The 57,403-nt window shown below is 56.0% G+C and carries 53 protein-coding genes and 7 pseudogenes (1 of these 60 only partly in view); 28 read left to right on the top strand and 32 right to left on the bottom strand.

The genetic code is table 11. The annotated features are described in order from the left end of the window. The 3 genes from V5735_RS19950 to V5735_RS19960 form a co-directional block, all read left to right on the top strand. A protein-coding gene (locus V5735_RS19950) for an IclR family transcriptional regulator (RefSeq protein ID WP_423746530.1) crosses the window boundary here: on the top strand, positions 1 to 69 show its 3' end. It extends 684 nt beyond the left edge of the window; the window shows 69 of its 753 coding nt (coding positions 685-753); its start codon lies beyond the left edge, outside the window; the stop codon is at positions 67 to 69. A 74-nt stretch (positions 70 to 143) separates the two neighbouring features. Next, the gene (locus tag V5735_RS19955) at positions 144 to 1,640 is read left to right on the top strand and encodes a sodium/proline symporter (RefSeq protein ID WP_423746531.1); all 1,497 of its coding nucleotides are present in this window, start codon (positions 144 to 146) and stop codon (positions 1,638 to 1,640) included. A 238-nt stretch (positions 1,641 to 1,878) separates the two neighbouring features. Continuing rightward, positions 1,879 to 3,462: an aldehyde dehydrogenase family protein gene (locus V5735_RS19960; RefSeq protein WP_423746532.1), complete on the top strand. Its 1,584-nt coding sequence runs from the start codon at positions 1,879 to 1,881 to the stop codon at positions 3,460 to 3,462. A 612-nt stretch (positions 3,463 to 4,074) separates the two neighbouring features. Here V5735_RS19960 and V5735_RS19965 read toward each other — a convergent pair. Further along, on the bottom strand, positions 4,075 to 5,658 hold the full coding sequence (locus V5735_RS19965; RefSeq protein WP_423746727.1) for a transposase: 1,584 nt from the start codon (positions 5,656 to 5,658) through the stop codon (positions 4,075 to 4,077). A 447-nt stretch (positions 5,659 to 6,105) separates the two neighbouring features. Then, positions 6,106 to 7,317 carry an MFS transporter gene (locus tag V5735_RS19970; RefSeq protein ID WP_423746533.1) on the bottom strand — a complete coding sequence of 404 codons (1,212 nt, stop codon included), beginning with the start codon at positions 7,315 to 7,317 and terminating at the stop codon, positions 6,106 to 6,108. 284 nt (positions 7,318 to 7,601) lie between these two features. Between V5735_RS19970 and V5735_RS19975 the strand changes: the two genes are divergently transcribed. From V5735_RS19975 to V5735_RS19985, 3 genes are all read left to right on the top strand, one after another. Next, positions 7,602 to 8,261 carry a helix-turn-helix domain-containing protein gene (locus V5735_RS19975; RefSeq protein WP_423746534.1) on the top strand — a complete coding sequence of 220 codons (660 nt, stop codon included), beginning with the start codon at positions 7,602 to 7,604 and terminating at the stop codon, positions 8,259 to 8,261. 53 nt (positions 8,262 to 8,314) lie between these two features. Next, on the top strand, positions 8,315 to 9,085 hold the full coding sequence (locus V5735_RS19980) for an MBL fold metallo-hydrolase (RefSeq protein WP_423746535.1): 771 nt from the start codon (positions 8,315 to 8,317) through the stop codon (positions 9,083 to 9,085). 240 nt (positions 9,086 to 9,325) lie between these two features. Then, positions 9,326 to 9,715 carry a GNAT family N-acetyltransferase gene (locus V5735_RS19985; RefSeq protein WP_423746536.1) on the top strand — a complete coding sequence of 130 codons (390 nt, stop codon included), beginning with the start codon at positions 9,326 to 9,328 and terminating at the stop codon, positions 9,713 to 9,715. 24 nt (positions 9,716 to 9,739) lie between these two features. On the opposite strand, the gene V5735_RS19990 is transcribed toward V5735_RS19985, so the two are convergent. The 4 genes from V5735_RS19990 to V5735_RS20005 form a co-directional block, all read right to left on the bottom strand. Continuing rightward, the gene (locus V5735_RS19990) at positions 9,740 to 10,702 is read right to left on the bottom strand and encodes a WD40/YVTN/BNR-like repeat-containing protein (protein ID WP_423746537.1); all 963 of its coding nucleotides are present in this window, start codon (positions 10,700 to 10,702) and stop codon (positions 9,740 to 9,742) included. Continuing rightward, positions 10,699 to 11,160, bottom strand: a complete 462-nt coding sequence (locus tag V5735_RS19995) for a DUF6069 family protein (protein ID WP_423746538.1) — start codon at positions 11,158 to 11,160, stop codon at positions 10,699 to 10,701. Before V5735_RS19995 ends, V5735_RS19990 begins: the two co-directional genes overlap by 4 nt. A gap of 263 nt (positions 11,161 to 11,423) precedes the next feature. Further along, positions 11,424 to 12,017: an NADPH-dependent FMN reductase gene (locus V5735_RS20000; RefSeq protein ID WP_423746539.1), complete on the bottom strand. Its 594-nt coding sequence runs from the start codon at positions 12,015 to 12,017 to the stop codon at positions 11,424 to 11,426. Beyond that, entirely contained in the window at positions 12,014 to 12,469 is a 456-nt protein-coding gene (locus tag V5735_RS20005) for a DUF6069 family protein (protein WP_423746540.1), read from the bottom strand. Before V5735_RS20005 ends, V5735_RS20000 begins: the two co-directional genes overlap by 4 nt. Before the next feature lie 202 nt (positions 12,470 to 12,671). Between V5735_RS20005 and V5735_RS20010 the strand changes: the two genes are divergently transcribed. Both V5735_RS20010 and V5735_RS20015 read left to right on the top strand, forming a co-directional pair. Beyond that, a complete protein-coding gene (locus tag V5735_RS20010) occupies positions 12,672 to 13,229 on the top strand; it encodes an alpha/beta fold hydrolase (RefSeq protein WP_423746541.1) in 558 nt (185 codons plus the stop codon). Beyond that, positions 13,226 to 13,624 carry an alpha/beta hydrolase gene (locus V5735_RS20015; protein ID WP_423746542.1) on the top strand — a complete coding sequence of 133 codons (399 nt, stop codon included), beginning with the start codon at positions 13,226 to 13,228 and terminating at the stop codon, positions 13,622 to 13,624. Before V5735_RS20010 ends, V5735_RS20015 begins: the two co-directional genes overlap by 4 nt. A gap of 108 nt (positions 13,625 to 13,732) precedes the next feature. Here V5735_RS20015 and V5735_RS20020 read toward each other — a convergent pair whose 3' ends face one another. Then, positions 13,733 to 14,221 carry a universal stress protein gene (locus tag V5735_RS20020; protein ID WP_423746543.1) on the bottom strand — a complete coding sequence of 163 codons (489 nt, stop codon included), beginning with the start codon at positions 14,219 to 14,221 and terminating at the stop codon, positions 13,733 to 13,735. A 36-nt stretch (positions 14,222 to 14,257) separates the two neighbouring features. Continuing rightward, positions 14,258 to 15,199, bottom strand: coding sequence for an NADP-dependent oxidoreductase (locus V5735_RS20025; RefSeq protein ID WP_423746728.1), 942 nt, complete (start codon positions 15,197 to 15,199; stop codon positions 14,258 to 14,260). Positions 15,200 to 15,435: 236 nt separating this feature from the next. Between V5735_RS20025 and V5735_RS20030 the strand changes: the two genes are divergently transcribed. Next, positions 15,436 to 15,966 carry a helix-turn-helix domain-containing protein gene (locus V5735_RS20030; RefSeq protein WP_423746544.1) on the top strand — a complete coding sequence of 177 codons (531 nt, stop codon included), beginning with the start codon at positions 15,436 to 15,438 and terminating at the stop codon, positions 15,964 to 15,966. Positions 15,967 to 16,236: 270 nt separating this feature from the next. Here the strand turns inward: V5735_RS20030 and V5735_RS20035 are convergent. Beyond that, positions 16,237 to 17,016, bottom strand: a pseudogene (locus V5735_RS20035) (transposase); the annotation flags it as partial. A 58-nt stretch (positions 17,017 to 17,074) separates the two neighbouring features. On the opposite strand from V5735_RS20035, the gene V5735_RS20040 reads away from it, so the two are divergent. Beyond that, on the top strand, positions 17,075 to 17,404 hold the full coding sequence (locus V5735_RS20040; protein WP_423746545.1) for a hypothetical protein: 330 nt from the start codon (positions 17,075 to 17,077) through the stop codon (positions 17,402 to 17,404). 90 nt (positions 17,405 to 17,494) lie between these two features. Here V5735_RS20040 and V5735_RS20045 read toward each other — a convergent pair whose 3' ends face one another. After that, a complete protein-coding gene (locus V5735_RS20045; protein ID WP_423746546.1) occupies positions 17,495 to 17,959 on the bottom strand; it encodes a hypothetical protein in 465 nt (154 codons plus the stop codon). Between the two features lie 1,363 nt (positions 17,960 to 19,322). Here V5735_RS20045 and V5735_RS20050 point away from each other — a divergent pair. After that, entirely contained in the window at positions 19,323 to 19,670 is a 348-nt protein-coding gene (locus tag V5735_RS20050; RefSeq protein WP_423746547.1) for a hypothetical protein, read from the top strand. 307 nt (positions 19,671 to 19,977) lie between these two features. Here V5735_RS20050 and V5735_RS20055 read toward each other — a convergent pair. Then, positions 19,978 to 20,148, bottom strand: a pseudogene (locus V5735_RS20055) (transposase); the annotation flags it as partial. An 81-nt stretch (positions 20,149 to 20,229) separates the two neighbouring features. Between V5735_RS20055 and V5735_RS20060 the strand changes: the two are divergent. Next, complete coding sequence (locus V5735_RS20060; RefSeq protein WP_423746548.1) at positions 20,230 to 21,009, top strand: class I SAM-dependent methyltransferase; 780 nt, start codon at positions 20,230 to 20,232, stop codon at positions 21,007 to 21,009. Between the two features lie 819 nt (positions 21,010 to 21,828). Here V5735_RS20060 and V5735_RS20065 read toward each other — a convergent pair. The 8 genes and pseudogenes from V5735_RS20065 to V5735_RS20100 all read right to left on the bottom strand — a co-directional run bounded on the left by V5735_RS20065 (position 21,829) and on the right by V5735_RS20100 (position 29,144). Beyond that, a pseudogene (locus V5735_RS20065) lies at positions 21,829 to 23,395 on the bottom strand (transposase). Between the two features lie 135 nt (positions 23,396 to 23,530). Further along, positions 23,531 to 24,385 carry an MOSC domain-containing protein gene (locus V5735_RS20070; protein WP_423746549.1) on the bottom strand — a complete coding sequence of 285 codons (855 nt, stop codon included), beginning with the start codon at positions 24,383 to 24,385 and terminating at the stop codon, positions 23,531 to 23,533. Then, positions 24,382 to 24,762: an aspartate 1-decarboxylase gene (gene panD / locus V5735_RS20075; protein ID WP_423746550.1), complete on the bottom strand. Its 381-nt coding sequence runs from the start codon at positions 24,760 to 24,762 to the stop codon at positions 24,382 to 24,384. Before panD ends, V5735_RS20070 begins: the two co-directional genes overlap by 4 nt. A gap of 41 nt (positions 24,763 to 24,803) precedes the next feature. Continuing rightward, complete coding sequence (locus V5735_RS20080; RefSeq protein ID WP_423746551.1) at positions 24,804 to 25,535, bottom strand: MOSC domain-containing protein; 732 nt, start codon at positions 25,533 to 25,535, stop codon at positions 24,804 to 24,806. Then, positions 25,528 to 26,820: a serine hydroxymethyltransferase gene (glyA, locus tag V5735_RS20085; RefSeq protein WP_423746552.1), complete on the bottom strand. Its 1,293-nt coding sequence runs from the start codon at positions 26,818 to 26,820 to the stop codon at positions 25,528 to 25,530. The genes V5735_RS20080 and glyA overlap by 8 nt, the downstream gene beginning before the upstream one ends. 14 nt (positions 26,821 to 26,834) lie before the next feature. Continuing rightward, positions 26,835 to 28,211: a glutamate-1-semialdehyde 2,1-aminomutase gene (hemL, locus tag V5735_RS20090; RefSeq protein ID WP_423746553.1), complete on the bottom strand. Its 1,377-nt coding sequence runs from the start codon at positions 28,209 to 28,211 to the stop codon at positions 26,835 to 26,837. Then, a complete protein-coding gene (locus V5735_RS20095) occupies positions 28,204 to 28,932 on the bottom strand; it encodes a type 1 glutamine amidotransferase (RefSeq protein WP_423746554.1) in 729 nt (242 codons plus the stop codon). The genes hemL and V5735_RS20095 overlap by 8 nt, the downstream gene beginning before the upstream one ends. Before the next feature lie 5 nt (positions 28,933 to 28,937). After that, on the bottom strand, positions 28,938 to 29,144 hold the full coding sequence (locus tag V5735_RS20100; RefSeq protein WP_423746555.1) for a hypothetical protein: 207 nt from the start codon (positions 29,142 to 29,144) through the stop codon (positions 28,938 to 28,940). Between the two features lie 95 nt (positions 29,145 to 29,239). Here V5735_RS20100 and V5735_RS20105 point away from each other — a divergent pair, with 95 nt between their 5' ends. Next, complete coding sequence (locus tag V5735_RS20105; protein ID WP_423746556.1) at positions 29,240 to 29,545, top strand: winged helix-turn-helix transcriptional regulator; 306 nt, start codon at positions 29,240 to 29,242, stop codon at positions 29,543 to 29,545. 221 nt (positions 29,546 to 29,766) lie between these two features. Here V5735_RS20105 and V5735_RS20110 read toward each other — a convergent pair whose 3' ends face one another. Further along, positions 29,767 to 30,852 (bottom strand): saccharopine dehydrogenase NADP-binding domain-containing protein, encoded by a 1,086-nt coding sequence (locus tag V5735_RS20110; protein ID WP_423746557.1) that lies wholly within the window; start codon positions 30,850 to 30,852, stop codon positions 29,767 to 29,769. Between the two features lie 60 nt (positions 30,853 to 30,912). Continuing rightward, positions 30,913 to 31,572 carry a helix-turn-helix domain-containing protein gene (locus V5735_RS20115; protein ID WP_423746558.1) on the bottom strand — a complete coding sequence of 220 codons (660 nt, stop codon included), beginning with the start codon at positions 31,570 to 31,572 and terminating at the stop codon, positions 30,913 to 30,915. A gap of 86 nt (positions 31,573 to 31,658) precedes the next feature. Between V5735_RS20115 and V5735_RS20120 the strand changes: the two genes are divergently transcribed. Further along, positions 31,659 to 32,165, top strand: a complete 507-nt coding sequence (locus V5735_RS20120; protein ID WP_423746559.1) for a hypothetical protein — start codon at positions 31,659 to 31,661, stop codon at positions 32,163 to 32,165. 327 nt (positions 32,166 to 32,492) lie between these two features. Next, positions 32,493 to 32,867, top strand: coding sequence for a hypothetical protein (locus V5735_RS20125; RefSeq protein ID WP_423746560.1), 375 nt, complete (start codon positions 32,493 to 32,495; stop codon positions 32,865 to 32,867). A 59-nt stretch (positions 32,868 to 32,926) separates the two neighbouring features. On the opposite strand, the gene V5735_RS20130 is transcribed toward V5735_RS20125, so the two are convergent. Further along, the gene (locus V5735_RS20130) at positions 32,927 to 33,322 is read right to left on the bottom strand and encodes an FAD-dependent monooxygenase (RefSeq protein WP_423746561.1); all 396 of its coding nucleotides are present in this window, start codon (positions 33,320 to 33,322) and stop codon (positions 32,927 to 32,929) included. Position 33,323: 1 nt separating this feature from the next. Further along, positions 33,324 to 33,587, bottom strand: coding sequence for a hypothetical protein (locus V5735_RS20135; protein WP_423746562.1), 264 nt, complete (start codon positions 33,585 to 33,587; stop codon positions 33,324 to 33,326). Between the two features lie 746 nt (positions 33,588 to 34,333). Here V5735_RS20135 and V5735_RS20140 point away from each other — a divergent pair. From V5735_RS20140 to V5735_RS20150, 3 genes and pseudogenes are all read left to right on the top strand, one after another. Further along, a pseudogene (locus V5735_RS20140) lies at positions 34,334 to 34,804 on the top strand (hypothetical protein); the annotation flags it as partial. 218 nt (positions 34,805 to 35,022) lie between these two features. Next, on the top strand, positions 35,023 to 35,370 hold the full coding sequence (locus V5735_RS20145) for a hypothetical protein (RefSeq protein ID WP_423746563.1): 348 nt from the start codon (positions 35,023 to 35,025) through the stop codon (positions 35,368 to 35,370). 7 nt (positions 35,371 to 35,377) lie between these two features. After that, a pseudogene (locus V5735_RS20150) lies at positions 35,378 to 35,653 on the top strand (helix-turn-helix domain-containing protein); the annotation flags it as partial. A 334-nt stretch (positions 35,654 to 35,987) separates the two neighbouring features. On the opposite strand, the pseudogene V5735_RS20155 reads toward V5735_RS20150, so the two are convergent. Continuing rightward, positions 35,988 to 37,646, bottom strand: a pseudogene (locus tag V5735_RS20155) (transposase). Between the two features lie 263 nt (positions 37,647 to 37,909). On the opposite strand from V5735_RS20155, the gene V5735_RS20160 reads away from it, so the two are divergent. From V5735_RS20160 to V5735_RS20195, 8 genes are all read left to right on the top strand, one after another. Continuing rightward, entirely contained in the window at positions 37,910 to 38,653 is a 744-nt protein-coding gene (locus tag V5735_RS20160; RefSeq protein ID WP_423746564.1) for a 2-phosphosulfolactate phosphatase, read from the top strand. Positions 38,654 to 38,687: 34 nt separating this feature from the next. Continuing rightward, on the top strand, positions 38,688 to 39,446 hold the full coding sequence (locus V5735_RS20165; RefSeq protein WP_423746565.1) for a sugar phosphate isomerase/epimerase family protein: 759 nt from the start codon (positions 38,688 to 38,690) through the stop codon (positions 39,444 to 39,446). A 322-nt stretch (positions 39,447 to 39,768) separates the two neighbouring features. After that, positions 39,769 to 41,052, top strand: coding sequence for a sensor histidine kinase (locus tag V5735_RS20170; protein WP_423746566.1), 1,284 nt, complete (start codon positions 39,769 to 39,771; stop codon positions 41,050 to 41,052). A 117-nt stretch (positions 41,053 to 41,169) separates the two neighbouring features. Continuing rightward, positions 41,170 to 41,811: a rod-determining factor RdfA gene (gene rdfA / locus V5735_RS20175; RefSeq protein WP_423746567.1), complete on the top strand. Its 642-nt coding sequence runs from the start codon at positions 41,170 to 41,172 to the stop codon at positions 41,809 to 41,811. A 247-nt stretch (positions 41,812 to 42,058) separates the two neighbouring features. Beyond that, positions 42,059 to 43,960: an archaea-specific SMC-related protein gene (locus V5735_RS20180; protein ID WP_423746568.1), complete on the top strand. Its 1,902-nt coding sequence runs from the start codon at positions 42,059 to 42,061 to the stop codon at positions 43,958 to 43,960. 221 nt (positions 43,961 to 44,181) lie between these two features. Beyond that, on the top strand, positions 44,182 to 45,036 hold the full coding sequence (locus V5735_RS20185) for a hypothetical protein (protein ID WP_423746569.1): 855 nt from the start codon (positions 44,182 to 44,184) through the stop codon (positions 45,034 to 45,036). Between the two features lie 3 nt (positions 45,037 to 45,039). Continuing rightward, positions 45,040 to 46,788: an ABC transporter ATP-binding protein gene (locus V5735_RS20190; RefSeq protein ID WP_423746570.1), complete on the top strand. Its 1,749-nt coding sequence runs from the start codon at positions 45,040 to 45,042 to the stop codon at positions 46,786 to 46,788. After that, positions 46,785 to 47,594, top strand: a complete 810-nt coding sequence (locus tag V5735_RS20195) for an energy-coupling factor transporter transmembrane component T family protein (protein WP_423746571.1) — start codon at positions 46,785 to 46,787, stop codon at positions 47,592 to 47,594. Before V5735_RS20190 ends, V5735_RS20195 begins: the two co-directional genes overlap by 4 nt. 388 nt (positions 47,595 to 47,982) lie before the next feature. On the opposite strand, the pseudogene V5735_RS20200 reads toward V5735_RS20195, so the two are convergent. After that, positions 47,983 to 49,122: pseudogene (locus V5735_RS20200) on the bottom strand (transposase). Between the two features lie 69 nt (positions 49,123 to 49,191). Further along, complete coding sequence (locus V5735_RS20205; RefSeq protein ID WP_423746572.1) at positions 49,192 to 50,511, bottom strand: MFS transporter; 1,320 nt, start codon at positions 50,509 to 50,511, stop codon at positions 49,192 to 49,194. A 472-nt stretch (positions 50,512 to 50,983) separates the two neighbouring features. On the opposite strand from V5735_RS20205, the gene V5735_RS20210 reads away from it, so the two are divergent. Beyond that, positions 50,984 to 51,274, top strand: coding sequence for a helix-turn-helix domain-containing protein (locus tag V5735_RS20210; protein WP_423746729.1), 291 nt, complete (start codon positions 50,984 to 50,986; stop codon positions 51,272 to 51,274). Positions 51,275 to 51,577: 303 nt separating this feature from the next. Here V5735_RS20210 and V5735_RS20215 read toward each other — a convergent pair whose 3' ends face one another. The 6 genes from V5735_RS20215 to V5735_RS20240 all read right to left on the bottom strand — a co-directional run bounded on the left by V5735_RS20215 (position 51,578) and on the right by V5735_RS20240 (position 56,804). Continuing rightward, entirely contained in the window at positions 51,578 to 51,973 is a 396-nt protein-coding gene (locus tag V5735_RS20215) for a hypothetical protein (protein ID WP_423746573.1), read from the bottom strand. Continuing rightward, complete coding sequence (locus V5735_RS20220) at positions 51,933 to 52,826, bottom strand: ParA family protein (protein WP_423746574.1); 894 nt, start codon at positions 52,824 to 52,826, stop codon at positions 51,933 to 51,935. The genes V5735_RS20215 and V5735_RS20220 overlap by 41 nt, the downstream gene beginning before the upstream one ends. Before the next feature lie 577 nt (positions 52,827 to 53,403). Then, a complete protein-coding gene (locus V5735_RS20225) occupies positions 53,404 to 54,618 on the bottom strand; it encodes an orc1/cdc6 family replication initiation protein (RefSeq protein WP_423746575.1) in 1,215 nt (404 codons plus the stop codon). Between the two features lie 426 nt (positions 54,619 to 55,044). Beyond that, on the bottom strand, positions 55,045 to 55,539 hold the full coding sequence (locus tag V5735_RS20230; RefSeq protein WP_423746576.1) for a DNA-binding protein: 495 nt from the start codon (positions 55,537 to 55,539) through the stop codon (positions 55,045 to 55,047). After that, the gene (locus tag V5735_RS20235) at positions 55,532 to 56,242 is read right to left on the bottom strand and encodes a nucleotidyltransferase domain-containing protein (RefSeq protein ID WP_423746577.1); all 711 of its coding nucleotides are present in this window, start codon (positions 56,240 to 56,242) and stop codon (positions 55,532 to 55,534) included. Before V5735_RS20235 ends, V5735_RS20230 begins: the two co-directional genes overlap by 8 nt. Positions 56,243 to 56,384: 142 nt before the next feature. Then, a complete protein-coding gene (locus V5735_RS20240) occupies positions 56,385 to 56,804 on the bottom strand; it encodes a hypothetical protein (protein ID WP_423746578.1) in 420 nt (139 codons plus the stop codon). A 327-nt stretch (positions 56,805 to 57,131) separates the two neighbouring features. Between V5735_RS20240 and V5735_RS20245 the strand changes: the two genes are divergently transcribed. Further along, on the top strand, positions 57,132 to 57,368 hold the full coding sequence (locus tag V5735_RS20245) for a hypothetical protein (RefSeq protein ID WP_423746579.1): 237 nt from the start codon (positions 57,132 to 57,134) through the stop codon (positions 57,366 to 57,368). Positions 57,369 to 57,403 lie beyond the last annotated feature (35 nt).

A 57,403-nucleotide genomic window follows, 5' to 3' on the forward strand; every position in this document is an offset into this window, starting at 1 on the left:
CAGATCGAGGAACAGACAGTAGAACAACTGTTCGACACGATCGCCGAGATCGAGGCCGAATTCGACTGAGTAGGGTCGTGACTCGCAGGAGATGAGTCCAAATCAATACATTCATATATTATGCCAAAAATTCTCATACGACTATGGTACAAGCGGGCATGGAAACCATTATCGGGCTAGTTGGCTATCTGATCGTAGTGGTAGCGATCGGTCACTGGGGGTCGAAGTTGGTCTCCTCCGAGGAAGACTTCTTTCTCGGGGGCGAACAGATTCCCGGCTGGGCATTGGCACTCTCCGAACGAAGTTCCGGAATGTCTGGATGGCTTCTCCTGGGCGTGCCAGGATTAGCGTGGTCGGTTGGCCTCTCCGCTATCTGGGTGCTCGTTGGCACAACCGGTGGGGCCATTTTCCAGTGGATCGTCTACGCGCGGCCGTTTATGGAGGGTCGCAAGGAGACGGGTGCAGTTACGCCAATCGGACTCCTCGCTGAGAAACTCCCCGGTAACTCGCCAGTTACTCGTGCGCTCCCGGCGCTCATCACCTTCGTGTTCTACATGGGCTATGTTGGGTCACAGTTCCTCGCCGGTGGTAACATCTTCAAGAAGGCTTTCGGGATCGATCCTGTCATCGGGGTCCTCCTCATCGGTGGCGTCGTTACGGCGTACTCGCTCGCTGGCGGGTTTCCGTCCGTCGTCTGGACCGATGTGATGCAAGCATTGTTAATGGTGTTCACGCTTGTCGTGCTTCCAGGGTATCTTCTCGTGGGCGTATTCCTCGATCCTTCCACCTCCCTATTGGGTGGACTCGCGGCTTCCGGAGGAAACCGGGCGGCGTGGTTCGGGGGACGGATCGGTGCCGCCGCGCTTGTTTTCCTCGGCGCCAACCTGAGTTGGTTCTTCCTGTATCTCGGCGGCTACCCGCACCTTGACGCCCGGTTCATGGCGGTTCGTAACAGCGACGACCGCCGCTCTGCCATCATCGTAGCGACCATTTGGGGCGTCCTTACCTCGTCGGGCGCAGTGCTCCTCGGCCTCCTTGCGCGCGTCATTGACGGTGCTCCGCAGGCACTGCAGGCAGATCGCGAGATGGTCCTCCCATTCATGGTCTTGAAACATCTCCCCGGACTGCTCGGGGGAATCCTCCTCGCGGGCGCGTTAGCGGCGATGATGTCGACGGCCTCCTCGCAAATTGTCGTCGCTAGTTCCGCGGTCGCACAGGACGTCTACACCGATATTCTGAAGAAAGGACAGGACTTCAGCGAGAAAGCCCAGCTACGCGTTTCCCGGGTCGCCACGCTTGCGGTCGGCGTGATCGGGCTCGTGATCGCACTCCTGACGTCGAACCTCGTGTACACCCTCGTGAGTTACTCCGGCACCGGGCTCTTCTCCGCTTTCGGGCCGGCATTCACTCTTCTCTTCTTCTGGCGACGGAACCTCTCCGTGGCAGGCCTCGTGGCGGCATTCGTCGCCGGTCCTGGCACGACCATCCTCTGGATCGCTTTCGGAATGAACTCGGTCATCACGGTTCGTCTTATCGCGCCGCCAATTGGGTTCGCCGCCGCAATCGGTGCCTCGCTGCTGTGGCCGAGCGAGGAGTTGACTAGCCCTTCCCCGTCCACGAGCGCTGCGAATCAGGATTGACGGCACGAACGGCGGAGGGTCGACAGGGAACACCCCTTTGAACGTCAGCACCACGACGTCATGTGGAGAGTACGACCGCGTGTGGAACGTCGTTTTCATTGCCGCGCTCTGTCCGTTCGCTGGTGTGTCTTTTCAGTCAGAAGAGCGGCCCTACACCCGTGTGGCATCAATGACTTTTCCGAATAGACTATGGTAGTAAATCCCAAACTATAATACCAATCAACTACCTGCTACGGTTGTGCAAGCAAGAGACTTTGATAACGAATTGACGTTCCACGGGTACAACCAAAACGGTAACGTCGAGGAGTTTCACGAAGCGTACGAGGAAGCCGTCGAAACTGTCAAAGCGGAACTCGGAGGGAACCACCACCTTTGGATCGACGGTGAGCGGGTCGATACGGATGACCATTTCGACGTCGTATCTCCCGGGAATCTGAACGTAACAATTGGTGAGTTCACCGCCGGAAGTTCGGAAGACATGGACGCTGCCGTCAGCGCAGCTGATACCGTCACCCCTGAATGGGAGGCTTCAGATGTCGATACCCGTGTAGATATCTTCCGTACCGCTACGGATATCATGCGAGACCGGAAATTCGAACTCGCGGCGACAATTTCCCTAGAGAACGGGAAAAACCGGAAGGAAGCGATGGCTGACGTTGACGAATCTATCGACTTCCTCGAATTCTACAGCCGTGAATTAGAGCGGTCTAATGGATATGATTTCAACACTGGAGAGCCGACTCCTGGCCAGCATACCAAGAATTTGCTGCGACCGTACGGTGTGTTTGCAGTTGTCGCACCGTTCAACTTCCCAATGGCCATATTCGTCGGTATGACCGGCGGTGCGTTGATCACCGGTAATACGGTCGTCGCAAAACCCGCGAAAACGACATCACTGATTGCACACAAGTGTGTCGAAATCTTCATCGAGGCAGGAATTCCAGAGGGTGTTCTAAACCTCGTTATGGGCGGTGGACGCGATGTCGGCCAGCCTCTGATCGAACACGAAAACGTTTCGGGTGTAGTTTTCACCGGATCGCGAAGAGTCGGGGTGTCCATTCAAGAGACATTCTCCGAGCAAGGGAAACATGGGCCTGTCATCGCTGAACTCGGTGGAAAGAACCCAGTGATTGTCAGTGATACCGCAGAACTCCAGGACGCGGTAGAGGGCGTGATGAAAGGAGCGTTCTCTTTCAGCGGACAGAAATGTTCCGCGACTTCACGCGTGTACGTTCAAGAGGACAGAATCGATGAATTCACGGATCGACTAGTCGCCGAAACGAAAAAATTGAAGATCGGTCGGGGGACTGAACGAAATACCTTCATATCACCGATCATTAATGATAGTGCGCTCGAATCGTACACGGACATCTGCGAACGCGCTGAAGAGGAGGGGACAATTCGAACCGGTGGAAATGTCGTTACAGTCGGTAACCTCGCAGACGGTCGGTTTGTCGAACCGACGGTAGTCACTGATATCCCTCACGGTCACGAACTTGCGCGTGAAGAACACTTCCTTCCGTTCGTCACGATTCACCCGATATCTGATCTCGACGAAGGAATTGAGAAGTCGAATGACTCCGAGTACGGGCTCTGTGCTGGACTCTTCTCGCAAGACGACGGTGAGATCGACCGCTGGTTTGATGAAATCGAGTCTGGAATGTGTTATGTGAACCGCTCTCAGAGTGCGACAACTGGTGCACTGGTTCAAGCACAACCGTTCGGTGGATGGAAGTACTCAGGGACGACAGGTAAATTTGCTGGCGGTTATTGGTACCTCCAGCAGTTCATGCGAGAGCAGAGTCGAACGCGAGTTAACTAAACGATTGGCTGAGGAGCGTCACGGATAATCGATCGATTTCACTGAGCCATAGAACATTTGATATCGTGAACGAGACATTCCAATGCAACTTCGCGGTGCTCATGCTCTGTGGCCCTCGTACACTCGACATCGCCGAAGTGCCTATTTGGCGAAAAGGACGTCTCACGCATCTAGGGAGACTGTCGCGCCGGATTTCAATTATCCACCAGTCGACTTCGACTGTCTGAGCCATCACACCTCCATAGATTTCATTAGGGGGATCGGGGGGGCACCACTTCCGCTTACTGCAAAAAGCGGCAGTAACCCAGAGACCACCACCCATTATGGAATCGCTAAATAGAAGACCAATACCTGCCGAAAACAGCATTTAGAACATTCATAAACCATATAAAGCGATACCAAAACTCAGCATCTTGGAAGTTCGCAGTTTCGGAGGATGGGCTAGTTTTTGGCCATATATCCGTCGACTAGTGGTTCTTCTCGGCGGTCGGAAGCTGATAGCGAACTGTTATGGACGTGACTACCGGATAGATGTGAGAAATTGCATGAATTCTGGCGCTGCTGAATAGTGTCGCCACTCACGAGCAGCGGACTCAGCGAGGGCTCAGGCGGTTAGTCGGGTGGGATCAAGGCCGAAACAACGATCTCGACACACTCACCCGCGGTCAGCACGGGTGCGTAGTCCATCCCACCGTCGACGCCTGCTTTCAGTAGGAAGTCGGTGAGCCGCCAGATATTGTACAGCAGCACGGCGAATACGAAGTAGAACAAGCGAACGCGATAGTCTTTCGAGGACGTCTTCGCCAGAAAATCCCCCTTGATGGATTTGTACTCGTTCTCGATCTGCCAGCGCCATCTGTACCGGTGACAGAACGCCTCGGCCTCCTCTGGCCCAACCCGAAGATTGGTCGCGAAGACCGTTGTTTCCTCGCCGCTCGTCGATGGTACGTACAGAAACCGCATCGGATGCGACCCCGCCTCGACGTGGACGGACGCGGATTCGACAGCGACCTCCTGGTTGTCCTCGTCCATCCGCTTGAGTGCCTCGCGTTCGGAACTGGTGATTCGTTTCGGGATGAGGTAGTTCACATCCAGGTTCGAGAGCGTCTGGAACACACGCATCGAGTCGAACTCACGGTCACAGAGTACAGTCTCGATCGGCACGTGTTCTTTCGCGCGCTTGACAAGCTGTCGGACAACGCGGTGGATCTGGTTTGACCGGTTGTCATCCCTCGCCGAACTCTCTCGGACCAGCTCGACCGCCAGAACGAACGGGATGTTCCGGCCGATGATCGACAGCGTCGCAAATTTGAACGCTCGGCCCTCACCATCTTTCGTGCCGCTGACCATCGGCATCTCTTCGACGTCCCCGTAGTAGGGAATGGTCGTGATGTCGATAGCAGCGGTGACTGGCCGACGGAAGGATGCTTCCGAGGCGATGACCGAGAGCAAGCGGTCTGTGGTTGTATTGAAGCCCTCAATGAGCTCGTCAGGGTCGAATTGTTTGACGGCGCGGAGGTGGGTGTCGCCATGCGGGCCGTAGTCGTCGCCTCGTCGATACTGGAACCGTGCTGCTCCCTGGGCGGTGCCACAGCCAACCATCCCCATGAATGTCTGCAACTCGCAGAAGCGCGCGTCCTCGTAGGACGCGTTCGCGGCCCGGCCAGAGTCAAAGTAGCCGAAGGCGTGATCACGCGCGAGGCGCGTCGTCTGGACAATCTCGTCCTGGGAGAACGACTCTTCTTCTACTGAGTCCTCCTCTACTGGAGACTCGTCAACGATCTCTGCCTTGGGCCGCACCTCGGGCGCGGGAATGTCGAAGTCGTGGACTTCTTTGACGACGAAGTGGGCGGCGGTCTGGATGTATTCCTGGGCGGCGTCGTCAAATCGATTCCGCCACGCCCGCGAGAAGGCTGATTCATCGGGGACGCGGCTGAATCCCAAGCTAGTAGCAATCTCTGGTTGCCGTTTCAGTCGTCGGGTGAATGAGGCGTAGGAGTCGCCCGTGATCTCCAGATAGATGAACGAAAGCACCATAGCACGAAAGGACAGCGGGCCCGGATGCCAGGCGGGATAGCCGTCGTGGATTGTTTCCACCGACTGGTCTAGCTTCTCGAATGCCGTGAGGAGGTCGGTTACCTGGAGGTCATCTCTGATGGCGATCCCGAGTTGATAGGCCTCACAGAGATACCGCATTCGCGACGTCTCACATGAATGAGTTCCGTCAGAACCACTCATACAGGGCCTGTGAGCGTGCAACGAATCAACGCTTCGAGAGAACCTACGGGGACGTTCAACTGTAACGAGTCAGCAACCGACCACAATGACACATCCCCGGATAGTGCTGCGAACTTTAGCTCGCGGTTCTCGCCGACTTTCGTTCCCCTGACCATCCTCACGTCGTTGAGGAGCGGTTCTTGGGTGAATTGATTGACGGCCTGAAGGTGGGTATCACCGTGTGGTCAATGCTGTATACCGCGGTGGTACAGGTAATATGTGGCGCCCTGGCGGTGCCACAGCCGACCGCCCCCATGTAGCTCTTACCAGCCGGGTGGTCCGGTGAATGTATTCGTGTACCCACACATCCTCTGATTCGTGCTGGCCAGGGGTACTTCGACGTTTTCGATGGCCAGTTGACCGGCTTCAATCCATTCCCACCATATCATCTATATGTCCATCGTGGACTGGTTTGTTGAACCGCCAAAGAGTCATAGAAATCGTCACGAGACCAATACCGACGAGTCCCATTGCGACAATCGGCGAGTACAGGTCGGCGACGACACCGCCGATGAGTTCGATAGGTATCGCAGCGACTCCCTTGGCCATCGAAATCGAACTCAATACCGTCGCACGGCCAACGGTCGTGATGTGCTCGTTGAGATATTGCTGTTCTACGGGTTCGAGTACCCTGCTAACCGCTCTGAAAACGAAGAATGCCGGGAACGCGAGAATCGGCGCCACCAACACACTCACGGCGAGCAAACCGGCGATGATCGGTAGGAGACTCAGTAGCCGAGGGAGCCCAAGGTATCCCCGCAATTCGGCAGAGAAGTACGTGAGCACCCCCGAGACCCAGATCAATCCAGCATAGAGCCAACCGATATCCTTGATTACCAATCCGAGACTCAGTGCGATGGGCTGAACCCATACCTGGACAACCCCGAACAACCCGAATATCAGGACGACGTACAGGACGAAGGGGCGAAGCGTCGGTCCAAACAACGCTTCCCGAGACACTGCCAACGCTCTTTTCGGCGAAACCGGTTGACCCGTCTCCCCGTCGACTGTCCTGTCTTCCGACGCGGGCAGCGAGAGCAGAAGTGGAATCCCGAGAGATGAGACGACAGCGGACGCGAGGAAAGGAAATAGTAACGATAGCTCTCCAAGGTATCCACCCACAATGGCACCGAACGCTGCAGCGATGAGACCGAGGCCGCGTGCCCGCCCCCTCACTTTCGTGAATAAGTGTTGTGCGTTCCGTTCTTGTAGCGTCTCGAAAAGCCACGCACTATCAGTTCCGGACTGGAGTGCGTGGCCGAGGCCGAACGTTACGTACACGGCCGCGAACCCCATCGGCGTCTTCGCTACCACGTATCCGAGATTCGCCATGATGAGCAGGACTGCACCGAGAACTAGGGTGTTTCGCCGGCCGAGTCGATCGCCGAGATAGCCGGTGGGGATCTCGGCGAAAAAGACAGTGATCAAGTAGACTACTTCGATGATGTGAATACTCGTATACGTCAATCCCGCGGACTGGAACAACAGGATATAGACTGCGACGCCGAACCAAATGGTTCGCGTCACCTCGTAGAGATAGTACCGCACCTCAATGCTACGGAATCCGTCCCACTTCATCTCCGTTCTCCCCTCAAAGAGACATCCCTACCTCTCATCACGCTCGATCTCTTGGATTGTGTTTCAATTCATCTTCGATCTCGATTAGCGGTGTCATTCGAACTACGACACTAGTCGTCCCAGGGATTTCGTAGCATCGCTCGTGAACATATTCACGGATTGATTTCCGTGAGACACTGCGATGATGGGTGAGACAACGGGCTGTATTCGACGATATCGCTGGCCAATTTGACGACCTCGAGATACAACGAACTGGTATGTGTGTCGCACCCGATTCGTACCCTATGAGTCTCATCGCGGAATTTCGACTGCGAGATCCACGCCTTCCGTTGGTCGACATCGTAGCAGCGACACCAGGGACGAACCTCGAAGTTGATAGAACACTAACTGTCGATTCAGATCAGCCAGTCGTCATTTGCTGGGTCGAAACCCCATCATTCGAGACGTTCGAGACAGAACTCGCCGAGAACAGCACGGTAGCAACGTACTCAGTGCTAAGAACCACTCGGGAACAACGGCTCTATCATGTGCAGCTACAGAATCCACTGCTCTCAGTCAAAACGGCATTCGTTAAACTCGGGGCAGTTCCTGCCGGGAGAAGCACGATCACTGACGACGGGTGGGAAATTCAGGCGAACTTTCCAAATCGGGACGCACTGGCTCGCTTTCGAGACATCTGCCGTGAACGCGAGATCTCGTTCCGACTCGATAGTCTCTATGAACCCACCCCGAAGAGTAACGAGTTATCCAATATGGGCTTAACCACCAAACAGCGTGAGGCACTCATAACTGCCTACGAAAGCGACTATTTCCATATCCCCCGACGGACAACACTCGGTGATCTGAGTGAGCAACTCGGTATCTCGAAACCGTCGTTCTCGAAACGGCTTCGTCGGGCCCAGCAGCACGTCCTCGACGACGTGATTGAGAACAGACGTTTATAAACCGGTTCATATATTAGCCAGATCTTCTTTGGAATGCGAGGTTTGGAAGTAATATGGCCAGCACGGACGAGACGAGCAATGACCGTCAGACAATGGCATATGACTCCGAAGTCGCACCCGGCGTCTATCGATTTGGAACGAACCGCGTCAATTGGTACGTTATCGAGGCGGATGGCGAACTGCTTGTTGTTGATGCAGGCCTCCCAAATCATTGGGAACAACTGGTAGACGGTCTTGATAGTCTTGGGTATAGTCTCGAAGACATTGCAGCACTGATACTGACGCACGGTCACGGTGACCACATTGGTTTTGCCAACCGACTGCAGAAGACCGCCAATGTCCCCGTACGGGTGCATTCGGCGGATGTAGCGCTGGTCGAGGGCGATAGTGAGGAGAACATGCGTGAGGTAGTGTGGAATCTCTGGCGACCGGCCGTAATTGGGCTGCTACTCGAGTTCAGTCGTAGCGGTGGGAATCCATCACCGGTAGAGACGGTTGAGTCGTTCGAGGCCGGAACTGACCTCGAACTACCGGCGACACCACAGGTGATTCACGTCCCCGGTCACTCTGCTGGCTCATGTGTGCTGTATCTCTCGGATCGAAACGTCCTCTTCTGTGGCGATGCACTCGCCACCGTCGATCTCAAAACAGGTCGTGCTCGTGGTCCACAGATTATGCCGATGTTTACCGAGAATACGAAGCAGGCTGTCGAGTCACTCGATCAGCTCGGATCGCTCGGCGAGGTCACGCTGTTACCAGGTCATGGTGATCCGTGGCGTGGCGAAATGCACGAAGCAATCCGGCTTGCTCGTAGTAGAAAGTGATATTGATCTCGCACCAATCAAACGAGCCGGAAGGCACTGGTTCTACATTCGAAGTCGTGTCAGATACACAGTTAATCGGGTCGCTTTCTTTCTCTCAAAACAGTATCTCTCCCACCAGAAAAGATATCGCATACCAACAGACAACTTTCATGTATGTCCTCGAAATCCCCACAACATCGTATCAAGCGGCTGAGAAACCAGGAGGTAGAACGTGTCCGAATTCGTCTTCGAGAAGTCGGAATGATGTGGGAAGACGTTGACCTGGAACGCTCGATGTTCTGGGGCGCACGGAGGGGTGATGACATCACGGGAGTCGTCCGGCTCGAACTTGATCTTCCTCATGCCCTGCTGGGATCGTTATACGTCGAGCTGGAATACCGTGAGCAAGGACTAGGTCGACGGCTCGTCCGATACATCGAAACGGAAGCCATGGATCGAGATGTCGAACGACTGTTCTTGTTTAGCACGGAAGCCGGAGGATTCTTTCAAGAACTTAGCTACGACGAGGTTGCTGTCGATGAAACGGTCGATGCAGTACCAGAGGTTCCACAGGTCGAATGGTATCGAAACCATCCTAATCTTCTGCAACAAGAAGTTACGTTCGTCAAAGAGTTCGCCACGCAGAGATAGCGACTTGGGTGTTCATCTCACTGGTTAGATTATGGCTAACGACTGACATCGCGCCGGGACGTTTCCAACCGTTGTCCACTCACCGTCAACTCGTCGGAGCACTGAGCCGGTGTGCGTTCCTGCGAACACATCTTCGTCGGCTCTATCGGGTGCCGCCCACGCGAGAATGAACTCGTCACCATCACCAGGATACGATACGACTTCAAGAGAATCGCCCTGATCAGTCGACTCGAACAGCGTAGCGTCCATCTCGCCGGCCCAAGGGCCTCGAGTCGCCGCCGTGTACAGCCGTCCGTTATGAGCGAACGCTTCCCGGAAGTACGGGTGGTCGTGATCGTCGAGTCGCGTCCACGAGTGGCCGGTCTTCCGCGTCCGGTAGAGCCCGCCTCCACACGAGACGACCAACTCATCCCCGCTCAGTGCGAGGACGTGGTGGACGTCGTACTGGAGATCGTCCGCTCGTTCGTCATGGAGTCCCGCTCGGCGCTCCTCCCAGGACTCGCCACAGTCGTCGCTTACGAGAACGCCGCCGACCTCGACGCCGGCTATCACTCTATCTGGAGTGTCAGGGTGGACGCTGAGACTCCTGATGTGGGCTACGTTACGGTGACGCGGCGTGTGCCACGTCTCACGCGACGGTACCTCCTGAAAGCCCGCCAGCTCGCGCCACGAGGTCCCACCGTCCGCTGAGACGTACAGATGGGCCGGGTGGGTCCCGGCGTACAGACACTTACCGTCAGGACTCGGGGTCACCGAGTAGACTTCGCGCCGGGGGACGTTCAGGTCGGTCCACGTCTTGCCGCCGTCACGCGAGCGGAACAACCCGGAGCGCGTGGCCGCGAACACCACGTCATCAAACCGGCGAACTCGAAGGACGCTGTCGGTCGCAAGAACGCGCCGTGAATTGGCGACATAGTCAATGGGAGCGCGGTAGACGCCCTGGTCGGTGCCGACGAGCAACGTCCCACGGGGCGTCTCGTTGTTCATCGCGGGTCCTCCGCGGCGGCGTCCTGGTGGGTCGGCACCCGCCGCAAAACCCCAACGATAGTCACTCCCGTGGTCAGGTGCATCAGCCCGAGGATCGCGTAGACGACTGCGGGAGCGCCCGCCAGCGCGGGTGTGAGAAGGTTCGCGTACGAGAGCACCCACACAATAGCGGCAACCTTAGTGAACGTCCAGTTCGGCCGCGTCGAGTAGCCGGCGATGATGCCGTACGCAACCGTTGCGCCGACTGCACCGACCGCGAAACTCGCGACGACCGGCCCCCAGCCAAGCGGGAGGGGTTCGAACGTGGACGGGACGTCGACCATGGTGAGTGCGAGCTCGAGGACGAGGCCGTTCACCGCGCTTGCCGTAAGTATCGCGAGGACACCAGCTCTGATAAGTTGCCTTCGGCTGATGTGATTCGACGCGTCCGATTCGACGGTCGTTGCAGCGGATGTCATACCTAGTTCTCACACCGGAGCTGTCACTGCAGTACGCATGAACATGTTCACGTGTTTAGAACACCCGTCTGCAATCAGTTCTTCTCTCAGAAATGGTGGAGTCCGAACGGCCCACATCCGTCCCACCCTTCGAACCTATTGCTCTCTAGACCTCGTTCACCGCGGTCATCGGCTCACCGGAATCAGCTGCGATGTGGATCCACTCGACCGTGGTCGAGTTCTCGTTCGAGTAAACGAGGTCTGCACTCGTCCGTGGCGAGTGGTCAATCATTTCCGCTCACTGTCACGGGTCGAGTGCTCGTCTCGCCGGGAACGATGCGTGCGTAGCTGACCGCCTCCCTGCCGAGTGTGGTGGTCCGGCGAGCGATGTCGGCGTACTCGTCGTGGAACTCGCCGGTCTCGTCGAACACCTCGCCGGCGGCCCCGATGCCGACCTGATGAGGGAGCACCCACGCGTGGAGCGATTGGGCGACCATTCGCAGGTGAGACAGCGCGCCAGGATACGAACTCGCACCGCCGGAGACCGCGAGGAGCCCCACCGTTTTCCCCTCGAATTCATCGAAGCCACAGTAGTCGATCGCGGTCTTGAGCGGCGAGGAGTACGACCCATGATAGACGGGCGTCCCGAGGGCGATCGCCTCGGCAGCGCCAACGCGCCGCCGTAGTTCTGCGGCGTCGCCTGCATCCTGGGAACCCGCATCGAAGACCGACAGGTCAAGGGTGTGCAGGTCGACGAGGTCGGTGGTCGCCCCGGCCGCTGTAGCCGCGTCGAGAACGTGCTGGAGCGCGGTGCGCGTATGACTCCCCGAGCGGAGACTGCCACACAGGGCGACGACGTGAGGCTTGGACCCCGTCATGGTGACTCCCCGGCCGAGGCTGTACGCTGCGGGACTCGCGACAGCAGGCCGACGATCGCGACTGCCGCGGCCACGTGCATCGCCCCCAGGGTCACGAAGACCGACTGAGGTGCCCCGGATAGCTCGGGCGGGGGAGACACGAACGGGACGAACGAGAGGCCCAGGACGAGCGTCGCGACGAGCGCGAACGCTCGGTTCGGCCGCCGGGAGACACGAGCGACGGTGGCGTATACGACCGTCGCTCCGACGGCCGGAACCACCGAGCTCGCGAGGACCGGCCCCCACGAGAGCGGGAATCCGGCGGGAACGCCCAGTGCTTCGATCGTCACGACGAGGATGGCGCTGTTCACGACCATGGCTACGATCGCCGCGAACAGACCGTACGTTGCGAGCCGGTACACACCGACGTTCGGTGCTGATTTCGCGTCGGTTGCGGTTGCCAGTAGAGGCATGGCGGTGCTACGAGTAGCGACCCCAGGCAAGCACCGGTGAACAGGTTCACCGATTAATAGGGGATCGTCCGAGATGTACCGAACAGACCGCACGTTCGCTCTGTTCGGCGCGCGTCGCTGAAGCCCCGCTCACTAAACGGCGGCAGGGGCCATCGGGCAGGACCAGCACCGTTTACTCCGGTCGATTCGGAGGTTCGTCGATATGACTGCCCTCTACCCGCAGATCGAACCGTACGACCGGGGGATGCTCGACTTCGGCGACGGGAATCACGTATACTGGGAGGCCTGTGGTAATCCAGACGCAAGCCCGCCCTCGTCGTTCACGGTGGTCCGGGGTCGGAATGTACCACGCCACCGCCGGTACTTCGACCCGGACCGCTATCGGATCGTCCTGTTCGACCAGCGCGGGTGTGGGCGAAGCACACCTCCCGCGAGTGACCCTGACACGGAGATGCGCTGTAACACCACGAGCCATCTGCTCGCCGACATGGAACGACTTCGTGAACACCTCGGCATCGATCGGTGGTTGCTGTCTGGCGGTTCGTGGGGCTCCACGGTGCTTCTCGCCTACGCGGAGCGGTACCCGAGTCGGGTCTCGGAGATCGTCATCTCCGGTGTCACCACCACGCGACGGTCCGAGATCGACTGGCTCTACAGAGGCCTGTCTCGGTTTTCCCGGAACAATGGGAGCGGATTCGGGCCGGGGTCCGCGATGACGACTACGACGGTGATATCGTCGCCGCCTACGCACGCCTCATGAACGACCCCGACCCGCAGGTGCGGACACGCGCTGCGGACGAGTGGTGCGCATGGGAGGACACGGTCATCTCCGAGGAGCCGAACGGAACGGCAGACGTCTACAGCGGCCGCCCACCGGACGCGAAGCTGTCGTTCGTTCGTATCGCGACGCACTACTCCTCGCACGGCGCGTGGCTGGAGGAGGGCGAACTGCTCCGCGACGCCGACCGCCTGGCTGGCATTCCCGGCGTTCTCGTTCACAGACGCCTCGATCTGGCCGCCCCGCTCGACACCGCGTGGGAACTGCACCGCGCGTGGCCCGATGCAGAATTAGTCGTCGTTGATGACGCCGGGCACACCGGCAGCGACATGATGACCGAGCGCAAGCGCAGCGCACTCGACTCCTTCGCCCGGTGATAGTCAATGTCGGATCCGGCTAGGCACGATACGGAAGTGCTGGACTGGAGCACCCCTGAGCTAGTTCGTCACGACTCTCCGACTGGGAAAAGGGGCGGCCGTTCGGTGTCAGTCTTCCCATTGCACTCGGTCTGCAAGACGGTGACGAGCCCGTCGAAACTGCGCGCGACTACCTGATACGAGATCGCGTGCAAACAGCCGTCGAAGCAGCGATCGTGGTCGCTCCGCGAGGAAGACGTGGGCACAGTCGTACGCTTGCGCGGCGTCGACAATCTGGTCGGCCTCGCTGCCAACCACGCCGACAGCAGTAAACTCCACATCAACAGCAACGAGTGCCTCATGGCCGATTCGGGCCGCGCTCAGACGACCGCGCTCCTCGGCCTGAACGAGAGTATACTCTGGGAGGTCTTTGATCCGTGCGTACACCCCCTGTCGACCGGCGAACTCGCGCTCGGACATCACTCGCAACAGCACGAGTTGGCTCCCCCTACCCGTAGCGTACGCCCCCGCCTCGCGGACGAGTCGATGGTCGATTTCTGTTCCGGTAAGGGTCACGAGCAAATTTGGTGAATGGTCATCGATAGTGGCGTCGATCATATTCTTGAGTGCGTAAGCCCGAACTTCACTGGGCGATCATTCCGCGACCCGAAGGACGCGTTTCCCGCGAGTGTGCCCGTCTTCGACCTGCTCGTGGGCGTCCTTCGCCTCCGCAAGCGGACGCACACTGCTGACGGTCACGTCGAGCGTGCCGGCTTCGAGAAGGTCAGTAATCTTGGTCAGCGTCGCTGCGTCGGGCTGGGCGAAGACCGAACGGCCGTAAACCCCGTACTCCTCGATTAGTTCCTCGGACGGTTGTCCCTTCAGCGACACGAGGGTGCCACCTTCGGAGAGTACCTCGAACGAGCGCTCGCGCGTGTCGCCGCCCTGCGTGTCGATGACGAGGTCGATGTCGCCGACGACGTCTTCGAAGCGCTCCTCGCGGTAGTTCACGAACTCGTCGACGCCGAGGTCGGAAAGGAAGTCCTCGCTGTGGGCTGAGCCGGTGCCGATGACGGTCGCGCCTCGCCAGTTCGCTAACTGAACGGCGATGTGACCGACACCGCCGGCGGCGCCGTGGAAGAGCACTCGGTCGCCCTCGGAGAGTTCGCCTTTGTCGAACAGCGCTTGCCACGCCGTTAGCGCGACCATCGGAACTGCTGCGGCTTCGGTGTGATCGAGCGCTTCGGGTACGCGGACGACCCCCGCTGCGGGAACGGCAGCGTACTCCGCGTAGGTGTTGCCAAGGCCAGGGGGCCCGCCGACCTGACCATAGACGGCGTCACCGGCTTCGAACGCCGTGACGTCTGCACCGACCGTCTCCACGACGCCGGAGAGGTCGTACCCAGGTATCCAGGGAAGCGGCGGTTCGTTGATGATTCCCCGGCGAAGGAGACAGTCGAGTGAATTGACGCCCGCTGCGTGGACGCGGACGAGCAGTTCGTCGGCGGCCGGTTCCGGGCGCGGGGCGGTCTCGTACTCGAGGGCGTTCGGGTCGCCGAATTCGTGGACGCGAATCGCGTGCATCTGGTCTAGCATCGTAACCACATTGGATTCTTCCGTGGGGGCTGCCACGGATTCACGGGTGAACACGTTCACCGCCATATATACTTGCGGCCCAATCCAAGATGTGACAGAGTATTATGCCTCGTGTCCGTCTGAAACTCAACCCAGGGGCCACCGATGATTGGCTGGCGAATCTGTCGACGGAGTTTCCGTACACCGAGTTCCAGCTGTTTTCGAGCCATCCCACCAACGATGGCCTGCTCGGAGTGATGGAAATACGGGGCCCGGACACGGACGCCATCGTTCGCCGCTTCGAGGATGCCTCAGAGGTGCGTTCGTACGACGTGTTACACACTGACGAACGGTCAGTCCTGATTCGGGCGACGACGCCAGTTCCAGAGGGATATCGCGCGAACCGGGCGTCCGGAACGCCGCCGAATTACCCCGCTCGGATGCAAGATGGGTGGTTACACACCGAGCTTTCGGCCTCTCACGATCGGCTCTCGCAGTTCACCGACGAGTTACACGCGTCCGACATACCGTTCCAAATCCAGTCGTTGACGCAATCACACGATTCGACCGAACGGCTCACGGACCGCCAACAGGAGTTCATCGTCGAGGCGGTCGAACGGGGCTACTACGATAGCCCCCGTGGCTGCACGCTCACTGAACTGGCGGCGGCGTTCGACGTCAACAAATCGGCCGCGAGCGGTGTGCTCCACCGCGCCGAAGGACGGATCATCAAGAAGTTCGTCGCATCGTCGGTCCCGGACAACGAACCGAACAGCGAACCAGAGTAGCCTGTTCATCTCGAATGCCTCCTATTCAGATGGTTAATTCGAAATAAAGCCACGCATCAAATCCATCCTCCGAAACTGTGGAAGTTGAGACTACAGTGTGCTTAGCAGGCCTATGATGCGTATTTTCGGACGGATCAGTACATGGAAACCGCCTCAGGTCGTCTCGCAAACACCCATTCTTGTTGTTTTAGTGATTATTTCAATGATTTTCAAAACTACTACCAGTGTCGCCACTCGGAAAGGCAACGTGCGGGCTGACTGAGTAACTTTCTACCCAATTCCCGTCGCCTTCTTCAGTAGCGTGAGCGTGTTGTCGGCCGTTATCACCGGCGAGTGCTCGTACTCACTGGTCAACGCGACTTGCACGAGCAGATCGACCGCTCGCCAAATCGAGTACAACAGACAGGCGAACACGAAGTAGAAAAACCGCAGTACGAAGTTCTTGGAGGTCGTCGCGGCCATGAACCGCTTGGTACTCCGGTAGCCGCTCTCGATCTCCCAGCGATAACCGTACTCACTCAGGAGTCCCACATTACCATTACACATGAACACCGAATACTGCCGGTGGTCAGTGTGCTCAGAATTCTCGTTTCGGCAATACACGAGCGTCGTCTGGTGCCACTCGTTCTTGCCTAAGTGGAGTTTTCGGTCGTTCACATACCGGTCTGTATCGCTCTTTAGGAGTCGCTTCGCTTGGGCTCTCTCGCTCGTGTGCATCCGCTTCGGAACGACGTACGTGAGCCCGCGTTGGCTAATCATCTCCAGCACATGCTGGCTATCGAACTCCCGGTCCATCAGCACGTTATCGACGTGGACGAGTTCCTCAGCCGAGTCAAGCAGGTCCTTGACGATTTTGAGCCGACTCTCGCCTCGACGTACGGGACGAGCGTCCAGGATAATCGGGACAGCATTGCCGACCAACTGTACCGTCGCCCACTGGTAAGCGTATTCGTCCGAACTCTCTTTCGTCCCGAGAATCTCGTCTTCATGGCCGGTGCGGTCGCCCGTGAACGGATTGTCCTCCGTCAAATCAATCGCGACGATCCCAGCGTACCGGTCATACGAGGACTCCGGAGTTAATATATGTAGGAATATTGGTTGTTATAGCATGGTGGAAGAACGGACACGGCGACTAGGTGGCTTCTTAACCCGATATGGAATCTTCTATCCAGGCATTGCAACTGGGTGTTCCTACCTCGCAAGCACGATTCTCGCGGCAAGTTTCGAAATCATCCTATTCACTGTATTCGCGATAGCCGCCGTTCTGACCGGATTCAGTGCGATGAGTGGCCCCTCGTCGAACGATCCAGTTCATGCTCAAGGCGGGTTCTTCGGCGCGGTTGACGTTGGGGAAAACTGGGGAATTACTGCTATTGTCAAACTGGTCCTGTTTGACGTGGGAATGGCGGTGGTGCTCACTATCTACACTTTCGCATGACTGGCTCTCGGGTGAATACTGCCACGAGATCCCCCTCTCAGCATATTCTATACATTGGGAACTGCTGACTCAACGCTTGCAATTCGTCTGCTAATGGCTCCAGGTCACATATATTCCGTAGATGAAGCCGGTAACTGTACCTTCCGTCACACTACTGGGAAGGATTATGAATGGCGTGTTACTACTTGTTGCTGGCAACGAGTGGTGGTGAACAAGTATGTCAGAGGTGAAGATAGCTGCGCCTACGAGTGTGAGACAAATGGCTCCGGCAACACTCCAAACGACGATGGTAACAGCCTGTTCGCCCCGATAGTCGCTTGTCGCTAACCAGTATCCAGCGTAGAATAACACTACTGAAAGACAAAGTGGGAATACGACACCAGAGATAACCGGCATCGTATGTGAATTTTCGAGAAGATGGTCAATGTGCATCAGTCCAGTTATCACTCCGATGCTGCTGAGAACCATCCCACTAAGCCTGCGCTGAAACGCAGGAGTTCCGATTTGGAGCCTACCCATCTTCTGGATTATTTCGAAGAGGCTGGTTTTGACCATCAAACAAACGATACAGTCAGTACTTCAAACATGTATGGATACGCCCTGATGAACGAGTGTAAATTATTTAGTACTGAATAGAAAGGTAGTACATTATGAGTACAACCGTCTCTTCCATCCTCGTTGGCCGCAACCAGCACCGCTCTCGACAGTTTTCCGCTTTGGGGGCGCTTTTGGTCTTGGGAGTGCTTTAGCATACACCGCGATAGTGCTCGGTGGGCTTCCGGATACTTTTCCGTTCATGATCGGGCCAGTGGTAGTGGTGCTTGGTGTCGCGACGATCAGCGCGTTTCTCAACGACAGGTTTCTCGTGAGTGGGTTGATCACAGGCTTGTTCGCACTCGGGGGAGTCGTTGCGATGCATATCAATGCCAGTCTTGGTTCGGTTAACTATCCTGTCTCGCTGACGACGGACATCCATATCCTTGCGATTTTCGTCGGCCTTGGAATCGGAGGATTCGCCATCGGCGCTATTACACGACGTGCGATAACACACATTAGATGAGAATCGGAAGGAGAAGTGGATACAGTGTGATGATCTTGGTAATGCTCTCCGGTAGTGAACTCAAATTGTGGAGGATAGGGTAACAGACTTCGGGATTTGCAGGCGATGACAAAAATCTGACCCAGATATCCATTTAAAAGCAAAATCTCAACTTTTGACATCGAATTCCCACAACATCGGAGGATCAAAAATTGAGAAGTTAGCTCAAGAAAAGGTACTGCGTATCTACCACGAGTAACTATATCCAAGATCTTATAATATGACTATACAATACAGAAATAATGATTTCACGACGGAGCAAAGCCCGAATTAGATTTCTTAGTGCCCTCTACCGGACGATTCAAAAGGGTGCTCGGATACTGGGCAATCAAGAGGGCGAACCAAGCCACCTGAATCTTCGGTACTTTGTACTCGGGGTTACATACCAAATCGTGCATGGTTGGACACGTGACCGCGACTACTGGAAAATCCGCACAAGCTACTGGCGTCGTTTTGCGACCTTTGTCGCGCTCGTTGCTGTGTTCCTGAAGCTGATGATTTCGATTACGGACTCTGAACGCGAGAGTCTCGCGCTGGGGAGCGCGATTGGAACGGTACTTTATAGACTTTGGTATGGAGTTCTCTACCCTCTTCCTAGCATAAACGAGTAGACGAACACGCACAACCTATGTGAAGGGATTACAACGGCTAGAGAGGTCTTCAAGGTAGTCCGGCGTAATTCACGAGTCTCAGCTACGTCGAGAGGCTGGCTACGGTACATCAAAGAACTCGTCTACCTGATTATACAGACGACGGAGAGAACGACAAAAGACACATTCAGAGCGGAAAATTATTGTTTAATTGTACTTCAGTTTTGGTATGATCTCCCGCAAAGCACGCCTCCGATACATTCCATACGGATTGATAGTCATTGGTTTCATAGCCATGTGGTACGGTTACTTTGAGCGTCTTCCATTCCTTCTCATCGGAGTCGCCGCCATCCTTGGAGCAGGGTCTGTCCTCGTTCGTGGATACACCGCAGCTAATCTTGCAATCATGTTTGGAGTAATGGCACTAAGCGGCTTTCTTGGGGTTATCTATGCAGTTGGTGTCAGCGGGGCCTCAATATGGGCTATTGCCTATCTTGCAGTTGGAATTGCGGCAGGCATACGGGCCAGACAATACTGGCAGGCCCGTCCGTGGAAACCAGAAGATAGTGGCTGGTAGGGTTGTTAGATTAGTGCTCTACTAAGTAACTGGCCTAGCTACAATCTCCCCGAACAGGGTCTCAGGTAGCTCCACCGTATGCATTGAGAGCAGCAGTCTCAACTTCTGCTGGTGCCGGGAGATGAGACTACAGCAGGTATAGAGGGGCCAGAATGCACAATTTCATCCAATCCACACTTCTGCAAGCGCTTCAAATAGACTCCCAGAAGTCATTTCTGAGTACTATTCTAACTCTTTCGCGAATTAGCGATGGTTTGAACCAGAGCTGCCGCTGATGACCAAGCGTTCACTGCCTTGAAACACGGGTTTAGCCAACGCCAGTCCGCTTCAGCAGTGTAAGAACCGTGTTTGCCGTCACAATTGGTGATCGCTCGTACTCGCCGGTCATGTCGATCTGCACCAAGAGATCAACAGCACGCCAAATCAGATACAGCAAGCACACGAATACGAAGTAGAAGAATTGCAAGACAAAGTTCTTGATATCGTTGCGGCAATACACCTCGACGAAACAACTGTCAGTTCGTCGGATTGAAATAGACTATTCAGGAACAGTACCAATATGAATCAGCCGTCCAAGGAGAAAGCAAACAACTGGGATACAACTACCTACGATGAGGGTCACTCATTCGTCTTCGAATTCGGCGAAGGCGTCGTCGATCTGCTTGAACCAGAAGCTGGCGAACAGATCATCGATCTTGGCTGCGGCACCGGCCATCTCTCCCATCGAATTGCCGACGCCGGAGCGAATGTCATCGGCCTCGATGCATCAGAGGAGATGATTACGAAGGCACGCGAGACCTACCCCGAATGCGATTTCGTCCATGCGGATGCCCGTGACTTCTCGTTCGCAGAGCCATTCGATTCCGTGTTCTCGAACGCAGCACTTCACTGGATTCCTGAACAAGACGCCGTCCTCGAATCGATTACAAATGTACTCCAACCCAACGGACAGTTTGTCGCCGAACTCGGCGGTATAGGGAATATCGCTTCCATTGTTGAGACAGTACAAGATGTCGCGGCTGAGCGAGGATACGAGGTCAAAAGCCCGTGGTATTTCCCAACTGTCGGCGAATACACTACGAAACTCGAAGCACACGGCTTTGAGGTCCGCTATGCAACCCTCTTTGACCGTCCGACAGAGCTCGACGGCGGCACAGACGGACTCTCGTCATGGCTCAGAATGTTCGGTGATAGTCTCTTGGCCCCGATTCCAGACGAAGAACAACAGGGGATCATCTCGACCGTCGAGGATCGTCTCCGGGGTAGGCAGTTCATAGATGGGACGTGGGTTGCAGACTATCGCCGGCTCCGTATCGTTGCCGTGTATATGGCTGAATGATCTGTTGTCCGCATTGAGCGCACCAGTCTCAACTTCTATTCAAGGCGGAAGTCCACTCGTGGTATGAGGTCGTAGCGATCGTGCGGAAGACCTGGCGTCGGCATAGTCTGTTGGTAACATTCTCTCTTCACTGTCTACAGACACGAGTCACCCTGGTTGATAGTCATCTCTCCGTTTACACGTGGATCATTCATATCCTGCTACCCTCCAGCCCGCTCAGAGGCCATAAGAATGAGCCGACTGCTCACTTCTCTGTCGCATTGAAGCAGCTCGCCAAATATCAACTAGTACAATTGCGAGTCCGATACCTAACAAGACCAGAGAGGGGATATGGGTTATCTGCCAGAGAGCTATAAAGCCGACCGCTGTTGCACCAATCGTTAGAGGCAGCGAACGATTTTCAGGCCACTCAAACGAATTCACACCCGAACTTCTTGCCGCTCGACCTTCATTTTTACCCTGTCGATAGACGCATGGTTACTGACAAGGGTCCCTTCGATAGCTAAGATCCACCCTCATCTGCTAGCGAACCGTATAGGAGAGCGATCAGAGTTCAAATGTACTGAATGAGATACCGTCTCCTCCATGCATTGAGAGGAATGGTCTCAACTTCTGTGCTGTTCGCAGAACAACACAGTTTCGGAGGATGAGTCATTTTCGGATATTTTCTGGGCCAATCGCGGCTTTATTGGGCTCGTTTGGTGAGGATGCAACTGCCACTCTCGGATGAATTTCCCCAAGTGAACGAAAATAGCCTAAAATTTGGGGTCTCGCAGAGCGTCGTCACTCACAATGAGTGATCCGAGTCGGTGTGAAGCGCTAATCCGGTGGGAGTAGCGCTGAGCAAATCACTCGACGCACTCACCAGCTATCAGAACCGGGGCGTAGTCCATCTCTCCACCGACACCCGCTTTCAATAGGAAATCGGTGAGCCGCCAGATGTTATGCAGTAGTACCGCGAACACGAAGTAGAGCAGGCGTACTCGGTAGTCCTTGGAAGATGTCTTCGCCAAGAAGTCGTTCTTGATACTCTTGTACTCGCTCTCGATTTGCCAACGACGGCGATATCGACGACAGAACGCTTCGGCTTCCTCGGGATCAACCGAGAGGTTCGTCGCAAAGACTGCTGTCCCCCCGCCCTTCGTCGAGGGAACATGCAGGAACTGCATCGCGTGCGAACCCTGCTAGACGTGGACAGTTGCTGATTCAACGGCAACCTCCTGATTATCTTCGTTCATCGTCTCGAGAATTTCTCGCTCGGTGCTCTGGATTCGTTCCGGGATGAGATAGTTTACATCGAGATTCGAGAGCGTCTGATACACACTTTCGAGTCAAACTCTCGGTCGCACAGCACCATCTCAATCGGTACGTGCTCCTGTGCGCGTCAAACAAGTCGTCGGACTACCCGATGAATCCTATTCGGTGGGTTCTCGTCCCATGACGAACTCTCACGGACAGGTTCGACAGCGAGGATTAGCGGGATATTCCCCCCGACAATCAAGAGCGTGGCGAACTTGAATGCTCGACCTTCGCTGTCCTTCGTCCCGCCAACCATCGGCACTCCTTCTACGTTACCAAAGTAGCGAATGGTCGTGATGTCGGTCGCTACGGTAACAGGACGGCAAAACGAAGACTCCGACTGAATTACCGAGAGGAGTCGTTCCGTCACCTGCTGAAATCCATTGAGCGGGTTCTCAGGATCGAATTGCTTGACTGCTCGGAGGTGAGTGTCTCCGTGGGGGCCGTACTCTTTGCCTCGTCGGAACTTGAACCGGGCCGCACCCTGTGGTGTACCACAGCCGACCATCACGATGAACGTCTGAAGCTCAAAGAATCGCGTGTCCTCATACGTCACGTTCTTGGCTCTCCCGGAGTCGAACGGACCGAAGCCATGCTCACGAGCGAGACGGGTTGTTCGATACATTTCTTTGTCAGATAATTGGGTGGTATCCTCAACCGAGTCAGTAGTCTCCTCTGATGACCGCTTGACTTCCTCCAGTGGCCGGACTTCGGGAACGGCGAGGTCCTCGTTGTGTATCTCCTTGACTAAGCAGTGTGCGCTGGCAGTGACATATCCACGAACATCGTCGCCAAAGCGATTGCGCCACGTTCGAGAGATGACTGACTCGTTTGGAACTTGGTCGAGACTGAATACGTCGGCAAGTTCTGGATGGCGTGTGAGGGAACGATAGCTGTCTCCGGTGACTTCCGGATAAATAAAGAGTTTGAGCATTCCGTGGAATGGATACGACGCGGGATGCCACTCTGGATAGCCGTCCTCAAGCGGATCTGCGTAGAGCGTGACCTCGCTCACCGCAGCCCGGAGACACGCTCCATCTCGCAACGCCTCCCTGAACTCGATTCCGATCTTGTAGGCATAGGTCATCCGACAAGCACGGTCCGAAAGGGGTATTGAGAATTTCTCATCTGATTTCGATTCTAAAGCGGTAATGAACAACTACTTTCTCCCTCCCTATTCTTTCAGTTAGGTTCCAAATGGGTGATTAGGAAGAGTGATTGGCTAACCGGGTCGGTCACTCCGTGCTTCATCAACCGGTCCATCAAGAGGAACCTTTCCCAGTATCTCTAATTCATCTCCCACCGCCACCTCAGACTTCCACTCTGATTCAGGAACCTTTGTATTGACCATCAGGCGGAAGTAGTGGTCGAACCGTGCGCGGTCTGCCCACTCTGGAAGTGTCCGTTCACGGTTCTCGATGAAGAGACGTTGGAATTCGGAATACTCTTCGCCAGTATGGGGATCTCGAACTGGAACGATACAGCGCTGGCACGGATTTGCGCCTCGAAACGTCACATCACCGATTCGAAACGCGACTCCGTGGTCATGATCGGAATATAATCGGTCCTCCCAGAACGGAGGAACCCCGCCAATCTCGAGATTTGCTCGGAGACGGAGGCGCATCTGGTGTTCGTCCAACCCGTCGAACCAGGAAGCGACCTCGCGGAGGGTGGCCGTACTAATCACTGTGGGTCCCGAGAGAACTGTATCGTCCGGGAAGCCCCCTTTTGATTCCCTTTTCAGATGGACGGGATAGCCGAAATATTCGGTGAGCCAGTCAGCGAGCTCGGCCCAGTCGTCGGACAGGTTGAATCGACGTGCGGATTCTTCTGACTTCCCTTCCTGACGGAGTGTCACGTGCTGGATAGCGTCATCAAACGATGCCCTGATACGGTGTACGTCAGCAGTTCGTTTTCCGTTGACGTACTTCTCATCGTCATCAAACATCGCGTATTCGCGGTCGTGTTGCAGGCCGCCATTTTCGCCGATTTCTGCGGTTTGCAATGTGACCGGTTCCAGTGATTTAATCGGATGAACTGCGATTCGAGTGAGATGTGGGAAAGACGTGTCGCTCATGATCGGTAGCTCTCCCGTTCATAGCTATGCTCCGTGTCTACGTCGGTGATTTCATTATTTTCGTTCACACGGACAATTGTTGGTTCGGGTTGATCATCATGTTCGCATATCCCGTATGATAGGATTATGACTGTGTCTCCCCTTTCAGCCAATCGACCCGCTGCACCATTTAATCGAACTACTGTCGGCTCACCAGGAATCACATAGGTTTCTAAACGAGCCCCATTTGTGCAGTTGACCACCTGTACTCTCTGATGCGGGCAAATATCAGCGGCTTCTAAAAGGTCAGCTCCTATCGTGATGCTGCCTTCGTAGTCGATGTTTGTACCCTTAACCGTGGCTCGATGAATTTTAGCTTGGAGATAGTTTCGTTGCATGATGTTTTTGTTTGCGTGCTGGTGTGGAGCTTTTCGTCAGTCTATGCCTCATCGACATCGTCGTCTGGTAGATTCGGTCCATACACCCGGGGGGTAGAATCAGGCTGAGTACCTGTTTCTGCTCGGTCTGCGAGCTTTGCTGTCCAGCTCTCCCCGAGTGATTCGATATTAGCCAATTCCTCTGCCAGCTTCCGGTCCTCAGGCATTCGGTATCGGATCTTTGTCGCCCGAGAGACTGACCAGTCTGGGTGTGGTCGCTCTACCAGTTTCATCTGCTGTCCAGACGCCACCAGACCAGTCTCAACTACCTTCAAATACCAGCCTGTGTACCCTGTTTCTTCGAATTGGATAGCGAGATCAGGAACGCGCCAGCGCCGGGCCAACTTCCAGCAGGGTGACCGGGAGTGGGTTATCTGGACAGTCGCCTCACCCACCTCGAAGAGATCACCAATACACGCCTCACGCTCGGTGAGGCTCTCAATGGTGAAGTTCTCGCCAAATGCCGCTGGACCAAGTTCTAGCCCCAACTCCTCGTCCCAGTAGGAGTAGTGTTCGACTGGATAGACGCAGACGGCCTTCTCCGGGCCGCCGTGGTGCCGGCGGTCGGCCTGCTGGTCGCCGTCGAGGCCCGTTCCACCGAGGAAAACCTCACCGTCGACCGGCTCTTTGTAGAAGGCCGTCTCCCACGGTCTGTCCATCGGGTTCTCGGCGCCGCGTGTGCCGTAGGTCTCTGGCGTTCCGACCTGGATCGAACGCAACCGTGCCTTAGTCATCGTCACCGACTGGATGAGCCTGGTCTTCGTAGATCGGGAACTGGTCGTAGAGTATCCGGACCTCCTCGAAAACCGCCTCGAGCGTGGCCTCTTCCCCGGGTGAGTCGAGCACTCGAATGATCGCGTCAGCGACGGTTTCGATGGCTTCCGGGCCGAACCCACGGGTCGTGAGCGCGGGGGTGCCAACGCGAATACCACTGGCAACGAACGGCGACCGCGTCTCGCCCGGCACGGTGTTCTTGTTCAGGATGATGCCTGCCTGTTCGAGGGCGTCCTGCGCTTCCGCGCCGGTCACGTCGGGATGGGACTCGCGAAGATCGACCAAGACTAGGTGCTTGTCCGTCCCGCCTGAGACCAGCGAGAGGCCGTGTCCTTGGAACCGATCGGCCAGTACCTCGGCGTTCCTGACAACATTGGCAGCGTACTCTTCGAACGCGGGCTCCAGCGCCTCACCGAAGCCGACAGCCTTCCCCGCGATATTGTGCATCAGTGGTCCGCCCTGCGCTCCCGGGAACACTGCTGTATCGATTTCGTCGGCCCACTTTTCACGGGACATGATGATCCCGCCCCGACCAGCGCGGATGGTCTTCTGGGTCGACCCCGTGACGAAGTCGGCGACACCAACCGGCGAGGGGTGTTCTCCGGCAGCAATCAGCCCGGTTGTGTGCGCAACGTCGGCGAGGTGTAGGGCATCCGCCGCGTCGGCAGCAGCCTGAATTCGCTCGTAATCAATGTACCGCGGATACGCCGACGAACCGGAGACGACCATATCTGGGTCGAACCGGGCGGCCTTTTTGTCGAGTTCATCGTAGTCGATGTAGCCCGTCTCTGCGTCGACGTGGTAGTGTTCGACCTCGTAGCGCTGTCCAGTAAAGTTCGCCGGGTGGCCGTGGCTGAGGTGGCCGCCGTGACTGAGTTCGAGCGAGAGGATCTGATCGCCCGGTTCCAGCGTCGCCAGATACACCGCCTGGTTCGCCTGTGTGCCCGAATGCGGCTGGACGTTGACGTGGTCAGCACCCCAGAGTTCGTGGGCCCGGTCGATCGCCAGTTGCTCCAGCGTGTCGGCGTGCTTACAGCCAGCGTAGTATCGCTCACCGGGATACCCCTCGGCGTACTTGTTAGCGAGTTCGCTACTCTGGGCCTCGAGGACGGCCTCGGAGACGTGATTCTCCGAGGCGATCAGCGTGAGCGTCTCACGCTGACGACGGCGTTCGCCGGCCAGTGCCTCAGCGGCGGCGGGGTCCTGCGCTGCGACGGTCGAATAGCGGTGTGTGGCGTCGGTCATCGGTTGTCGATGTGTCATATGATAAGAACCTCCTGATAAGCGTCGAGTGTCCGCTCGATATCGGTCTCCGTGTGAGCGTTACTGAGGAACTGACTCTCGAACTGGTTCGGTGTGAGCAACACACCGTGGTCGGCCATCGCGGGCCAGAACACCCGCTTCCAGCGGTTCGTCGCTCCTGCGGCGACGGCGGCACCCGTCTTCGGGCATGTCTCGAACCGGGGGCAGTCTGACCGCTGTTCACAGCCGCTCGTGCAGTGGCCGCTCAACTCGTCCGGGCGCTCACGGGTGAACAGCAGCTTGAACATCGAGTCCGTCCCCGCGACCGTATACTCGGGCGCGTGGTCCTCAACGAGATCCTGTAACCCGGTCCGGAGCTGCTCACCGAGAGCGTTGATGTGGCCCCAGACGTCGTTTGCCTTCGCGTACCGCAGGGTCTCAAGCCCGGCAGCCATCGTCACCGGGTGGCCATTGAATGTCCCCGACTCGAACACGTCGCCGGTTGGCGTGAACCGTTGCATCACCTCGGCGGGGCCGCCAATCGCCCCAACTGGGAAGCCCCCACCGATAACCTTCGCGAACGTCGTCAGGTCCGGCATGATGCCGTACTTCCCCTGGGCACACCCAAGCCCGCCGACCCGAAAGCCGGTGATTACCTCATCGAAAATCAGCAGGGCACCGTGGTCGTCGCACAACTCGCGAAGGGTGTCGTGGTAGCCTTCGACCGGCGTGATTATCCCTCGGTTCCCCAGCAGCGGCTCGGTCAAGACGGCCGCGATTTCCTCTTCGTGGCGTTCGAACACATCGTGGACGGCCTGTTCGTCGTTGAATGGGACCGGGATCGTCCCCTCGACAAACGACTGGGGGACGCCCGCGCTGCCCGGCGTGCGCTCGTTGAGCCCGCCCTCGACGAGAAACGATTCGTGGCCGCCGTGGTAGCCGCCCTGCATCACGACAATCTTGTCTCGAGCCGTGTACCCTCGGGCGAGTCGGACTGCTGCAGCGGTGGCCTCCGTGCCCGAGTTGACGAACCGGAGTGTCTCGACGCTGTCAACGTGGTCGATCACGAACTCTGCGAGTTCAACCTCCAGCTCGGTCGGAGCGCCGTACATCGGGCCGTCCGAGACCGTCGCTGCGATCACCTCCTGGACGGCATCCGGCAGGTCGTGGCCGAGCAACAGCGGTCCGTATCCCATCACGTAGTCGAGATACCGGTTGCCGTCGACGTCAACGAGGTGAGCACCCTCCCCGTGGTCGACGAACGCCGGATGCGGCTGCGGGTCGGCCCGGACCGGGGAGTTCACCCCGCCGACCAACAGTTCGAGCGCCCGGCTATACAATCGAACCGACGCCGAGGCCGAACGTTGAAACCGCTCGTTCTCGGGATCAGTCACGGTTCGATCCCCGTTGGGATGCCGACTCTGTGACCTGCCGGTCGAGATTGTCGAACAGCGTTCGGAGGCGTCGCTCCAGCGGTCCGATCTTTTCGACTGCCTCCCGCATCGTCTCGGCGTCCTGGACGAACGGCTCGTCGGGAAGGTCGCCGCTGTTTTCGATGATTTCGTTGACGGTCCCCGACGAGGATCCGAGGTGGAACTGGAGGCCGACGACCCGGTCGCCGTAGACGAACGCCTGATTCGCACACGCGTCAGTCCGGGCCATCCGGGTCGCTCCTTCGGGGAGGTCGAACGTGTCGCCATGCCAGTGGAACACCTCATATGTCTCGCCCAAGTCGGCGAACAGTGGCGACGCGGCCGCTTTGTCGGTCGCCTCGACTGGGAACCAGCCGATCTCCGAGGTGTCGGCCTCGTAAACGCGCCCGCCGAGCGCCTCGGCGACCAGTTGGGCCCCGAGGCAGATCCCGACGACGATTTTGTCAGCGTCGACCGCCGCCCGAATGAGCTCTTTCTCCGCCGCGAGCCAGGGATACTCGTCGGTGTCGTGGACGCTCATCGGCCCGCCCATGACGACCAGCCAGTCGAACGTATCGAGGTCGGGCAGCGACTCGCTGTCGTAGAGGTGCGTCCCTGACAGATAGTGACCCTGGTCAGTCGCCCAGTCGCTGATCGTCCCAGGCCCCTCGAAGGGGACGTGCTGGAGGTAGTGAACCTGCATCGTCACTACCTCGCAGGAGTCACGCTCCGGGACTCCATCGGCGCGCCTGCTTTGGAAGTGATATGTATCACCCGGATAGTCCCGGTGATCTTCGAGGTCACCACGGTGAACATCACCGACCGCTTGAGTTGATCGAACTCGTCCATCGTGATCGGTGGCGCCGGGAGATCCTCGTCGCCGCGGTCGTAGCCCGGAATTGGTTCGTTGCTCATTGTTGATCGCCTATCTGAATCGAGGCGAGTTGGCGTTGTAAATCAAGTAGTAATTTTGAAGCCAGTAGGTCCGAGATTTTGAACAAGGTCAACTCATGCGAATAGAGGAAACAGAGTGGAGCGGAATCTGGGAAGTACTGGGTTGTAAGTGGACGTTTCACATCATCCGACTACTGTCCCAAGAGGACGCCCAGTTCAACCACATCAAGAACACGATTGAGGGGTTGCCGGCGAGTACGCTCTCGACGCGGCTGAAAGCACTCCAGCGAGTGGGTGTCGTCGCCCGGGACGTTGACGAGACTGCGTCGCCACCGACGGTGACGTACTCGCTGACCGAGAAGGGAGTCGAACTCGCAGAAATAATCGCTCAAATCGAAGCCCTCGAATCTCGGTACTCGTAGGTTGTCAACGGATTAGCCCCAGGTCAGTCGGGAGATCTGGCGGAATCGTCGTCGTATTCGACAGCAAACTTGACCTCGTCGACGCCAAAGCCGTCACGTTCTTCGGTCAGTTTATCGAGTGGCTCTTTTACCGGGAAATGGCATCCAAACTGACGCCGCTCACCGACATCAGACGAAGTGACCGCACAGAAGAGTCTGATGATGACCATCTCCGTTCGAACCTAGTCTCTACACTGTTCTGACCGCCCGACGGTATACCCGGCCTCAACTAGGGCGTCGGAGAGCGGTGAGCTACTGAACAAATTCTGAATGTGGTGAACACCAGTAGATTGTGGCAATCCCAAGGCTTCGGTGACTCGTGCAGTCACAATCGCAGTCGCTCGGGCTTGGTCAGGTCCCCGAACCCACCGCTCGATTTGCTTTGCTCGGCCGTCTACCTGACCGAGAACCTCCACTTTAATCACCGACTCTTGAGAACCGAACGGGACGGCGTCGGCCAGCTTGACGATTCTATCGATCCCGAGCAACGACACAGCCGGCTGATACAGTCCGGTTTGGCGTAACATCGCAAGGTAGCGAGTTACGATGCGAGAGTCGTAACACAGTCTGCTTTCGACCGTCGGGATGTTCGTTGTTCGGGCGAGTACGTGCTGATCAGCGAGATTTACACGATACGCTCGGCGGAGTCCCCACCCGGGGATATCGACTACCCGAGGGTCGGAGAGACCAATTACAGAGACGGGCTCGCCGCTACTTCGAACTGAGAAGGGACCGAGAGCGTCCTCGATAGTCCATTTGACTGTATCGGGGCCGAACGCCTCACCAAGGCCCAACAATAAGGTGATGTCCGCTCGCTCGACACTGTCGAGTTTGTCTGTCGCTTCGGCAACGAAAAGGTTCGTCATTCCGGGGGAAAGTCCGACACTAAGTACAGCAGTCGCTTCTCGTTCGCGAGCGATGTCGTCGAACGATTCGATCTCTCGGAGAAGGGAGTCCGTCGGCGAGATATCGACGTAGTCGATTCCGCGCTCAAGACAGGCTTCCGCAAACTGTGGCGTGTCTTGATCCAGACACATGACCGCTGTCCCCACGTCGGCGAGAGCGTCCGCGTAACCAGTCCTGCCGGTAACATCGAGTATCCGAGGTTGGACGCCATTGACCGAATCTGCAAATCGTCGTGCCTTCTCCGGAGATCGACCTGCAGTGAGTATCTTTCCCCGTGTACGGTCGGCGAGTTCCGTACAGACAGTCCGGCCAATAGTGCCGTAGCCACCGACGACGAGAATAGACGCGTCAGTCCGGGACATACTGGGGTTCCGTGACGGTTGATAGTAGAACCGACTCCGAGTATACTCGGACCATATTTGTTAGATACACTCTTCGAGATAGCGGGGCAGCAGATTGGCTTCGATCCGTTGGAGTTGCTCCGACACCGTTGCTGGGGCTCGTTCGACTATTGCCGCGATCTCCTCGTGTGTCACTTCCCGTGGAACCTTATAGTAGCCTGCCTCAACGGCAGCCTCGAACACTTCTCGTTGCCGCTCGGTAAGCAGATCCTCAAGATGACCACATTCGGGTACGTACTCGCCGACACGCTCCGGATAGAGCTTAATCGAAGGGGGTAAATCTGTAGTAATCTGTGTTATCGCGGATTCCGTCCCGACGACCGTGAGGCGAACGCCACGATCGTTGTACTCATCGGTATATTTGATCGGTGGGACGAGGACAAGCGAGTACGCAGCGAGGATGGCAAACAGTTCGGACATCGACGGCGATTGGTAATACTCGATATATGCGAGGCCGGTCTTTCGTGTGACTTCAAAGTCGTGGACAGAGTCTTCGGCTCCGAGGAGCTGTTCGAGTCGAGTCATGTCCCCCGAGAATTCACTCAATTCGACGAACTGCTCGCCGATTTTGTTGATTTGACGTGTCTTGTCTATCGTTACGGCAGGACTGGCTTCAATAGCCGTTTCAAGCGGATGAAGGTGTCTGTCGTCCCAGACGAGGACCCCGGTGGCGTAACGCATAGCACTCTATCTGTAAGTCTAATTTAAGAATGTCCCGAGTATACTCGGATATAGTGTCAATCTCATCGGGACTAGACTGACAGTACATGATCGAAGCAAGCGCTACGGTCATGATTGATGCGTCGTCAGCAACCGTATGGTCCCATCTGGAGGAGTTTGAAACCCTCTGGGAACACTCCAATCCAGACCATGATGGTACGTGGGTCGTCATGGACCCGAAAAAGCCGCTTAGGGATGGACTCCGGTTCTATCAGCGAGAGTGGGTCGGACCGGTCAAAGGAATGATTAAAGCAGATCTCCGTGACGTCGTCGATGAGCGACGGTTCAGCTGGATTGGTACCTGCACGTATACGCTGCCTCCACTCCCGTTTGTGTTCACTGTTGAAGAGGGCGGAACCATGCTGCTTGAGCCAAGAGACGGACAGACTCGCCTCTCTCACCGCGTCTGGGCTCGCGTTCCCCCGACAGTACTAGGGAAAGCTGCCGAAAGGGTGTTGGCAGTCTTTGGAGACATTGAACGGGAAGCCTATGAACACACCCTCGTTGAGTTGGAATACTTCAAGGACGTGATTGAGAAAGACACCGTGAACTGATCAGTTTATCTTGTTGAATCCACAGAATGCGTAGGGGTCACTGTATGAGTGATTGTTCAAGGTTGTAGGGCGGCGGTGAGCACGAGTCGACGGAACTCGACCCCATGCGTTCGGCCCGACAGCGGCTCCGAAACCTCCTTGATGGACGAGAACGCCGTCTCAGCCATCCAGCGCTGTCCATAGAGTTTTCTGTCCAACCGAGCGTTGTGGTGTGGTCGTACGCAGCGAGTAGTCGAGGGCGAAGCAGTGGTCGGACGCCATCTGAATGGAGGGTGCCCCAGAGAGATAGTGCCAAAATTTATTTCACTTCTTCAGAAATTGATTGAGATGAGTAAAGATGACGAAGTAGAGGAACTAGTTGTTCGAAACCTATCAAACGAAGGAGAGAGGTCGACGTTCGAGAACGGGTACTCCGAATCAGTTTCTTTGAACGAGATGAAAGTGACTCGTGCAACATTGGAATCGGGATGGGGAGTATCCAGTGATGAAAGCAAGAATACGAATGACAAATACTGCCAGAAATCACATTACATCCTCGTTGTGTCTGGGACACTTGGTCTGGAACTCGAAGACGGGGCCGAACACGAGGTCGGAACCGGGAGCGGAGCGGCGATACCGCCGGGTCACCGCGGTTGGACGATTGGCGATGATGAGCTCATCTACATTGAATTCCAGCGAGAGGCATCTTCCGCCATGGAGTAATCTTCGAGGACTTATCTACCCTTCAAACAATGCCTCTCGTTCATATTTATCTAATCACTTTAGATTTTGCTGGAGAGGAAATCACGGAAGTAGTCCTCCATGCACTCTTGAGAGTAGAATCTGACGACCTGATCTCGTACCGTGGTGAGCAGCGAATGATCGAAGAGAGCGAACGTCCCAATTTGGCGGGATTTCTTCTGGAGGTCGTCCGCGCGGTCGCGGCGATGCGCAACGTAGTGTTCAAGCGCCTGCTCGAGATAGACCGAGTCGGTGCGAGTCAACTCGTCCGCGAGGACGGCAGCGGACTCCATCGTCATCGATGCACCGACTCCCGCGGTCGGTAATGAGGCGTGTGCGGCGTCACCGATGAGGACCACGCGGTCCTTCGTCCACTCGTTCATCTGGAAGTCGTGGAAGTCGTCGTGCCAGATGGCGTCTGCGTCCTTTGTCTCCATTTCATCTAGAACGTCCGGAATGAATCCGACCATCCACCCAGTGTTCTTTGATAACACCACGTTCAACTAACTTCCTCTCGACCCAGAATGCCCAACTCGTCATCCCCGCGTAATGTAGCGGAATATCCCCGAACACCATCTTCCGGACCGCCGAATGAATCCCATCCGCGCCAACAATGAGGTCGTACGTTTCCTCGGTTCCGTCGCTGAATGACATGTCCACCACGCCGTCGTGTTGGCGGAGGTGTGTCACCGTCGTCCCCATTCGAATGTTCTCGGTGGATACTGTTTCGCGCAGAACATCGATGAGGCGTGGCCGCCAGATGAGCTGCGGCTCCCCGTTCTCCTTGGCGAGTGGACGCAGGTCGTAGCTGTGGAGTTCCGTTGTCGCTGAGGAGCGTGTACGTATGCATCAGGTTCGCGCGAGACTCGAACTCCTCGTACGCATCGAGACCTTTCAGAATGTTTGACCCCGCTGGCCAGAGACCGAGAGCGTAACCGATGCCCCCGTAGCTGTCGATCTTCTCAACGACATCTGGCAAGAATCCGCGGCGTTCGAGCAGTCCCACGCACGTCAAGCCTACGATACCACCACCGACGACGAGAACTCGTAAATCATCACCGTATCGGACCTCGTCAGTCATCGAGACCCCCGCAGGCTGTGGACTAATCGTGTGACAGTACAGTAGTGGAAGAACGCACATTCGCTCGCTCTCATGGTCGATTCGTCTTTCGGGTGGTGTAACCGTCGCGCTTACTCCGACGCTCCTAGAACCCTTTATACTGCGCATTGAAGAGAGCACGTAGCCTCGTTGACGAACGGCGACGACCGCGGGGCCAATCGACTCTGTGAGACCGTATGAGATATGCAACAGTCACTTTATCTTGGGAGCGCGGGCAGCTCCACCCGCTTGATGACGGTGTGGCTGCGGCCGATGACGGCCAGATAGAGGCGACACACTACATCAATCCCGTGGGCGACGGGACGCACGTCGAGTTACCCAGTTTCGTGGCAATATGGAGACGCTCGGCGACGTGTTCAAACGGACGCCTGGCGTCCTAGATTACGAAGTTTCCGTGGAGAGTGACGGGGTCGCGTACGTCCACTACGAATCGACACCGTTGATGGCGGCTCTCCTCGCTGCGGTGTTCGAACACACTATTGTGCTCCAGTGGCCGCTCGAATACGTTACCGATACCGAAATGCGCGCTCTCCGAGAGACCTTCATGGGGTCGGAAACAGAGCTCAAGAACGTCACAAGCGAGATCCCCGACAGCTTCGAACTCTCGCTCGTGCGCACCGGCGAGTACAATTTGACTTCGAAGTGGTACTTTTCCTCATTGGTTCATACAATCAAGCATCAAATAGACAACAAATATCATCACTTTGCTAGATCTCTAGTATGGCTTCTATTGTTGCCAAGGAATGGAAAGGAGTTCCATTTATTTAGCTCGGTCTGGCTAATTATCGCGCTCACGTGAGGTGGACCGTACATCGGTAAAAGAGGGCGTCAACGAATATTATGAGAATCAAGAATACGAGGCGTGGAGATACGTGACGGAAAAAGAATTCCAATAGTTAGCGGTAGCTGCTTCCTCTACACAGCCGACCTCTGATGGTTCGGACGGAGGGATTAGATAGTCGAGGCAAATAACTGAACAACCAAAACCATTATTCTGCTCTCCGAAGCGGTCACAATATGGCAAATGAAATTTCACTAGATGGTCGCAGACTTGCCGGAGTGGCAAATGATGAAGCAGGAGAAGTGGGTGCTGATACCCTGTTCAACTTCGAACAAGAAGGAGAACGGATCTACGCGAATTACTCCGGTGGTGCAATCGTGGACGGGCATTTAGTTGGAACCTTTGATGGAAAACAGTGGGACGTCCGGTACGTTCAAATAAACGAGGCTAGTGAAACTGCTACCGGGCACTCTGTTGGAAACGTCGAACTACTCAACGATGGGCGTATCAGGGTTGAAGACGAGTGGGAATGGGAATCGAAGTCTGGGGAAGGCGAGTCAGTTCACGAAGAACTTAGCCGATAAGCGTGTCTCTTTCTGGCAGCGTACCGCCAGTTTTCGATTAAATCTCCTTACACGAGACAATGAACCTAAATCACCAAGAGATGGATTAACCGATCGCCAATAAGAAGCATTCCGAGCGGCTTACGAATTGGGCTACTTCGCCATCCCACGACAAACATCTTTAGAAGAGATTGCCACAAGCCTGAATATTTCAGCATCCTCGGTTTCTGAGCGACTGCGTCGTGCACAGACTCAACTCATCGAAGAAACGGTCGCGACAACGTGGCCCCCTCTTCCAAACTGACAGACAGAAAGATCTCTGGAGAGGAATAAAACCGATCGAGATGTGCATAGCTAGGTAAAAGCGAATTCAATTGAAGCTCTAAATGGATAATCCTGAAAAGCTAGTGTATGTATTGAGTGCGCCAATCTCAACATCGACATAATCTGGAAGATGAGACTACACCGGAAACAGCGTACCCAGGATGCACGATTTCGGCGGGTCCATCGATCTACAACAATTGCAGACCGGGATCTAAGAATCAATTCTAGGTAGTATTCTAATATTCTCACGATTTTCGCGCTGCTTGACCAATGCTGTCGCTCATCGAGGGGCGTTCACTATGTTATCCTCGGCTTTAGCCAATTCTTGTCTGCTTCAGCAACGTGAGAACCGTGTTCGCCGTCACAATCGGTGATCGCTCGTACTCGCCAGTCAATTCGACCTGCACAAGAAGATCGACTGCTCGCCAAATCGAGTACAGCAAACACGCGAAGTAGAAGAACCGCAGTACAAAGTTCTTCGACGTCGTCGCGGCTATGAACCGTTTGACGCTCTTATACCCACTTTCGACCTCCCAGCGATGTCCATACTCTCGCAACAGCCTCGGATCCCCGTTCGTCATAAACACCGAATACTGGCGATAATCCGTGCAATTGGAGTTGGCCCTGCGTCGGTACACAAGCGTTGTCCCATGCCGCTCATCGTCGTTCAATAAGAGGTTCCGGTCAGTCACGTACCGGTCTTGATCCCACTACAGTAATCGCTTTGCTTGGGCTTGCCCACTCGTCTGCATTCGCTTTGGGACGACGTATTGAAGCCCAGGCTGGTCAATTTCCTCCAAGAGGTGCTGGCTGTCGAATTCGCGATCCATCAATACATTATCTACGAGAACGTGCTCTTGCGCTGAATCCAGGAGGTCTCGGACAATCTCCAAGCGAGTATCACCCTTCCGAACTGGTCGAGGGTCCAAAACAATCGGTACTGCATTGCCGACGAGCTGAATCGTTGCCCACTGATAGGCGTATTCACCGTCTTTTGTCCCGATAATCTCCGCTTCATGTCCGGTACGATCTCCTGTAAATGGATTATCTTCAGTCGTGTCGATCGCGACGATACCAGCGTGATGATACGCATCTGTCTCGGCAACTTGATCTAGCAACCGACCGATTGCCTCATGATACATCTCGCGGATTTCGTTAATAGAGAGATCACGAAGGTATGTTCGATGAGTATGTCCGAGTGGAGTTCGGTCTCGCCGGGATTCAAGTATGAAACACCGTACACCTTCATTGGCCGCTAAGTTTTCTCGAAGTCCGAGATAGGTCTGTAAGTCCCAGAATGCATTTGCGTGAATTTCACAGTGTGAGTCACGGCCGAGCGAGAATGCAGGATAGACGACTCGTACAAGGTGGTCTGTGAGTTTGTCAGCACTATCGAGTAGCGTTTGTCTACCGAACTCGTTCTCGCTATCTACGACATGATAACCGGAGGATTGGAGTGGCGTACGTGGAGTTTCGACGTTTCTTCGATCCGCCTGTTTGAGAACAGTTCGTACGCTCTCGGTGATCGTCTCTCCCAAATCGGTCGGGAAGCGGTAGTGCCACGTTCGCCACAGTGTCGACTGATCGGGCAGAGCCCCGAACCCGAGTTGCTCTCGGATTGGAGGTCGTTGTGCGAGGTACTCGAGAAGTGCTGTCTCGTGTTCCCATCCATGGAGTTCCTTGAGCAGAAACATGCGGAAGAGCAGACTCATTCCGAATTTCGTCGATCCGCTATATCGGTCGTGAGCATCGAAATTGACGTATTGCAGTGGTAATCCACAAACCAAATCATCAACTGAATCGTGCACCTCATGCGAGAACCAAGCCACAGCGACAGTCCGGATATCCTCTTCGAGTACGTCGAGAGAGCTATGATCGTAGAATGGAGTCGAATCGTGGGCAGGCCACTCGTAATAAGAGGTCTGAGAAATAGACCGAAACGCATCACATTGTGATTTCCTTGTTGCAGTCATCAATCGATATCGGAGTCGTACCTACCAAGAGTTCGTCCAAGTCAATTACTTAAACAAAGTACTGAACTACAGAGGGTTAGACAAGCAGGCGAAATTCATGAATGCAGAGAATGATAGTAGTAAAAATGCTGTGAGGTCGTGGCCCACTTCAGAAGTCGTCATAGACTGCGATTGCCTCGGCAAAAGTTTGGTATAGGGGCTGGTATTCTACTATATATAGATCATAGTCACTATTTTATATTATTTGTTCGGACCATATTTCGATGTCAGCGCGGACACCCTCAAATCAATCGTTCAACGATCGGATTATAGAAGGCTGCGAGAATATTCCGACAGATCCACCTGCAGGAGATTATGTCGTCGTCGACGTGACCCACTTTTCTGCGACCGTTACCGAACTTCTCTCCCTCGATGCGAAGTACGTCCATGTAACCGAGGAACGTGGTGACGAGTTCGCCTATAAGGAGGAGAATCCAAACTGTCTCATTGGCGGGAGCAAAACCAAATCGTACGATCCCGAACCAGGATACGACTTTTTCAATTCGCCGAGCTACGTACAGAACCTCGACGTCGAGGGACGGCCGACGGCAATGACATCGACGAACGGCGGCCGGTCTGTCACCATGCTCCGCGACCGCGGCGATGACGACGTCGAGGTATTCGTCGGGGGATACACGAACGCCGCAGCGGTCGCCAACCTGCTCGCCGACCGTGACCGCCCGCTCACCATCGTGAGCTGTGGCTCCGGCGGCGATCCAACGATCGACGACACACTCGGGGCCGCGCTCATCGACCGGCACCTCGATCCTGCACTCGATGGGCTGAGCGAACGGGAACGCGACCGATTTGCCCGCCTTCTCGTCACGAGCAAAGGACCACGCTACGACGAGAAACACAAAGTTCGACAGCGTGACCTCCACGACTACGAGACGGATATCAACTCCCGGTCGGTCGTCCCGGTACTCCGAGGCGACCGGCTCGTGCCTGCGGAGCGGGTCGATGTCTGATTCAGTCCAGCCGTCCAGACGCTTCGGTGCATCGATGGACATTCGCTACGCGGTCGGCGTCGAATCGTTCGCCGATTTCATCGGAGACATGGGGCTCGATCACGTCGAGTTGCGTGCCGGCTATCTTGACGTACGGGACGAAGAGCGGCAGGCGGAGCGATTACGTCGGATCGCTCAGGAGCACGACGTGACATACACGGTGCACGCGCCCCATCTCGACGCCGCACCGGGCAACGTCAACGAACGACTCCGACAGGGAACGGTCGACGCGATTCGGTCAGCTATCGACCTCGCGGCGGACATCGACGCCGGCGGGGTGATCGTCCACGGCGGCACGGCCAGGAAACGGTATCCAGAGCACGTCCGCGATCACGTCCGTGACCAAGCCGTCCGTACGATCCGGACGTGTGCCCGCCACGCCGCCGATCGTGGCGTCCCCCTCTGTCTCGAGAACCAGCGCGACACCGACGACAAGCACCGCCACACCGCGACGCCAGAGCGGCTCGCGAACTTCCTGGCGGACGTGGGCGTCGACGCCGACGCGCTCAAACTCACGCTCGACGTCGGCCACGCAAAAGCCACCGGCGTCGACTACGCGCGGTTCGTCGACCGGTTCGACGACCAGGTCCACATCGCCCACCTCCACGACAACGACGGCGAATCGGACGCTCACGATCCCCTCCCGTCCTTCCGTGCCGTCGCCGCAGAGATCGGAGCTGCGTACAACGTTCTGGAGATGAAATCCCGGGACGACGTTCGACGCTGTGTCAGCGGTTCCACCGCCGAACCCTGACGGTCCGGAAATACCGCTCTCGGATACCGTGCACTCGCAGGCTGCTGAGGGTCCGGAGCGTCACCTGCAACTCGGCCTCGCATGGAAGTCCATCCTGGCGAGAACACGGACGGAGTCGTTTAGGGCTGCTACGTACTAGAATATATTAATATTACAGCTATTGTTTTCTCATAGCAGCTGATTTATTCCGTTTTCTCAAAAGTCTCCCCATGGTTCGGCGTGTAACTGTCTCCGTCCGGCGACCTGGTCGAACGCGGTGTCGGGAGCGCCGTCTCTCGTGGCGGTTCTCCCCGAACCGGATCCGGGCGACGGTAGTCGAAAAATGACCGGGCCCTTCGACGACCGGGTGGACGAGAATCCGTTCAACTGGCCCGCGCTCGGGGAGGAGGCCGACGATCAGTCGGTACGCCGCCGTTACACGCCACATCTGGTGATCGGTCTGGCGACAGCCACGGCGATGGTTCAGTTCGTCCTCTTTCCGATCGAGTGGCCGCCGTCGCCGCTGGACGTGATCGGGGAGGGGATGGTCGTGGCCGTCCTGGCAGTCGCGCTCTTCCTTGTCACCCGCGTCGACGAGACGCAGGTCTATCGGCCGCTGATGAGCGGCGTATCGGTCTTTTTCCTGTTCGCGCTGACCGACTGGCTCGACGAAGTGATCGACCATCCGGAGTGGTTCACGACTGTGTTCGAGAACGGCGCGCAGACGGTCGGCGCCGTCCTGCTCGTCGCCGGTATCTACCGCTGGACGGTCACTCGTCGGGAGCGCGAGGCGGAACTCTCGAGACGGAGCGAACGGCTCGCGATACTCAACCGCGTCCTCCAGCACGACATCCGCAACGACACGATGGTCGTCAGGGGGTGGGCATCGGTGCTGAAGAAAGAACAGGGGGACGCGGCCGACGACCGGCTTGATCGGATCGTCACCGCAAGCAACGGTATCATAAACCTCACCGAGAGTGCGGCGGAGTTCACTGACGTGATCACGACGACGACGGCGACGGCCGAACTGGAACCGAAGCCGCTCGCCTCAACCGTCGAGAACGAACTCGAAAAGATTCGAGCCCGGTACGGGGCAGTGAACGTCGAGGTCGACGGGTCGATCCCCGACGTCGACGTGCTCGCACACAGTATGCTCCCCGCGGTGTTCCGGAATCTCTTAGTCAACGCAGCCGAGCACGACGACGTGACGGAAGTCCGAGTCAGCGCCGAGCGATCCGACGCGACGGTATCGGTGCGGGTTGCAACACCCACGCCACTCGACCGAACCCCTGGGGAACCGGGCACTTTCGAGGACGACGACCTCATCGCGAAGGGTTCGGACGACAGTTTCGGACTGTCGCTTGTCGGCGCACTGGTCGAGCAGTTCGACGGGGACGTGTTCGTCGACGACGACCGAGACGAGTCGGCGTTCGTCGTCGTCCTGCGAGTAGTCGACTCCGATCAGTCCAGTGCCGACGCGCAGATCCGAGAGGGCGCCGAAACCATCGACGAGACGGTCAGTAACCACCGGAACTTCGCTACCGAGTCCGACGCAGATTTCGATACCGCACCGGGGTCCGTCGTCGGTTCAGCCGGTGACGGGACCGTCGATCCCAGTGACCGCTGACCCCACCTACCGTCACATCCCCCGTGCTCCTGAACCCACGTGACAGGGATCGACCCGCCGCCATTGAGGGAGCGAGCACACGACTTCTTAACCGTCCCCGATAAGTAAACCAATACAGTGAGCGAATCCGAAAACGACGGCGGATCGAGCGGAAAGCGCGGGCCCGACAGCAAGGTCGCTCGCCTGATCGAGCAGTACGAGCTGACGGGTTTTGGCGCCGAACTGGAACGGCGCTGGACCACGACGAGCGCGGCGCGGTCGAGCCTCCGGGACCTGGCGGACGCGTTCAATCGACGATTGATCGCCGCGGCGCTGGAAGCCCAGAACGAGTCCGTCGTCGACGGCGAGGCTGCGAACCTCTACCGCCTGCTGACCGACGACGACGTGTCCAGCGGCGCTCGGACGAAAGCGGTTCACGAATTCCGTCACGCCGGCGTCGACGCCGACGACTTAGAATCCGACTTCGTTTCACACCGGGCGATCCACACCTACCTGACGAACCACCGCGGTGTCTCGGCACCGTCCGGGACCGAGGACGAGGACTTGCTCGATCGGCGAACCCAGACCCTCCAGCGATTGAACGGCCGTGTCGAACGCGTCACCGACAGAGTACTCACACAATTGATCGACGCCGACGAACTGGTCCTCGACGACACCGATGCGGAGATCTACGTCGATGTCCAGGTCCACTGTCCGACCTGCAATTCCCAGTACAGCGTTGTCGACCTCCTCTCTCGAGGCGGCTGTGATTGCCAGTGAGCCCCCGCCCGGACGGAAACCCATAACGAGTATACGATTGTAACAGGATATCAGTTCAGAAGGAGAGTGTATCTTCCTTGCTGTGGTGGACCAGATTGTTGAGGACCCCAGTCGCAAGCCCAGCAAGGCACCCATTTCGCTATCGCAGGAGCTCACGATTCCGTCAAAACCTGTAACAGGATTATGCGTGTAACGAGTTCGATGATGGATATCAACAGTTTTTGCGACGGAGGACCCAGCGTCGGGTATGTCTTCGTCGAACGGGCCGGCGCGACTCGTCGTCGACCGGATCGGGGGGATCGATTCGACGACGGTGGAGTTGACTCCCGGCGTGTCGATCCTCACGGGCCGGAACGCGACCAACCGGACCTCACTCCTGCAAGCACTCATGGGAGCGCTTGGGAGCGAGGCCGTCTCACTGAAGGGTGATGCGACGGAGGGGCAGGCCAGTCTGACCATCGGCGACGAAACCTACACCCGCACTCTCAGACGGACGGAGAACGGCATCGAGTTGAGTGGCGACCCGTTCCTGGACGATCCGACATCGGCGGATCTGTTCGCGTTCCTCCTCGAGTCCAACGATGCCCGCCGAGCGGTGGCGAACGAAACCGATCTCCGCGACCTCATCATGCGGTCGGTGGACATCGACGCCGTTCACGAGGAAATCTCGGACCTTCGCTCGGAACATCGGACACTCGAAACCCGAATCGCGGAGCTCTCGACGCTCGAATCGGAGTTCCCGGAGCTCCGGGAGCGTCGCTTCGACCTCGAAGCCACGATCGCGGATCTGGAAGAATCCCTCGAAGAACACCGTGGGGTAGTCAATCGAATTCGCGACGAAAGGACGGAGCAAGAGGGCGATCCCGACGACCGACTCGAACGGCTCCGGGAGTTGAACACCGACCTCGAAGACGTCCGGTTCGAACTCGACGCCGAGCGGGAATCGGTCGCGGCGCTGGAAGACGACGCTACCGAGATCCACTCCGAACTGGAATCGTACCCGGAAGCACCGGCCGCCGAACTCAGCGACGTGGAAGACGAACTGGAGGACCTCCGTGGACGAAAGGACGCACTCGACACCGAGATCACGGATATCCAGCGGACCATCCAGTTCAACGAACGGTTGCTCGACGGTGAGGAGGCGACGCTTGTGACCCGTGAGGACTCTACATCCGAGGTTGACGACGACGAAGTCGTTTGCTGGACGTGTGGGTCCACGGTTGAGAGAGTCGACATCGAGCGAACGGTCGAGCACCTGCGGACGCTACGTGACGAGCGACGTGAGGCGCGGGCGGAGGCGACCGACCGTATCGAGACGCTGCGAACGCGACGCTCCGAACTCGAAGAGATACAGCGGCAGCGATCTGAACTTGAGGCGGAACTGGACGCCATCGAACGCGAGCAGGTCGAACGTGAGACACGAGTCGACTCGCTTAAAGAGCGCGAGGAGATGCTCAAGGCGGAGATTGAAGAGATAGAGTCAGCCATTGAACCACTGACGACCGCCGATCAGGCGGACCTGCTGGACGCACATCGAGACATGAACCGGCTTGAGTTCGAACTCGAACAGCGAAGGGATGACCTCGAAACGATCGTCTCGGAGATCGACGAGATCGAGACCGAACTCGATCTCCGAGACGAACTGCAGGACCGACAGCAGGAGATCGAGTCGCGGATAGAGGACCTCCGTGGACGGATCGGTGAGATCGAGCGCAACGCGGTTGCGGAGTTCAACGAACACATGGCGCAGGTACTTGGTATCCTCGAATACACGAAGCTCTCGCGGATCTGGATCGAGCGCCAGCACGAGGAGTCGGCGGATACGTCGGAGCTTCCGACGGGTCGGTTTGTGCTACACATCGAGCGCCGGACCGATGACGGGACGACCTACGAGGACATCATCGACCACCTCAGCGAGTCCGAACGCGAAGTGACGGGACTCGTGTTCGCCTTCGCGGGCTACCTGATCCACGACGTGTACGAGTCCGTCCCCTTCCTCCTGCTCGACTCGCTCGAAGCCGTCGACGCCATCCGGATCAAGCGACTCATCAACTACGTCCGTCCCTACACTGACTACCTCGTCGTCGCACTCCTCTCCGAGGACGCGCGGGCGCTCCCCGATTTCTACCAGCGGATCCGTGACATCTAATCGGGCCATCTCCCTCCGATCCGACAAATCAACCGCTGGAGACTTGTCACCGACACGACGCTCCCGACGAGTGGGACACAGTCCAATTGCGAGCGTTCCCAGCCGCCTCCACCCAGTATAGACCACTGTATAGTACTACGTTCAAATATGCACCCACCATATTATTTAATACCAATATTATAAGCGATTAAATACAGTATTGCTATCTTCCCTCGTGCAGCATGAGTACACTAACAGGCGATACGGAGAGTCGATTCGCACTCGACAAACAGGACATGATGGTGTTCATCCTCGTCATGTCCCTCACGGGTGTGCAAAACGCCGTCACCGAAATAATGCCGGAATTCACCTTCGGGCCGCTCGAACTGGGGGTGGGTGGCTTCGTCTTCATCCCCATCGTCCTGGTTCTTCTGTTCCGGACCTACTGGGCGGCACTGGCCGTCCCCGTCGGCGAAATCGTGTTCGGTGAGATACTGCTGGGCGAGTTCGACGGCCTCGGAGCAATGGAGGGGCTGTTGTTGATCCCGGTCTGTTACTACTTCGCGGCCAAATTGTTGCAGGATCCGGAGAACACCACGCAGTTGGCCATCGTAGTGTTTCTCGCCGAGGCGCTCGAAGAATTCTTCGCCATGTTCATCGACATCGGGAAGGTGTACGTGGGGGTTGAGAAACTCGAAGCGGTGCCAGGTCTCCCAGAGAGCATCCTCGTCCTCGAAGGCGTCGACTTCCTCACACAGATGTTGATCACCGGGATCATCTTCGGCGTCATTCCGGCGCTGTACCTCTATCCCAAACTCCACGGCAAGATCGAACCCCTGCTCGGGATGGAGCCGTTCGAGGGCGAACGGGGTGCGTCGATGCTCCGTGACTTCCCGTTCAAGGCTCTGGTCGCGATCCTCGTCGCCTTCCCGCTGGCGTTCGTTGCCGAGGCGGCCAGCGAAATCGGTGGCGCGATCAACGTGGTCTGGGAGCCGGAGTTCCTCGCGACGTACGGACAAGAGTACATCGTGGTCCCAATCGCCGTCTCGGTGATCGTCGCCATCACCGTCTGGTACCGGGCGACCCAGAGCGCCTAACCCATGTCGACGACCCATGACTCCCGAATCACCGTCGAGGATCTGCACTTCCGGTACCCAGGCGCCGACAACGACGTGCTGTCCGGAGCCGACCTCACGATCGATCCCGGCGAGTTTGTCGCCGTCATCGGCGGCAACGGCTCGGGTAAGACGACGCTGTGCAAGTCGTTTAACGGCATTATCCCGCACTTCTATGAGGGTGATCTGCGCGGTCGTGTGACCGTCGCCGGACACGAGGTCCCGTCGAGTTCCGTCTCGGAGCTGTCTCGACACGTGGGATACGTGTTCCAAGAGTTCGACAACCAACTGGTCAGTCCGACGGTGTTCGACGAGGTCGCGTTCGCCCCACTGAACTACAGGAAAGAAGACTACCGCGAACGGGTCCATCAGACGCTGAATCTGCTGGATCTGGACGGGTTCGAAGACCGATTCGTCTGGGAGCTGTCCGGCGGACAGAAACACTTGGTCGCGCTGGCAGCAGCGCTATCGCTCGACCCCGACATCCTAGTCGTCGACGAGCCAGCGGCACAACTCGACCCAGTCAACGCCCGGGAGACGTACGACCATCTGGCACGCCTCAACGACGCGCACGGGAAGACGGTTGTCACGATCGAGCACCAGACCGAGTTCATCGCTGAGTACTGTGACAGCGTGGTCCTCGTCGAAGACGGGGCCGTGAGCTGGAAGCTCCCCGTTGAGAAGGCGCTCAACCAACTCTCGGATCTGCGAGCACAAGACGTCCATCCACCACAGATCACCCGGATTGCAGAGCAGGTCTTCGGTGACGAAGCAGACCTGCCCGTGACGTTCGCCGATGGCCTCGACTGGTTTACCGACCGAGCAACAACGGCAGGTGGTGAACCGGACACAAAGACCGAATTGAGCCAGCAAATGGATCCCGTCGTCTCCTTTGACGACGTGTCTCACTCGTACGGGACGCTCCGGAGCGGGACCAAACAGGTCCTCAACGGTCTTTCGCTGGATCTGTATCCCGACGACCGCGTCGTACTCGTCGGCAGTAACGGGGCCGGCAAATCGACGCTTCTACAGCTGATCACGGGGTTAGAGACGCCCGACGCCGGGACCGTCACCGTCGACGGTACGGACACCGACGCCGTGTTACCGGAACAACTGGCCGAGGAGGTCGTCTACGTCAAGCAAAACCCTGAGGAGATGTTCATCAACGATAGTGTCCGTGCCGATGTGGCGCACTACCTCTCCGAGAGGGGGTACCCTGACGTGGAGGAGCGCGTCGACGAAGTCATCGAATTCCTCGATTTGACGGCGTTCCAGGATCGGGACGGACGCTTACTCAGTGTCGGCCAGCAGCGGCGCGCCTCGCTGGCGATCGGCCTGGCGACCGATCCGTCCATCGTCTTGCTGGATGAACCGACCGGAAGTCTCGACCTCGCGAGTCGAGAAGAAGTCGACCAGACCATCGAGCGGGCCGGCGAGCGGGTCGAGACCGTCGCCATCGCGACCCACGATCTCGAACTCGCCGCGTCGTGGGGAACACGGATTGTCGTCCTCGACGGGGGCAGCGTGATCGCCGACGGCCCACCCAGTGAGGTGTTCGCCGATCTCGACATCCTCGACCGAGCGAACCTCCGGCCACCGCAGGTGACTCGTCTCGGAACGGAACTCAGGCTCGATCCCGCGCCGCTGACGGTCGATACGTTCGTGGACCGTCTTGACGCGGCAGGGGCTGCTCCCACTGATAAACCGCCGGCGACTCGTGAGGGTCATCGATGACGGCCCTTGACAGTCTCCGTGAAGCCACGTCGGTCGAGGCGATCAAGACCGATCTGCTCCGAACGGCCTATGAGAACGAGGGCTCGTTTCTCCACCGGCTGGACCCGCGCGTCCTGTTGCTCTGGTACGCCGTCTTCCTGTTCGTTCCGTGGCTGTTCTACGACACGACCGTCCTTCTCGGGCTGTTGGCGTTCGTATCGGCATTGGCGGTCCTCTCGCGGGTGAGTCTCTTCCTCGTCGGACTGATGACGTTCACCGTCGCCTCGACGCTGGCATCGTATGCCGTGGTGACCGTCTTCACGGGGGATCCCGTCGCAGCGATCCAGGCCCTACTACCCTTCACGCTGAAGCTGACGATTATTTCGGTGTCGAGCCTGGCAGTGTTCTCGAGCATGAGTCCGAAGACGCTCGCGCAGGGGCTCAGGAGTCTCGGTATCCCCCGGCAGTTCACCTTCCTCATCACCTATGGCTACCGGATGCTACCGGTGCTGTTCGAGGAGTATCACGATCTGGTGAACTCGTTCCGGTTGCGTAGTGACGCACCGGATTCGCCGGGCCGATTCCGGTGGCGCCATTACGTCTATCTACTGAAACTGTCGATGCGTGCGTTCTACCCGATGATCTTCAACGTGGCCAAGCGGAGTCGCGTCACGGTCGAGGCTATGGAGGCCCGCGGCTTCTCACACTCGCTTGCGGACGAGGCGAGTACCGACCTCCGGCTGGCAGAGATGAAGATTCGACCCGCCGATGTCGGGTTTTTCGTCGGTTCACTCGTCGTCGTCGCCGGAATTGCACGTTTGCTCTAATCTCAGTCCCAGCCGTACCCCTATTCTTCCAGATTCGATTCAAAGCTGTCAGAGAGTTATTATCAAACCTCGGGGGTAGCCTCCATTATGTTTGGACAACTGATTCCCCAATGAGTAGGACTGTTACTTAGTAGATATCTGGGTCGCTCGCTCACGCCATATGCATTGAGATAAGCAGTCTCAACTACTCTTGTCCTCCGCAAGTTGAGACTACACAGGCAAGAGCGACCCCAGAATGCACGATATTAACCAATGTACCTGCTGAAAGCGCTTCAAATTGAGGTCCAGAGATCGATTTTGATTACTATTCTAACTCTTCCCCGAACTAGTGACCAGCCGGATCAGCGCTGCCGCTGATCACCTGGCGTTTATTGGCTCAAAATCTGTTCTACCCGATCCCAGTTTGCTTCAACAATGTAAGGACCGTGTTTGCGGTCACAACTGGTGACCGCTTGTACTCGCCGGTCACGTCGATCTGCACCAGCAGATCAACAGCACGCCACATCGAATACAACAAGCACGCGAATGCGAAGTAGAAGAATCGCAAGATAAAGTTCTTTGACGTCGTCGCAGCCATGAACCATTTGAGGCTCTTATACCCACCTCGATTTCCCACCGGTATTCATACTCTCGCAACAGACTGGGATCACCATTTGTCATAAACACCGAATACTGACGATAATCGGTGCGCTCGGTGATTGTGTCCAAGTGGTGTCCGTTCCCGATTTGACTCGTAGAGAAAACCGCGTGCGCCCTCGTTAGCTGCGAGATTTTCGTGCAGCCCGAGGTAGGCCTGGAGCTCCCAAAACGCATTCTGGTGAATCTCACAACCCTCGCTACGACCCAATGAGAACGCTGGGTGGACGATCCCACTCACCTGCTCTGTAATGTCTTCGGCACGATCGAGTATCTCCTGCTGAGTAGGTGCTTCGCCGTTGGATTGTTCTCTTGGGGACGACCGCTCCGGTGGCTGGTGGGGGACAGAAACGCCAGCCCTGTCCGCCTGAATGAGGATACTCCTCGCCGCTGTTTCGATCGTCTCTCTGAGCTCGGATGCGAAACGGCGGTGCCACGTTCGCTACAGCGTCGACTGGTCGGGCACGCTCTCGAAGTTGAGGCGCTTTCGAGCTGACGAATACTCGTTGAGGTACTCGGTGAGCTGGCTTTCGTGCTCCCAGCCGTGGAGTTCCTTCAGCAAAAAGGCTCGGACCAATTGTACCATTTCGTAGCGAGTCGTTCCAGCATAGCGGTCGTGAGCTTCGAACTCGGCATACGTCAGTGGGAGGCAGCATACGAAGTCCTCAACCGACTCGTGAGCATCGTGCTTGAACCAGACCCTCGCGACGGTTCGGATGTCTTCTTCGAGCCCACCAAGCGAACACCTATCGTACAGTGGAGTCGCATCGTAGGCTGGCCACTCATAGTACGAAGTCCCAGCGATTTCTCGAAATACCTCACGTAGAGATGCTTGAGTTGGTGCTACACCGTTGCTATCACAAAACGACACTCGCTGATGATCACCAGTCATCCTTGCGCCACAGTGCCGTCCGTCTGCACTCCGCTCATTCCGAGAGAGGAAGCGAGCAGCATACGGACCTCAGTCGGGACCCTCCGACAGTGTCGATACTGATGACCCTCTACGGATTCCAAAATCACCTTGGTCGATATCGTCCATCGCCGGAAGAGACCGCAAGCGTGGACGAATCGCAAAGTAGCAGCTGACGAATGCGAAGCTCAGTGCAGCCACGGCCATCGTCGTAACGACACCGACCAGACTTCCCATGATTCCACCGAGAAATGAGCCGATCGGCACCGTGAGTGTGGAAACGCTCGCATCGACGGACGTCACTCTGCCGAGGAGGTCCTCGGGGGTAACTGTTTGAATGAGTGTCTGACCCATCACGTTCGTAACGCCGATGGGTATTCCAGTTATCGCGAACAAGGCAACTGTAAGCGCTGGCCACGGAGAGTAGACCGCACCAACCCATAGGAAGAATCCAGCTCCGAGCCCGATGATTCGGATGAAGCCGTACCTGATGTGAGTCAATCGAGACGCAATCAACGCACCAATAAGGCCACCTGCACCAATCGCTCCGAGCAGTGCACCATAGAGTATCGACCCGCCACGAACGGCTGCGAATCCTGGTAGTACGGCGAGCATGATACCCGTCCCGAAGTTGGTGACCGCCGTGGTGAGCATCATCTCGGTGAACACTGTCCCCCGGAGCCACTGAACTCCATCCCCGAGATCAGAGAGGTATCCGGCAACGTCGATTTCAGCTGCTTGGTCGCCTGTATCGGAGCGTTCGGAAATCCTGACACCGACGAACGAGAGGACTGCGACCACAAACGTGATCGAGTCAAGCACGAATAGAGAGACAGCGCCAATTACGGCGATGAGGAGTCCACCGAGTGCGTCGAACACCATGTTCGTTCCTTGGTTGGCGAACGAAAACGCCGAGTTAGCGCGTGTGAGTTGACTCTTCGCGACGATCTGAGGGAGCGCCGCGTTCTGAGCGGGGTAGACGAACTGGTTCAGGAACGAGAGGAGCGGAATCGTCACCAGAATCAGCCCAACGGAAAGATGGTCGAAGTAGGCCGCGACAGGTATCGATAAAATGAGGGCGGCTTGGATGAGTTGCGTCCACACGAGGGTTCGGATGAGTGGCCAGCGGTCGACGAGCGGTCCGGACACGAACTGCAGTGCTGGCGGCAAAAGAAGCAACGCGCTCGCCAAACCCGTGTAGAAACTCGACCCAGTGAGGTCGTAGACCAGCCAAGTGCCAGCAATCGTATAGAGACTATCGCCAGCGTTCGTGACGAATCGCCCGAACAGCAGGCGGAGGAAGTCGAAGTTGTTCCGGAGAGACGACGTATCTGCGTTCGTGGCCTCCGCTACCTCCTGTTGCTGGCTCATGTTCCCACCTCCAGTGAGGTACTTGTCCTCCGGCTACCAATAACTTCGAACGAGATCTCACGGTTTGGCGGGTCGAGCGAACTGCTCAGAACGTAGCGAGAAACGACTGTTCGCGGTTTGTCAAGCGGTACTAGTTCGAGATGCGAGTCGATCGGCTTTCGAGTGGGTTTCTGACCGCTGTAGATCAGAGACCCAGCGAGTGTCTGCATTTGGGATAGTGTTCATTGTTGAGGAAGTGCGACTACGGAACCCGTAGTGAGATGAGGCGACCCGAGTGCTGCTGCTATGCGGCGGTCGCTACGCGGTCGCGACTATCGCAACAAGAGGAATAAACGGACGAGCAGCTGAGGGGGCCATAGGAAGGGGTTGAGTTAAATCACGTAGTTCGGTTGTTTATATGTGTCGACTGAGTACAATTGCGCCGATTTCACTCATGCATTGGGAACGCTAGTCTCAACTTCTAGTCTGTGGAATCCATAAAGCAGCATTTCGTGTATACCTCACCGTCCTTGATTATCCACACAGCACAATAGCTGAAATCGCGAAAATTCTCGATCGTGATCAGAGTACGATTGGGAAGCAACTGCAACCGCTATACGAACAGGAGTTGGTCACTCGGTATCCCCGCACTGTCAGTAGTGGTGGGGTCAAGTATCTGCATGTTGCTCAACCACTCCCGGAGATGGAAGAGTGGCTACGCCAAGAGTTAAACAGTTGGACGGAAGCAGTGATATTCCAATTATCTCGGCTTTCTTCAGAGTGAACGGGTAGATACTGAACACGAATACAGAATACAGATACTGTATACAAACGCAGAAGAACCATTTGAAATTCAGATTTGCATCGACAGATGCCAAGAAGCGTATACAGCAGACAGATACAATATACGAATGCAGTATTCAGGCCAGTGAAGAATGATTCAGACTACATAACCCTCTGGCAGAGAGTGTGAACCAGCAGCTGATATTTAGCATGCATATTCAATATGCGATTTTAGTATACATATACAGCATGCATAGTCAAGATATAGATTTATATTGCGCAATTAGAATGGGAAACAAAGCGATCAGAATTCGTCTTCTTTAGACAGGAGGTATTCTTTTTTCGCCTTCATCGCTTGATCAACAGTATTTGGAGCTACTTCTTGCAACCCGAGTCGAATGAGATCCCCTAGCGTCTGGCTTCGGTTCACATTGGAATCGTTTTCTCGGTCGAGTGCACTACGTGCATCTGTTGCAACATTTTCGAGTTCCCCAGACTTCTCGAGTCCGTGAAACAGTGCAGCGAGATTCGTATCTCGAACAGTGATATTCGAACTAGCGTCACCGTTGTCAATTGCTTCATAGGCTTCCTGAACTGTCTGCGTTAATTCGACAGTCTCGTCGGCCTGAGACGGTTCGGACGTTGAACGCTTCTGGTTCTTACTGCTCTGGAGGAGCTTTTCTGCTTTGTCTTGGCTCATTGGTCTCTGTGAGTCGGTTAAGGAGTTCGGTGGTGTTCTCTCGATACGCGTTTAGCACACGCTGCCCTGTATTGTACAGTTCATCTTCAGAGGCAGCAAAGAGTGTGCGTCCTTCGTTTTGCTTCTTCGAGATATCCTGTGAATTCGGGACAGGAACGGGGGCCGCCTGATCAGGATATGCCTCTTGGAGTTCAGCAACAAATTCCTTTGATAGGTTCGTTGAGCTCTTCACCATCGTCGGAATGACCATCGCAAGCTGTGGATCAATTGGATGTTCTTTGCGAAGGTCATCAAGATCGTCGCGAAGATTGTCTAGCTGGTTTCGTTCGAACGCACCAGGTTTGAGTGGGGCAATGACGTTTCTGGCGGCGAACAACCCGTTCAATGCAATGTTGTCCTCTTTGCCCGGCAGATCGAGCAAAACGAAATCATAACGATCGGTCAGGTCTTCGGTGATGAACTCATCTAGCTTCGAAAAACGCTCCTCGACAGGAACGTTTGCAAGATTATTATCTGCACCACCGAGTCCGGGATCTGCAGGAATAAGGTCAATACCTTCTCCCGTATCATAGACCATGCGATCGACGACCTCTGGGATATTGTCTCGAATGAATTCCCAATCTTCGCCAAAAATAGCGGAGATAGGAGCATCGATATCCTCGACCTTATCGTTCATCCCAAAGTGAGTGGACAAGTCGTTTTGTTTCCCGGCTAAGTCTATGAGGAGCACGTCAAGATCATGCTCCCGTGCAGCTGCAACAGCCACGTGTGCGGACGTAGTCGTCTTTCCAACTCCGCCTTTTTCAACATAGGTTGCAGCACGTAGTATCCGGTTGCTCGATACAGTGACCATATGCATTTGCTGTATACATATACAACATACAAAAAGGTGCGTCAGACAATAGGAAATAGAAATGCAACCGTATGTATCGACTTGGATGGGAGTGATCTGTGTGGCTCTAGAAGATGGTCAATAGGTAACGATCATAGGCTCGCACCTCTACAGAGTATACAAATACAATATACATATTCTACATACAGATATTGTTTGAGGATATCGGAGAGGTAGGAGAGTTTCAATCGAATACCTATGCACTACAGATAACTGTCGAACCTAATCAGTTTGAGGAATATCTGACTCACCGAGTCTGGGGAGTTGGTTGAAGCGCCCAAACCAAAGTTAGTATTAGATACTAATACTCAGAGACAGGGAAAAAGATCTGCCTCTATTGTTGATCTACAGGCGGAGCAGGCCGAGTGCCTCGGGGCTTGACCCCGAGGCGGTTCACTACACACTACATGATAGAGGACAACCCATCAAGCTCAATCTTCCCGCACACCCCATTATGTCCAGTGTCTTCTTTAGCAAACACCCCACTACGTCCAGTGTCTGACGGACGCAAGACAGTGGACAGAGTGGGGTGACTATATCAGACTTGATCACCGAACCGTTGTTGGATTGATTCGGTTTTACCTACGATGTCTACTGTCTCTTCGAGTGCTTCTAAAAGAAGCTCTGGACTCGTATCGAGGCTATACTCGTAGTACCGTCCGCCTGCTTCCCCTTTGTTCCGCTCCGTACGGCTCGCGATTCCAAGCATAGCTAACTCACCAAGATGGTCACGCATTCGACGCGGGACAAGTGGATCAACAGCGGCGCGCTCGCAAACCAGCTCATATTGTGGTTGAACATCTCGAGCGCGCGTAGGAGTTTTCCCTTCCTCATTTAGAATCAAAAGTGCGTAGAGAACGAGTTGGCCCTGATGAGTAAGCCCGTTAACTCCCTCAACAACGCGGCTTTTCTCAAGTGAGTCACGTGCCTCATCAACATGTGCTTCAGTGAGTTGTTCAGCCTGGTGTTCAACGGCTATATCACCCGTTTCCATCAGAAGATCAAGGCTCTGCCGAGCGTCACCGGCGTCCTTTGCACCGTATGCAGCACATTTCGCAATGACAGCATCTGGAACGACGTCTTTGTGGAATGCGATATCAGCCCGCTGTCGAAGGATGTCACGGAGTTCAGCTGCCTCGTACGCTGGAAATTGGAGTTCCTTTTCACAGAGGCTCGATTGAACCTTTGACGAGAGTCCTTCGCGGAATTTGAAATCGTTTGATATTCCGATGATACCGACCTTTGCTTCTGTAAGGTTCTTGTTGGCCCTTGCGCGAGGGATTTGATAGAGGATAGAATCGTCATCAATGTGGTCGACTTCGTCAAGGACGATAATTACTGTATTGCCGACCTTATCAAGTTCCTCCCAGAGCATTTCGTAAATTTGGCGCTTTGAGTACCCAGTTGTGACGTGTTCTTCAGAGGGACGGATTTCGTTAATCAGTTGAATCGCCACTTGGTAGCTCGTGGAAAGGTCTTCGCAGTTTGTCCGAATCGTTGTGATATCGACATCGTACTCTTCCGCGTCCGACTGAAGTTCTGAAAGAAGATATCCGGTACAGGCCGTCTTACCCACGCCTGCTTTTCCGTAGAGAAAGATGTTCGATGGCTGGTCACCATTAATCACGGGCTGGAGAGCAGAGATATACTGTTGCAATTCCTCATCACGGCCCACGATTTTCTCGGGTTGATAATCCTCACGGAGGATATCCCGGTCACGATAGATGTTCGTATCTGGCTCGAACAGCCCCATTGAACCAAGTCTCGTTAGATAGGGTAATAAAACCACCGTGTCTACTGTGTCTCGTGTGTCCGCTGTCCGATTTTTCATGGGACCCACACACCCCACTATGTCCAGTGTCTCGATGAAAAGCCGTTAGGTGGTTCTGCGAACAACTATAAACGATGGAAAAGTTTATACTCTCCCATATTCAATAACTCCGAATGATAGATATCGGGGAAAAGGAGTAGAGCTACTCTAGTAAATTTTTGGCAAACCGTTGCAGTTACTCGTTCTTCGTCTGTGAAGACACTGGACATAGTGGGGTGTGGGGGTTATGTTTTGGTTTCCATATATTCACGACAATTAAGCAGTGACGATTGATCGGTACGTGGTTAGAGACAAGACTATTATCCTAACCGCGGACGAAATTCCTACGTTTTCAGGCACAAGAGGATTTCAATTCTTACAAAGGCAGTTAAAATGATCTCGTTGATTATCCCGCAGGAACGCATGTATCGTTATCGCAAGTTCAAGCATTGCATCCGCCTGCTCGGCGGTAACTGCCCGCCCTGAATAGTACGACGCCGCTCGGTTCTCGTTGTACAATGCTTGGAAGTCCTCTTTCAAATCGTCGCTGATTACTCCCAGTTCAAACGCTCGTTGGTACGCGTATTCGTGGTCCATGAAATCATGGACTGCATCGTCGCTCATCGCGATAGCATAGAATTCGAATGAGCGTTCGATCGCCCCAAACGCGAGTTCGACGACCGCTGTGTGGTAACCATTTTTATCTTGAAGGGTTTGTGCAGCGGCAATCAGACGGCATGCCTTCTTGAGCTGTGCTTCCTCTTCGGTCAGTTCGGCAAGTCCTTCTTCCGGCGTTCCACCTCGCTCAAAAGACCGATGGGCCTCTTCGAGTACATCTGTGACCACCTTCGGATCGTCACTCATCGACTAGACCCTCCATTATCGATTGGAATTTCTCGAACTCTTCGGTCTTGGAAAGTGTGATCCCAGACACGACGGTTTCAGCGATATCTTCTGTATGGGCGGGTACAGACGCCGGGGATTCAACAACGATATGAAAGTCGTATCGTTCGCCATTGATTTGCTCCGATGCGAGTTCTTTACTGATTTGAGCTGCACGTCGTTGGTTGCGGCCCCGGTGTTCGCGGACCAGCACCCAGAGATCAATGTCGCTTTGTCGATCCGCTTCACCACGTGCGACACTTCCGTAGACGAGAATTCCGAGCACCTCATCGAGGTCTTCATTGAGTGTCTCGACAGCAGCTCGTACCGGTGCGTGGAATTCTGCCTGTGGGATACGGAGCAACGGATTATCTGGAATCATCACCCGTTCTCGATTGATACTGACGAGTTTCTTGTTTCCTTCCTGTCGAATGTGGACGAGGTCATTTGCTGCGAGCACGTCGACTGCTTTTCCGACGGTCCGATGTGTGACGTCCACCATGGATGCAAGTGTTCGGATCGTGTACTCCTTGAAAGGACGATCGATTAAAAATTGAAGCAATTTATCTGTTGCTTTGTGTCGATAGAGATTCGGGTTGCTTGCTGGCACTGGAACCTGTATCGTCGCTGCAGATGTTTCTTCACCTCCCGTTGATGCCGCGTGTTGGTTACTTTCGCTCTCCATAGATACCCTATGTAACCACTACTATAAAAACTTTATACGTATGCGATTTGAATAGGTGTATGAGAATTGCTGGGGTGATGGTCGCAATCAGCACGCATGGTTGCGAGAGTTAGTATCAGATACTAACTTGCGAAAACCACTTTCAGATCTGCTCTTTCCGAATCGTCACTATATCTGCCGCCACTCGTCCCGATTCTTCAGCTGCAATCACGAGCAGATTCGGCGCTGGCGTACAGGGCGCTTGATCACCGACGTGAAATCCTGCATCTGCAGCACTGGGGAGTTGCACCTGGTATCCATTGCCCGCTATTTGGAGTGAAGCGTTTGCGACTCGGTGGATTGAGACGGTATCGAGCGCGGCTGACGTCGCGAGTTCGACGATGTTCTCGTCGGTGATGCGGTCGATGTCGATAACGAGGAGGAGACCGTCGAATGCGAACACGCGAATGTTGGCAAGGCGGGTTATTTCGTCGTCAGTCTCTTCTACAAGTCCAGCGGCTCGGGCAGGCTTTGTGACCTGGAGAGCGAGACCATCGCCGGAGCGTTTGATTTTGTTGGGCATTGTGGTTAGTATGAGATACTAACCCAAGAGTGTTCACCTTGGGAGATGCGCTCGGTTCAGACTTGTTGGTGAGAATCGCTGGAGTTGTGAACCCCCTCACGTGTCTTCAGTTTCACTTCCGCTGTGGTTGGCTGAAGACTTTATCCGTCGGGTACCAAGTGTTGAGTGCAGTTAGCGTAACCCAGCAGACGATGTGAACTCTCGTACTCATCCCAACCCATACACCCACATCGGCTGCTTATTCCCCTTACTACACCACACTAATAGTGGCTCGAACAGACACCGACCGAGGGTTTACCTGTGCGGTAGATGAATTGGAGAGTACGAATGGTTCCAAATGGGAAGTCGCCACTCTCCCCACTCGCCCAAGACGCGCTTGATGCGCTTGCGAGACGTCTCCCAGAAGAGCGCGAGCTCACCTACGAGCAGGCCTATTCGATTTTGGACGATGAAGAGGATCTTGGACGACCATCTGCCGAGGATATCATCGAACGACTCTACATGAAAGGTCATCTCTACGAGGTTGAGGGGAAGCTCCGGCTCACGGATTACGGGTCTGAATAGCGAAGTCGGTCTCGAGAGAAGAAAGCGTGGTTACT

Source organism: Haladaptatus sp. SPP-AMP-3, from assembly GCF_049568665.1.
Classification (GTDB): Archaea; Halobacteriota; Halobacteria; order Halobacteriales; family Haladaptataceae; genus Haladaptatus; species Haladaptatus paucihalophilus.

Coding starts and splice junctions, on each gene's coding strand:
- V5735_RS19955 (WP_423746531.1), top strand. CDS start 144: ATGGTACAAGCGGGCATGGAAACCATTATCGGGCTAGTTGGCTATCTG.
- V5735_RS19965 (WP_423746727.1), bottom strand. CDS start 5,658: ATGCGGTATCTCTGTGAGGCCTATCAACTCGGGATCGCCATCAGAGAT.
- V5735_RS19970 (WP_423746533.1), bottom strand. CDS start 7,317: ATGAAGTGGGACGGATTCCGTAGCATTGAGGTGCGGTACTATCTCTAC.
- V5735_RS19975 (WP_423746534.1), top strand. CDS start 7,602: ATGAGTCTCATCGCGGAATTTCGACTGCGAGATCCACGCCTTCCGTTG.
- V5735_RS19980 (WP_423746535.1), top strand. CDS start 8,315: ATGGCCAGCACGGACGAGACGAGCAATGACCGTCAGACAATGGCATAT.
- V5735_RS19985 (WP_423746536.1), top strand. CDS start 9,326: ATGATGTGGGAAGACGTTGACCTGGAACGCTCGATGTTCTGGGGCGCA.
- V5735_RS19990 (WP_423746537.1), bottom strand. CDS start 10,702: ATGAACAACGAGACGCCCCGTGGGACGTTGCTCGTCGGCACCGACCAG.
- V5735_RS19995 (WP_423746538.1), bottom strand. CDS start 11,160: ATGACATCCGCTGCAACGACCGTCGAATCGGACGCGTCGAATCACATC.
- V5735_RS20000 (WP_423746539.1), bottom strand. CDS start 12,017: ATGACGGGGTCCAAGCCTCACGTCGTCGCCCTGTGTGGCAGTCTCCGC.
- V5735_RS20005 (WP_423746540.1), bottom strand. CDS start 12,469: ATGCCTCTACTGGCAACCGCAACCGACGCGAAATCAGCACCGAACGTC.
- V5735_RS20010 (WP_423746541.1), top strand. CDS start 12,672: ATGACTGCCCTCTACCCGCAGATCGAACCGTACGACCGGGGGATGCTC.
- V5735_RS20015 (WP_423746542.1), top strand. CDS start 13,226: ATGAACGACCCCGACCCGCAGGTGCGGACACGCGCTGCGGACGAGTGG.
- V5735_RS20020 (WP_423746543.1), bottom strand. CDS start 14,221: ATGATCGACGCCACTATCGATGACCATTCACCAAATTTGCTCGTGACC.
- V5735_RS20025 (WP_423746728.1), bottom strand. CDS start 15,199: ATGCTAGACCAGATGCACGCGATTCGCGTCCACGAATTCGGCGACCCG.
- V5735_RS20030 (WP_423746544.1), top strand. CDS start 15,436: ATGGAAATACGGGGCCCGGACACGGACGCCATCGTTCGCCGCTTCGAG.
- V5735_RS20040 (WP_423746545.1), top strand. CDS start 17,075: ATGGTGGAAGAACGGACACGGCGACTAGGTGGCTTCTTAACCCGATAT.
- V5735_RS20045 (WP_423746546.1), bottom strand. CDS start 17,959: ATGGTCAAAACCAGCCTCTTCGAAATAATCCAGAAGATGGGTAGGCTC.
- V5735_RS20050 (WP_423746547.1), top strand. CDS start 19,323: ATGATCTCCCGCAAAGCACGCCTCCGATACATTCCATACGGATTGATA.
- V5735_RS20060 (WP_423746548.1), top strand. CDS start 20,230: ATGAATCAGCCGTCCAAGGAGAAAGCAAACAACTGGGATACAACTACC.
- V5735_RS20070 (WP_423746549.1), bottom strand. CDS start 24,385: ATGAGCGACACGTCTTTCCCACATCTCACTCGAATCGCAGTTCATCCG.
- panD (WP_423746550.1), bottom strand. CDS start 24,762: ATGCAACGAAACTATCTCCAAGCTAAAATTCATCGAGCCACGGTTAAG.
- V5735_RS20080 (WP_423746551.1), bottom strand. CDS start 25,535: ATGACTAAGGCACGGTTGCGTTCGATCCAGGTCGGAACGCCAGAGACC.
- glyA (WP_423746552.1), bottom strand. CDS start 26,820: ATGACCGACGCCACACACCGCTATTCGACCGTCGCAGCGCAGGACCCC.
- V5735_RS20095 (WP_423746554.1), bottom strand. CDS start 28,932: ATGCAGGTTCACTACCTCCAGCACGTCCCCTTCGAGGGGCCTGGGACG.
- V5735_RS20100 (WP_423746555.1), bottom strand. CDS start 29,144: ATGAGCAACGAACCAATTCCGGGCTACGACCGCGGCGACGAGGATCTC.
- V5735_RS20105 (WP_423746556.1), top strand. CDS start 29,240: ATGCGAATAGAGGAAACAGAGTGGAGCGGAATCTGGGAAGTACTGGGT.
- V5735_RS20110 (WP_423746557.1), bottom strand. CDS start 30,852: ATGTCCCGGACTGACGCGTCTATTCTCGTCGTCGGTGGCTACGGCACT.
- V5735_RS20115 (WP_423746558.1), bottom strand. CDS start 31,572: ATGCGTTACGCCACCGGGGTCCTCGTCTGGGACGACAGACACCTTCAT.
- V5735_RS20120 (WP_423746559.1), top strand. CDS start 31,659: ATGATCGAAGCAAGCGCTACGGTCATGATTGATGCGTCGTCAGCAACC.
- V5735_RS20125 (WP_423746560.1), top strand. CDS start 32,493: ATGAGTAAAGATGACGAAGTAGAGGAACTAGTTGTTCGAAACCTATCA.
- V5735_RS20130 (WP_423746561.1), bottom strand. CDS start 33,322: ATGGAGACAAAGGACGCAGACGCCATCTGGCACGACGACTTCCACGAC.
- V5735_RS20135 (WP_423746562.1), bottom strand. CDS start 33,587: ATGGGGACGACGGTGACACACCTCCGCCAACACGACGGCGTGGTGGAC.
- V5735_RS20145 (WP_423746563.1), top strand. CDS start 35,023: ATGGCAAATGAAATTTCACTAGATGGTCGCAGACTTGCCGGAGTGGCA.
- V5735_RS20160 (WP_423746564.1), top strand. CDS start 37,910: ATGTCAGCGCGGACACCCTCAAATCAATCGTTCAACGATCGGATTATA.
- V5735_RS20165 (WP_423746565.1), top strand. CDS start 38,688: ATGGACATTCGCTACGCGGTCGGCGTCGAATCGTTCGCCGATTTCATC.
- V5735_RS20170 (WP_423746566.1), top strand. CDS start 39,769: ATGACCGGGCCCTTCGACGACCGGGTGGACGAGAATCCGTTCAACTGG.
- V5735_RS20180 (WP_423746568.1), top strand. CDS start 42,059: ATGTCTTCGTCGAACGGGCCGGCGCGACTCGTCGTCGACCGGATCGGG.
- V5735_RS20185 (WP_423746569.1), top strand. CDS start 44,182: ATGAGTACACTAACAGGCGATACGGAGAGTCGATTCGCACTCGACAAA.
- V5735_RS20190 (WP_423746570.1), top strand. CDS start 45,040: ATGTCGACGACCCATGACTCCCGAATCACCGTCGAGGATCTGCACTTC.
- V5735_RS20195 (WP_423746571.1), top strand. CDS start 46,785: ATGACGGCCCTTGACAGTCTCCGTGAAGCCACGTCGGTCGAGGCGATC.
- V5735_RS20205 (WP_423746572.1), bottom strand. CDS start 50,511: ATGAGCCAGCAACAGGAGGTAGCGGAGGCCACGAACGCAGATACGTCG.
- V5735_RS20215 (WP_423746573.1), bottom strand. CDS start 51,973: ATGAGCCAAGACAAAGCAGAAAAGCTCCTCCAGAGCAGTAAGAACCAG.
- V5735_RS20220 (WP_423746574.1), bottom strand. CDS start 52,826: ATGGTCACTGTATCGAGCAACCGGATACTACGTGCTGCAACCTATGTT.
- V5735_RS20225 (WP_423746575.1), bottom strand. CDS start 54,618: ATGGGGCTGTTCGAGCCAGATACGAACATCTATCGTGACCGGGATATC.
- V5735_RS20230 (WP_423746576.1), bottom strand. CDS start 55,539: ATGAGTGACGATCCGAAGGTGGTCACAGATGTACTCGAAGAGGCCCAT.
- V5735_RS20235 (WP_423746577.1), bottom strand. CDS start 56,242: ATGGAGAGCGAAAGTAACCAACACGCGGCATCAACGGGAGGTGAAGAA.
- V5735_RS20240 (WP_423746578.1), bottom strand. CDS start 56,804: ATGCCCAACAAAATCAAACGCTCCGGCGATGGTCTCGCTCTCCAGGTC.
- V5735_RS20245 (WP_423746579.1), top strand. CDS start 57,132: ATGGTTCCAAATGGGAAGTCGCCACTCTCCCCACTCGCCCAAGACGCG.